This window comes from Paenibacillus sp. FSL H8-0548, from assembly GCF_038630985.1.
Lineage (GTDB): Bacteria > Bacillota > Bacilli > Paenibacillales > Paenibacillaceae > Pristimantibacillus.
The window spans coordinates 1,736,289-1,793,959 of the sequence record NZ_CP152049.1 but is presented as its reverse complement, the minus strand read 5'-3'; the positions used below and the strand labels follow the sequence as shown (position 1 = coordinate 1,793,959).

The 57,671-nt window shown below is 45.5% G+C and carries 48 protein-coding genes and 1 other annotated feature (2 of these 49 cut by a window edge); of the genes, 13 read left to right on the top strand and 35 right to left on the bottom strand.

The window, feature by feature from the left end:
* A protein-coding gene (locus MHI37_RS07610; protein ID WP_076334352.1) for a Gfo/Idh/MocA family oxidoreductase crosses the window boundary here: on the bottom strand, positions 1-710 show its 5' portion. It extends 364 nt beyond the left edge of the window; 710 of the gene's 1,074 nt are visible here — the first part of the coding sequence; the start codon lies at positions 708-710; the stop codon falls past the left edge of the window.
* Positions 711-716: 6 nt separating this feature from the next.
* Positions 717-1,844, bottom strand: a complete 1,128-nt coding sequence (locus tag MHI37_RS07605) for a Gfo/Idh/MocA family oxidoreductase (protein WP_076334353.1) — start codon at positions 1,842-1,844, stop codon at positions 717-719.
* A 172-nt stretch (positions 1,845-2,016) separates the two neighbouring features.
* On the opposite strand from MHI37_RS07605, the gene MHI37_RS07600 reads away from it, so the two are divergent.
* The 3 genes from MHI37_RS07600 to MHI37_RS07590 all read left to right on the top strand — a co-directional run bounded on the left by MHI37_RS07600 (position 2,017) and on the right by MHI37_RS07590 (position 4,662).
* On the top strand, positions 2,017-2,880 hold the full coding sequence (locus tag MHI37_RS07600; RefSeq protein WP_076334354.1) for a helix-turn-helix domain-containing protein: 864 nt from the start codon (positions 2,017-2,019) through the stop codon (positions 2,878-2,880).
* 89 nt (positions 2,881-2,969) lie between these two features.
* Positions 2,970-3,395, top strand: a complete 426-nt coding sequence (locus MHI37_RS07595) for a MarR family transcriptional regulator (RefSeq protein WP_076334355.1) — start codon at positions 2,970-2,972, stop codon at positions 3,393-3,395.
* 61 nt (positions 3,396-3,456) lie between these two features.
* A complete protein-coding gene (locus MHI37_RS07590) occupies positions 3,457-4,662 on the top strand; it encodes an MFS transporter (protein WP_076334356.1) in 1,206 nt (401 codons plus the stop codon).
* Here the strand turns inward: MHI37_RS07590 and MHI37_RS07585 are convergent.
* From MHI37_RS07585 to ilvB, 17 genes are all read right to left on the bottom strand, one after another.
* Positions 4,657-6,489 carry a PAS domain-containing sensor histidine kinase gene (locus MHI37_RS07585; RefSeq protein WP_076334357.1) on the bottom strand — a complete coding sequence of 611 codons (1,833 nt, stop codon included), beginning with the start codon at positions 6,487-6,489 and terminating at the stop codon, positions 4,657-4,659. The two genes, MHI37_RS07590 and MHI37_RS07585, sit on opposite strands and share 6 nt — an antisense overlap.
* A gap of 222 nt (positions 6,490-6,711) precedes the next feature.
* Positions 6,712-7,914: a 2-oxoglutarate dehydrogenase complex dihydrolipoyllysine-residue succinyltransferase gene (gene odhB / locus MHI37_RS07580; RefSeq protein ID WP_076334358.1), complete on the bottom strand. Its 1,203-nt coding sequence runs from the start codon at positions 7,912-7,914 to the stop codon at positions 6,712-6,714.
* 6 nt (positions 7,915-7,920) lie between these two features.
* Positions 7,921-10,836 carry a 2-oxoglutarate dehydrogenase E1 component gene (locus MHI37_RS07575; RefSeq protein ID WP_076334359.1) on the bottom strand — a complete coding sequence of 972 codons (2,916 nt, stop codon included), beginning with the start codon at positions 10,834-10,836 and terminating at the stop codon, positions 7,921-7,923.
* Positions 10,837-11,148: 312 nt separating this feature from the next.
* On the bottom strand, positions 11,149-12,117 hold the full coding sequence (locus MHI37_RS07570) for an alpha/beta fold hydrolase (protein ID WP_076334360.1): 969 nt from the start codon (positions 12,115-12,117) through the stop codon (positions 11,149-11,151).
* A 47-nt stretch (positions 12,118-12,164) separates the two neighbouring features.
* Positions 12,165-12,872: a DNA alkylation repair protein gene (locus MHI37_RS07565; RefSeq protein ID WP_076334361.1), complete on the bottom strand. Its 708-nt coding sequence runs from the start codon at positions 12,870-12,872 to the stop codon at positions 12,165-12,167.
* Positions 12,862-14,145 carry an MFS transporter gene (locus tag MHI37_RS07560; RefSeq protein WP_076334362.1) on the bottom strand — a complete coding sequence of 428 codons (1,284 nt, stop codon included), beginning with the start codon at positions 14,143-14,145 and terminating at the stop codon, positions 12,862-12,864. Before MHI37_RS07560 ends, MHI37_RS07565 begins: the two co-directional genes overlap by 11 nt.
* Before the next feature lie 2 nt (positions 14,146-14,147).
* Entirely contained in the window at positions 14,148-15,689 is a 1,542-nt protein-coding gene (locus tag MHI37_RS07555) for a leucyl aminopeptidase (protein WP_076334363.1), read from the bottom strand.
* A gap of 218 nt (positions 15,690-15,907) precedes the next feature.
* Positions 15,908-17,275, bottom strand: a complete 1,368-nt coding sequence (locus MHI37_RS07550; RefSeq protein ID WP_076334364.1) for an ATP-binding protein — start codon at positions 17,273-17,275, stop codon at positions 15,908-15,910.
* A 212-nt stretch (positions 17,276-17,487) separates the two neighbouring features.
* Positions 17,488-18,762, bottom strand: a complete 1,275-nt coding sequence (locus MHI37_RS07545; protein ID WP_076334365.1) for an anti-sigma factor domain-containing protein — start codon at positions 18,760-18,762, stop codon at positions 17,488-17,490.
* On the bottom strand, positions 18,759-19,574 hold the full coding sequence (gene sigI / locus MHI37_RS07540) for an RNA polymerase sigma factor SigI (RefSeq protein WP_076334366.1): 816 nt from the start codon (positions 19,572-19,574) through the stop codon (positions 18,759-18,761). Before sigI ends, MHI37_RS07545 begins: the two co-directional genes overlap by 4 nt.
* Positions 19,575-19,803: 229 nt before the next feature.
* Positions 19,804-20,220 (bottom strand): hypothetical protein, encoded by a 417-nt coding sequence (locus MHI37_RS07535; protein ID WP_076334367.1) that lies wholly within the window; start codon positions 20,218-20,220, stop codon positions 19,804-19,806.
* Positions 20,221-20,896: 676 nt separating this feature from the next.
* Entirely contained in the window at positions 20,897-21,445 is a 549-nt protein-coding gene (locus MHI37_RS07530; RefSeq protein ID WP_076334368.1) for a peroxiredoxin, read from the bottom strand.
* Between the two features lie 143 nt (positions 21,446-21,588).
* Positions 21,589-22,668: a 3-isopropylmalate dehydrogenase gene (leuB, locus tag MHI37_RS07525; protein ID WP_076334369.1), complete on the bottom strand. Its 1,080-nt coding sequence runs from the start codon at positions 22,666-22,668 to the stop codon at positions 21,589-21,591.
* A gap of 274 nt (positions 22,669-22,942) precedes the next feature.
* Positions 22,943-24,487 (bottom strand): 2-isopropylmalate synthase, encoded by a 1,545-nt coding sequence (locus tag MHI37_RS07520; protein ID WP_076334370.1) that lies wholly within the window; start codon positions 24,485-24,487, stop codon positions 22,943-22,945.
* Positions 24,488-24,611: 124 nt separating this feature from the next.
* A complete protein-coding gene (gene ilvC, locus MHI37_RS07515; RefSeq protein WP_076334371.1) occupies positions 24,612-25,604 on the bottom strand; it encodes a ketol-acid reductoisomerase in 993 nt (330 codons plus the stop codon).
* A 225-nt stretch (positions 25,605-25,829) separates the two neighbouring features.
* Positions 25,830-26,315 carry an acetolactate synthase small subunit gene (gene ilvN / locus MHI37_RS07510; protein WP_076334372.1) on the bottom strand — a complete coding sequence of 162 codons (486 nt, stop codon included), beginning with the start codon at positions 26,313-26,315 and terminating at the stop codon, positions 25,830-25,832.
* Complete coding sequence (ilvB, locus tag MHI37_RS07505; protein WP_076334373.1) at positions 26,312-28,057, bottom strand: biosynthetic-type acetolactate synthase large subunit; 1,746 nt, start codon at positions 28,055-28,057, stop codon at positions 26,312-26,314. Before ilvB ends, ilvN begins: the two co-directional genes overlap by 4 nt.
* Before the next feature lie 561 nt (positions 28,058-28,618).
* Between ilvB and MHI37_RS07500 the strand changes: the two genes are divergently transcribed.
* Positions 28,619-29,080 (top strand): GNAT family N-acetyltransferase, encoded by a 462-nt coding sequence (locus MHI37_RS07500; RefSeq protein WP_083675989.1) that lies wholly within the window; start codon positions 28,619-28,621, stop codon positions 29,078-29,080.
* Between the two features lie 14 nt (positions 29,081-29,094).
* Here the strand turns inward: MHI37_RS07500 and MHI37_RS07495 are convergent, their stop codons facing one another.
* The 5 genes from MHI37_RS07495 to MHI37_RS07475 form a co-directional block, all read right to left on the bottom strand.
* On the bottom strand, positions 29,095-29,508 hold the full coding sequence (locus tag MHI37_RS07495; protein ID WP_076334374.1) for a hypothetical protein: 414 nt from the start codon (positions 29,506-29,508) through the stop codon (positions 29,095-29,097).
* 183 nt (positions 29,509-29,691) lie between these two features.
* Positions 29,692-30,051 carry a 50S ribosomal protein L20 gene (rplT, locus tag MHI37_RS07490; RefSeq protein WP_054028358.1) on the bottom strand — a complete coding sequence of 120 codons (360 nt, stop codon included), beginning with the start codon at positions 30,049-30,051 and terminating at the stop codon, positions 29,692-29,694.
* A 50-nt stretch (positions 30,052-30,101) separates the two neighbouring features.
* Positions 30,102-30,299, bottom strand: a complete 198-nt coding sequence (gene rpmI, locus MHI37_RS07485; RefSeq protein ID WP_076334375.1) for a 50S ribosomal protein L35 — start codon at positions 30,297-30,299, stop codon at positions 30,102-30,104.
* A 34-nt stretch (positions 30,300-30,333) separates the two neighbouring features.
* Entirely contained in the window at positions 30,334-30,831 is a 498-nt protein-coding gene (gene infC, locus MHI37_RS07480) for a translation initiation factor IF-3 (RefSeq protein ID WP_144023568.1), read from the bottom strand.
* A 56-nt stretch (positions 30,832-30,887) separates the two neighbouring features.
* Positions 30,888-31,046, bottom strand: a sequence feature (ribosomal protein L20 leader region).
* Between the two features lie 107 nt (positions 31,047-31,153).
* Positions 31,154-32,389 (bottom strand): glycosyltransferase family 2 protein, encoded by a 1,236-nt coding sequence (locus MHI37_RS07475; RefSeq protein ID WP_076334377.1) that lies wholly within the window; start codon positions 32,387-32,389, stop codon positions 31,154-31,156.
* A gap of 780 nt (positions 32,390-33,169) precedes the next feature.
* Here MHI37_RS07475 and MHI37_RS07470 point away from each other — a divergent pair.
* Positions 33,170-33,742, top strand: coding sequence for a phosphatase PAP2 family protein (locus tag MHI37_RS07470; RefSeq protein WP_076334378.1), 573 nt, complete (start codon positions 33,170-33,172; stop codon positions 33,740-33,742).
* Here the strand turns inward: MHI37_RS07470 and trmB are convergent.
* Both trmB and MHI37_RS07460 read right to left on the bottom strand, forming a co-directional pair.
* Entirely contained in the window at positions 33,739-34,506 is a 768-nt protein-coding gene (trmB, locus tag MHI37_RS07465) for a tRNA (guanosine(46)-N7)-methyltransferase TrmB (RefSeq protein WP_076334379.1), read from the bottom strand. The two genes, MHI37_RS07470 and trmB, sit on opposite strands and share 4 nt — an antisense overlap.
* A gap of 932 nt (positions 34,507-35,438) precedes the next feature.
* Complete coding sequence (locus MHI37_RS07460; protein ID WP_076334380.1) at positions 35,439-35,648, bottom strand: hypothetical protein; 210 nt, start codon at positions 35,646-35,648, stop codon at positions 35,439-35,441.
* A gap of 280 nt (positions 35,649-35,928) precedes the next feature.
* Between MHI37_RS07460 and MHI37_RS07455 the strand changes: the two genes are divergently transcribed.
* The 3 genes from MHI37_RS07455 to MHI37_RS07445 all read left to right on the top strand — a co-directional run bounded on the left by MHI37_RS07455 (position 35,929) and on the right by MHI37_RS07445 (position 38,588).
* Positions 35,929-36,885: a TIGR01212 family radical SAM protein gene (locus tag MHI37_RS07455; RefSeq protein WP_076334381.1), complete on the top strand. Its 957-nt coding sequence runs from the start codon at positions 35,929-35,931 to the stop codon at positions 36,883-36,885.
* Between the two features lie 69 nt (positions 36,886-36,954).
* Entirely contained in the window at positions 36,955-37,533 is a 579-nt protein-coding gene (locus MHI37_RS07450) for a class I SAM-dependent methyltransferase (RefSeq protein WP_076334382.1), read from the top strand.
* Positions 37,534-37,613: 80 nt separating this feature from the next.
* Positions 37,614-38,588 (top strand): type I phosphomannose isomerase catalytic subunit, encoded by a 975-nt coding sequence (locus tag MHI37_RS07445; protein WP_256709309.1) that lies wholly within the window; start codon positions 37,614-37,616, stop codon positions 38,586-38,588.
* Between the two features lie 80 nt (positions 38,589-38,668).
* Here MHI37_RS07445 and MHI37_RS07440 read toward each other — a convergent pair whose 3' ends face one another.
* Together MHI37_RS07440 and MHI37_RS07435 are read right to left on the bottom strand one after the other, a co-directional pair.
* A complete protein-coding gene (locus MHI37_RS07440; RefSeq protein WP_076334383.1) occupies positions 38,669-40,561 on the bottom strand; it encodes a B12-binding domain-containing radical SAM protein in 1,893 nt (630 codons plus the stop codon).
* Positions 40,562-40,732: 171 nt separating this feature from the next.
* The gene (locus MHI37_RS07435; protein ID WP_076334384.1) at positions 40,733-42,286 is read right to left on the bottom strand and encodes a stalk domain-containing protein; all 1,554 of its coding nucleotides are present in this window, start codon (positions 42,284-42,286) and stop codon (positions 40,733-40,735) included.
* A 190-nt stretch (positions 42,287-42,476) separates the two neighbouring features.
* Here MHI37_RS07435 and MHI37_RS07430 point away from each other — a divergent pair, with 190 nt between their 5' ends.
* Both MHI37_RS07430 and MHI37_RS07425 read left to right on the top strand, forming a co-directional pair.
* A complete protein-coding gene (locus MHI37_RS07430; protein ID WP_076334385.1) occupies positions 42,477-43,403 on the top strand; it encodes an RluA family pseudouridine synthase in 927 nt (308 codons plus the stop codon).
* A 77-nt stretch (positions 43,404-43,480) separates the two neighbouring features.
* Positions 43,481-43,816 (top strand): DUF1904 family protein, encoded by a 336-nt coding sequence (locus tag MHI37_RS07425; protein ID WP_076334386.1) that lies wholly within the window; start codon positions 43,481-43,483, stop codon positions 43,814-43,816.
* Between the two features lie 8 nt (positions 43,817-43,824).
* On the opposite strand, the gene MHI37_RS07420 is transcribed toward MHI37_RS07425, so the two are convergent.
* From MHI37_RS07420 to MHI37_RS07410, 3 genes are all read right to left on the bottom strand, one after another.
* Positions 43,825-45,789: a glycosyltransferase family 39 protein gene (locus MHI37_RS07420; protein WP_076334387.1), complete on the bottom strand. Its 1,965-nt coding sequence runs from the start codon at positions 45,787-45,789 to the stop codon at positions 43,825-43,827.
* Positions 45,789-47,081, bottom strand: a complete 1,293-nt coding sequence (locus tag MHI37_RS07415; RefSeq protein WP_076334388.1) for an MFS transporter — start codon at positions 47,079-47,081, stop codon at positions 45,789-45,791. Before MHI37_RS07415 ends, MHI37_RS07420 begins: the two co-directional genes overlap by 1 nt.
* A gap of 104 nt (positions 47,082-47,185) precedes the next feature.
* Positions 47,186-47,746 (bottom strand): GNAT family N-acetyltransferase, encoded by a 561-nt coding sequence (locus MHI37_RS07410; RefSeq protein ID WP_076334389.1) that lies wholly within the window; start codon positions 47,744-47,746, stop codon positions 47,186-47,188.
* Positions 47,747-47,813: 67 nt separating this feature from the next.
* Between MHI37_RS07410 and MHI37_RS07405 the strand changes: the two genes are divergently transcribed.
* Positions 47,814-50,048 carry a UvrD-helicase domain-containing protein gene (locus MHI37_RS07405; protein WP_306010647.1) on the top strand — a complete coding sequence of 745 codons (2,235 nt, stop codon included), beginning with the start codon at positions 47,814-47,816 and terminating at the stop codon, positions 50,046-50,048.
* Between the two features lie 18 nt (positions 50,049-50,066).
* Entirely contained in the window at positions 50,067-51,053 is a 987-nt protein-coding gene (locus tag MHI37_RS07400; RefSeq protein ID WP_076334390.1) for an HD domain-containing phosphohydrolase, read from the top strand.
* Between the two features lie 850 nt (positions 51,054-51,903).
* Here MHI37_RS07400 and MHI37_RS07395 read toward each other — a convergent pair.
* The 3 genes from MHI37_RS07395 to MHI37_RS07385 form a co-directional block, all read right to left on the bottom strand.
* A complete protein-coding gene (locus tag MHI37_RS07395; protein WP_076334581.1) occupies positions 51,904-52,407 on the bottom strand; it encodes a ferritin in 504 nt (167 codons plus the stop codon).
* A 95-nt stretch (positions 52,408-52,502) separates the two neighbouring features.
* Positions 52,503-52,733: a DUF1450 domain-containing protein gene (locus tag MHI37_RS07390; RefSeq protein ID WP_342556541.1), complete on the bottom strand. Its 231-nt coding sequence runs from the start codon at positions 52,731-52,733 to the stop codon at positions 52,503-52,505.
* A gap of 59 nt (positions 52,734-52,792) precedes the next feature.
* On the bottom strand, positions 52,793-54,217 hold the full coding sequence (locus MHI37_RS07385) for a S41 family peptidase (RefSeq protein WP_076334392.1): 1,425 nt from the start codon (positions 54,215-54,217) through the stop codon (positions 52,793-52,795).
* Positions 54,218-54,432: 215 nt separating this feature from the next.
* Between MHI37_RS07385 and MHI37_RS07380 the strand changes: the two genes are divergently transcribed.
* Positions 54,433-55,239 carry a Cof-type HAD-IIB family hydrolase gene (locus MHI37_RS07380; protein WP_076334393.1) on the top strand — a complete coding sequence of 269 codons (807 nt, stop codon included), beginning with the start codon at positions 54,433-54,435 and terminating at the stop codon, positions 55,237-55,239.
* A gap of 249 nt (positions 55,240-55,488) precedes the next feature.
* Here the strand turns inward: MHI37_RS07380 and MHI37_RS07375 are convergent, their stop codons facing one another.
* Positions 55,489-57,671: the 3' portion of an EAL domain-containing protein gene (locus MHI37_RS07375; protein ID WP_076334395.1), read on the bottom strand. 253 nt of this gene lie beyond the right edge of the window; only the last 2,183 of its 2,436 coding nucleotides appear in the window; the start codon falls outside the window, past its right edge; its stop codon occupies positions 55,489-55,491.

The following is a 57,671-nucleotide window of genomic DNA, read 5'->3' as shown; positions in this document are numbered from 1 at the left end:
TCCTCAAGCTCAGGATAATCCTTGTTCGCATAATTGGCGACCTTGCTGTTCACGATGTTTCCGTTGCGATTTCCTGTAAAATATAGAAACTGTTCGACTTGATGCGAACCAATGTCACAAATAATGCCGCCATACTTTTCCTTTTCAAAAAACCATGCAGGGCGCGAAGCTGCGTTCAAGCGATGCGGTCCAAGACCAATCACCTGCACGACGCGTCCAATTGCGCCACGCTCAATCAGTTCACCAGCAAACACAGCGCTTTCCACATGCAGCCGCTCACTGTAATAAACCGCATATTTTTTCCCAGTCTCCGCATACGCTGTACGGGCATCCGCAAGCTGCTCAAGCGTAGTAAACGGCGCCTTATCTGTAAAATAATGCTTGCCGCTTCGCATTACGCGAACGCCTAGCGGTCCACGCTCCGAAGTAATAGCGGCTGCCGCAACGAGCTGAACCTCTGGATCTGTGAGAACCTGCTCTTCTGAATCTGCTGCTTGTACCTGTGGATATTGCTTAATGAAGGCTGCAACTCTAGCCGGATCATGATCATATACCCATTTGATCGTTGCTCCTGCTTCTATAAGTCCGTTGCACATGCCATAGATATGTCCGTGATCAAGACTAACTGCAGCGATAACAAATTGTCCGTCCTCGACAACTTTGTTTGGTTTTCCTTTTGGTGCATAATTCATACCATCCGCTTTACTCATCTCTCTCTACTCCCCTTTCTTAAATGCTGATTTTGCAATTTTCTCTTGTAAATGCTGATAGAATAAATCCTCATCAATCGGCAGATCGACCCAGTTATCCGTCCATGTAGAGAGCAGCATCGCATTGGAGAGCATCAAACCTTTAATGCCTTCCTCACCCGGCGCAATTAACGGTTCATTAAACAAAATCGCATTTACCCAGTTTTGTGTAATTCCTTTATGATCAGGGTTGGTGCCAGTAACCGGAACTTCGCATTTCCAGCATTCCGGCGCTCCGAAGCCGCCTTTAAATTGTTTATTAAATTCCGGCTCAGGCACACGCAGTCTCCAAAAAGTGAGTTCATTATTTTCAATAACAACTTTCCCGCGATCCCCGCTAATTTCCAGTCGATTCGTACCAGGAGCTTCGCCTGTGGTTGTTACGAATATACCTGTTGCCCCATTCTCATACTCAACAAATGCAGTTACGTCATCCTCGACCTCAATGTCACGGTGCTTGCCAAAATAACAGAAAGCGCGAACACGCTTCGGCATCATACTAATCGTCCACTGCCACAAATCAAGCTGATGCGGATCTTGATTAAGCAGTACACCGCCGCCCTCACCAGCCCAAGTCGCACGCCAAGAGCCCGAATCATAGTAGCTTTGAGAGCGGTACCAATTTGTAATAATCCAATTGGTTCGCTTCACTTCACCTAGCTCGCCCGCATCAATTAATTCTTTCAGCTTCATATAGAGCGGATTGGTCCGTTGGTTATACATCATGCTGAATTTCACATCTGTTTTGCTGCTCGCTTCGTTCATTTCGCGAACCTGTTTCGTATATACTCCAGCCGGCTTCTCACACAGCACATGAAGATTACGTTCGAAGCATGCTATTGAAAGCTCTGGATGGGAGAAGTGAGGTGTTGCGATAAGCACGCCATCAATTAAACCAGAATCCATCATTTCATACGGATCGGCATATAAGCCCACTTGATCACCAAGCTTTTCCTTGGCCCATTGAAGATTCGACTCCAAGCTGTCGCTTACCGCAGTAATTTCAACACCACTGACTTCGCCTTTCAAAATGTATCCAATATGACCTTTTCCCATATTTCCTAGCCCAATAATACCTAAACGAACGATCTTCATCTCACAAGCGCCCCTTTATATGAATCTTTAATTAGCAGTTTTCTACTTCGTTAGAGCATGCCTTAATGGTAACATTTCAAGATCAAGCCCACTTCATTCCCATTATCCTGTTTCCGCTTTTATTTAACTGTGGTTGGTGTATAATGAGGATATTTAACAGGGAGGGGAATTGATGAGCACACAGCACCAAATCACTAGACCTTTCACAATTGGAACGAGCTCAGACTTTAATGCTCATGTTCCTTACCATACCCATTTTCACTATGAAATTTATTATTTCCATAGCGGCAAAGTGAACTATCTCATCAATGACCGTATTCATGTGCTGGAGCCTGGCGACCTTTTGCTTATGCATGGGATGACACTGCACTCGGCCCATGTTGATCCGAGTGTCGAGTATCATCGCTCCACGCTTCACTTTGATCCATTTTATTTCAAGCATTTTATCCAGCCTCCTTTTGCAGCCGACTTGCTTGAGCCATTCGAGAAGCTGAAAAACGTTAAATTACAGCTTCAAGGAGAGGAACAGGCTGAGGTTGAAGCATGCTTTCTCAAGCTAAAGGAACTTTACGCCCTACCTGACTCCTTCTCGCAGCAGCGCTTTCAGGCAAGGCTGCTCGACTTGCTTATTTTGATTAATCAGCTATGCGAGAAGCCGCTTAAGGACAAACCAACCTTTCCATCGTCCAAAGAGCGTCATGTACAAGATATTATCTCCTATTTAGAAAGCCATTATAGTGAAGATATTACGCTTGAAGGCATTCAAGCCTCACTGCATCTCAGCAAGTTTTATTTGTCCAAAACATTCAAAGAGGTTACTGGCAATACGATCTTTCAATTTCTAATGCTGCGCCGCATTTATCAAGCCAAAATCGAGCTGATTGATGGTAATCAACCGATTACCGATATCGGCTACGAGGTCGGCTTTAAACATCCCTCTCATTTCAGCCGCGCCTTCAAACTGCATACCTCTCTTACTCCAGAGCAATACCGCAAACAGCATCAGCTTCATCCCATCGACTTAAACAAGCTCTAATCCTAATTTAAGGGTTGGAGCAGTTGACCATTTTACTTGTTAGGATTATTATTGTTATATCAACTAAATGAACGAGGCAGGTGAATAAAATGCAATTCAAGCAATCTGTTGGCTATATCATCAGCAACACAGGAAGGCGGTTAAATCAGCGGCTTCACCAGCTATTTCTAGAGCATGATGTCACTCCCGAGCAATGGACGCTGCTTATGTGTCTGGAGGACCATAACGGTATTACCCATAAGGATTTGGCACTGCGCACGGATAAAGACCCTGCCAATATAACACGATTGGTCGATCAGCTAGAGCGCAAAGCACTTGTCCGCCGCGTCGCGAATCCGAACGATCGACGCTCACAGCTGCTGTATCTAACCGATACTGGAAAATTAAATGCTCAACTATTAGCTCCTATTGAGGCTGATTTTGTAGCACAAGTCCTATCGGATATTTCCGAGCAGGAGATAGAAGCTTTTAGAAGCTTTATGGCTAAAATAAACAAAAATTCAGAGCAGTATTAGTCGTTCTCCTATTACACTTTGAAATGCAAGGCAAGACTGTCAGCTGAGAGGGGAGCCACAAATGAATACGAACAAATTATGGAGTCTAGACTTCATAAAAGTTTGTTTAAGCAGTTTTTTTCTATTCTTTTCTTTTTACACACTCGCTACCGCCCTATCGGGTTATGTCACTACTCATCTTGGAGGAAGCGGAACACAAGCTGGTTTAGCAATGACTATATTTATCATCGCAGCAGTCATTCTTCGCCCCTTTGCTGGACATTTCATGTCTCGCTACGGTGAACGCAAGGTTGTCATTATTTCATTATTATTATTTTTATTATGCTCTGTTGCATACTTAGGCGTTTTTGGCTACGCCATGCTGTTGCTTATTCGTTTTTTTCATGGTGGAACCTTCGCCATTGCAACTACCTCCACGAATACGACCGCTATTAATATTATACCTGAGCATCGCAAAGGGGAAGGCATTAGCTATTTCAGTTTGTTTATGAGCCTCGCGATGGTCATTGGGCCATTCGTTGGATTGTCGATTACGGCACAGGGTGGCTATACTGCAATGTTCGCCATATGTGCAGTTTGCGCATTACTCGCATTTGTACTCGGTGCCTGGGCGAGAGGCCCTTCTGTCACAAAAGAAATGCCAACACAGGTGAAAAGCAAGCTAAAATGGGGCGATCTCTTCGAACGCAAGGCTGTTCCTATCGCTCTAAGTGGATTTGTTGTAGCATTCGCTTATAGCGGCTTAGTTACATTTATGTCAGTATTTACGCGTGAGCAGGCTATTGAACAATATGCTAGCTATTTCTTTGTTTGCTTTGGGATCATGATTGTTTTACCGCGTCCTATTGTTGGAAAATTGCTTGACCGAGTAGGCGAGCATGTTATCGTTTATCCAAGCATTGCTATATTCGCGATCGGCCTAGTGCTCCTTAGCGCAGCTGATTCAACGGTCATGCTGCTCGTTTCGGGCTCCATTATCGGACTTGGCTATGGCGCCCTGCTGCCTTGCTTCCAAACGATTGCAGTGTTAGCCGCCCCTCCTCACCGCAGAGGGCTCGCTACTGCAACGTTTTATATCCTATTCGATCTTGGCTACGGCATTGGCTCCTACATTCTTGGCTTTTTGGCTTCAGGCTATAGCTATAGCTTGATGTATTTCCTTTGCGCTATTATTATCGCCTTTTCTGCTGTCATCTATTATTTGTTCCATCATAAGCGCAAGCAAATGATTGCTTCCGCAGACGATAAAGCTTACGTATCTTCATAAGCTCGGCTCCTGCGTCTCAATTGGCAATTTAATTTCTACAACCGTTCCTTCATTTATCACGCTGCTTAGTTGAAGCGTACCTTTGTGCGCTTCAATAATGCGTGAGCTGATCATTATACCTAGTCCAGTCCCTTTTTCCTTTGTCGTCAAGAAGGGTTCGCCGATTTTGTTAATAAGCTCCTCAGGTATGCCAGGCCCGCCGTCTTTAATGCGGATATGAACATAACCGTCCTCCATCGAAACTGCCGAAATGACCACCTCTCCACCGCCGGGCATCGCCTCAAAAGCATTTTTCACAACGTTCAGAAACACCTGCTTCAGCTGATTAACATTACAATAAACGATTGGATTCGATTGATCATAGCTAGCCTTTAATTCTATATTTAATAAAATCGCTTGCGTTTCCAAAACCGATATGACGCTTTGCAAGATCGGTTTAAACGGTTCATTGCTAAATTGTGAAAAATGCGGCTTGGCCAGCGTCATAAACTCATTTACAATGAGCGTTATTCGGTCAATCTCATTAGACATAATCGTAAAATAATGCGGCTGCTCTGGATATCTTGCACTAAGGAGCTGAGTAAAGCCTTTGAGCGCTGTAAGCGGATTGCGTATCTCATGTGCCACGCCTGCCGCAAGCTGACCAATAGCGGACAGCTTCTCGGAACGAATAAGAATTTCCTCTGAGCGCTTCCGATCCGTCAAGTCACGTATGACGCTAAGCATTACATCCTTGCCCATATAGTTATTAATCCGAATGCATGATAATTCCACATCTATACATTGTCCATCCGGATGAACGATTACTCGTTCCTGAAACGGTGTCGCATTATCCGTAGACATAATGAATTGCATTGTATCCTTAATCGTTTCATGATCTACCGGGTGGAAAAAATCGAATATGCTTTTGCCGACTGCATCCTTGGCATCGTTTACACCAATTACCTGCATAGCCAGTTTATTAACATATAAGATCGTGCCTCCATCGCTTAACACAATGGGTTCAGGTACAAATTTTATAATTTTCTGATAAAGCATCGCATTATCTCGCAGCAGTCTTTCCTTCTCTCGCTTAAAGGTAACGTCTTGTATCGTCCCTAACAAGGATGGCTGTCCGTTAAACATAATAATTGAACTGTTTCCTTCTAAATAAATAATGCTGCCGTCTTTTTTTATTCCTTTAAATTTCAGCGGAATTTGATTAACACCCTTAGCCATTGCCGCAAACACGAGCATTCTGACTTCTTCAATCTCATTAGCAGTTACCAAATCAAACGGCGAGAGCTTAAACATTTCTTCATTGGTATAGCCAAACATCTCGGCCAAATAAGGATTAGCATACACGATAGTATCTCTTTGCCCGACAAATACACCTGCGACAACACTCTCCATCAGGCTTTTGTATAAATGATCCTTCTCATGCAAGGATGCTTCCATCCGTTTCTGATCAGAGACATCATGGATAATAAGCTGCATAGCTGACTTTCCGTCGAATTCGACTGCTACCGCTCTCATTTCAACCTCTACCGTCTCCTGATTCAAGTTAAGCAGCTTGTAATAAACTGATTTGAATGGATTAGCTTCTCGAATGATGTAGTTAATCGTTACAGTGAATTCCTCCCAATAATCGGGATGAACAAATGTCTTTATTGGATATGCTGTTATATCTTCTAATCTCAGAGCACCAATCATACTTAAAAAAGCACGGTTAGCAAATACGATAGTATCTTCTATGTAAACGATTAGTCCATCCGGAAGCATATGAACCAAATGTTGATATCTTTCTTCACTTTGTTTCAATTTATCTCCAAATCCAAGTATTTCCATTTGTACATTTCACCTCATTATTAAGCGAATGGCTTCGTCTGATTGTTTACTTTCAACATTGATTGCCTTCTTCCTGCTCCTAATTCAAATTTAAAAATAAATAATGGATTCCATAGAATTTTTCTATGCTTATTGATGATCCATTTTTTGGAATAAAAAAAGAGCTGTTTCCAAAGTAGATTGCTCTACTTCGAAAACAGCTCCCGCTTATACCAATATATTTTATCCTTCAAGCAGCAATGCTTCTGGATCCTCTAATAGTGCTTTAACTGTAACAAGGAAACGAACTGCTTCGCTGCCATCGACGATACGGTGGTCGTATGACAGTGCGATGTACATCATCGGACGGTTTTCCATACGAACCTCATCGATCGCAACCGGACGAAGTTGGATTTTGTGCATGCCGAGAATACCAACCTGCGGAGCGTTGATAATCGGTGTTGACAGCAAGGAACCAAATACACCGCCATTTGTGATTGTGAAGCTTCCGCCTTGCAGATCAGAAATCGCAAGTGTGTTAGATCTTGCTTTGCCAGCCAGCTCAACGATATTTCTCTCGATTTCAGCAAAGCTTAGACGATCAGCATCACGAACAACAGGAACGACAAGGCCTTCCTTCGCAGATACAGCGATACCGATATCGTAGAATTTTTTAGTAACAATTTCTTCGCCGTCGATTTCTGCATTAAGCAATGGGAATGCTTTTAGTGCACCAACTACCGCCTTCGTAAAGAAGGACATAAATCCTAGGTTAACATCATTTTTATCGAAGAAGGCTTGCTTGCGACGTTTGCGCAAATCAAGAATAGCAGTCATGTCAACCTCGTTGAATGTTGTCAGCATCGCAGCTGTACGTTGTGCTTCAACTAGACGGTTAGCAATCGTAACCCGGCGACGTGACATCCGTTTGCGTTCCGTTGGCTTAGCATCCTTATTTACGCTTGCTGGCGCTGCTTGTGTAAGCGGAGCGGATTTCACAGGCGTAGCTACTGCCGGTGCAGGTGCTTGTCCTTGCGAAAGATCAATGCCTTGCTCGCGAGCACGCTTGCGTGCAGCTGGAGAAGCGTTGATTGCCGCTGCGCTTTCGCTTGCAGCAGCTGCTGGCTGTGCTACAGCTGCTGCAGGTGCAGCAGTCGGAGCTGCAACCGGTGCTGGTGCTGCTGGAGCAGCAGGGGCTGCCGGCGCGGCAGCTCCTTCACCGATGGAGCCAATTGCCTCACCTACAAGGACAACATCTCCATCTTGCTTAGCGATGCGTGATACAACACCACTGTTGTCAGCACTAATTTCAATGTTAACTTTATCTGTTTCAAGCTCTAGTAGGACATCTCCTTGGTTTACGGAGTCGCCTTCCTTCACGAACCATTTGGAAATCGTGCCCTCTGATATGGACTCGCCTAATTCTGGTACTATAATTTCAGCCATTAGTCACTACCCCCTTATCAAACTTGTTTCGACTGGTTTGCCATTCAAAGCAGTAGAAATAATCCATTTTTGTTCTGCAGCGTGAACCTCTTGATGACCACTTGCCGTACTGGAGCGATCAGGTCTGCCGACGTAACGAACTTCCGCCTTCTTAGGTGCCAGAGCACGGAGACGAGGCTCTATAAAGCTCCATGAGCCCATGTTTTGCGGTTCTTCTTGTACCCATACGATTTCTTCAAGTTTATCAAACTGCTGGACAATACGCTCAATTTCAGCATGAGCGAACGGATATAGCTGTTCCACTCTTGCAATACGCAGCCACTCGAATTCCTCTGCATTAGATGATGCTAGTGCTTCCTCAATATCAATAGCAACCTTACCTGTGCAAAGCAGCAAACGTTTCACTTTATCCTTCTGGATCTTAGGCTCCGTAAGACTGAATTGCGGCAGTACAGGCTTGAATGAACCTTCACTGAAATCAACGCCATGTGAAGCAACGCGCGGATTACGGATCAAGCTCTTAGGCGCCATTAGAACGAGCGGACGAACCTGCTCTGTGCCTAAGCTTGCTGCTTGCTTGCGAAGCAAGTGGAAATATTGAGCGGAGGAGGTCAAGTTGGCAACCGTCCAGTTGTTATCAGCTGAAAGCTGAAGGAAACGCTCAAGTCTTGCGCTGGAATGCTCTGGGCCTTGGCCTTCATAGCCATGCGGCAGTAAAATTGTAATTCCTGATTTTTGCGACCATTTTGCACGGCCAGCCGAAATGAATTGATCGAATATGACTTGTGCAACGTTCGCAAAGTCGCCATATTGCGCTTCCCAAATAACAAAGGTTTCCGGCGCAAATACATTATAACCATATTCAAAGCCTAATACTGCCGTCTCAGACAACGGGCTGTTGTGAACAGCAAACGAGGCTTTCGCTTGTGGCAGCATATGCAGCGGTGAGAATTTAACAGCATTTGCATTATCATTCAGCACAATATGACGATGTGCAAAGGTTCCGCGCTCAGAATCCTGACCGCTTAGACGAATTGGCGTTCCGTCAGCGAGAATTGTTGCAAATGCAAGTGTCTCTGCATGTGCCCAATCCACTTTTTCTCCATCGTTCAACGCCGAAGCTCTACGCTGCAAAATACGTTGAAGCTTCGTATATTCCGTGAAGCTCTCTGGACGATTAAGCAGCTCTAGATTAATTTCACGAAGCGTCTCAAGCGGCACTGCTGTACGTACTTCTTCTTTAGAAGGAAGCACAGACTTGCGCTGCTCACCACGGAGCTTCGGCTCATTCTCCTTCGATTTCATTGCATCATAAGCAGCTTGAAGCTTGCCGTTTGTACGTTGACGCAATACTTCCACTTGCTCTTCCGTGATTGCTTTCTCATTCTTCAACTGCTCGCTATAAAGCACGCTAACTGTCGAATGATTGCGAACCTTCGCATACATAAGCGGCTGCGTCACTTCTGGATCATCCATTTCATTATGACCGAAGCGGCGGTAGCCGATCAAATCAATAACAAAACCTTTATTGTAGCGAAGACGGTATTCACAAGCAAGGCGTACAGCCGCGAGGCATGCTTCCGGCTCATCCGCATTTACGTGTACAATTGGAATGTCAAAGCCCTTGGCAAGGTCACTCGCATAATGAGTCGAGCGCGAGTCAACGCTGTTCGTTGTAAAGCCAAGACGATTGTTCGCAATGATGTGCAGCGTACCGCCATTATGATAGCCCTTAAGCTGGTTGAAGTTGAGTGTTTCTGCAACGATGCCTTCACCGATAAAGGCTGCGTCGCCGTGAACACAAATCGTGACCGCCTTCGACGGATCTTGAACAGGCGTTCCTGGCTTGCTGCGATCCTCTTGCGCTGCGCGCGTGAAACCTTCAACAACGGGATTTACGAATTCAAGGTGACTTGGGTTATTCGCAAGAGTAAGGTTGGCACGAATCGTTTCGCCTTCCTTCACTGCCCGATCTGCACCCAGGTGATACTTCACATCGCCAGTCCAGCCGTAGTTAAGACCCATAGAGCCTTCGGACGGAATAACTTCTTTGTTTGGCGCATGATGAAACTCAGAGAAGATCTTTTCATAAGGTTTCCCAAGCACATGCGTCAATACGTTAAGACGACCGCGATGCGCCATGCCCATTAGAATATGATTAGCACCATCATGCGCTACGGAGCGAACGATTTCGTCCAATACCGGCACAAGCATATCTACGCCTTCAATTGAGAAGCGCTTCTGGCCCACGAAAGTGCGATGTATGAAATTTTCGAAATATTCGACTTCCATGAGGCGTTCGAGCAGTGCAGAACGCTCTCTTGCTGATAGCGGCGCAGGGAAAGTACCTGATTCCGCCTGCTTATTAAGCCAATTCCGCTCGTTCTCATCATGAATATGTGTAAACTCATACGCTGCTGAACGAGAGTAAATTTCTCTTAAACGATTAATAGCCTCCCAGCCATTGGAGATCGATGCCGGAGCATTGTCCCAAATAAGCGAAGCAGGAATCGCTACGAGATCAGCTTGCGAAAGTCCAAAGGTTTCTGGGACGAGCAGCTTTGTATCAGCAGCAGGACTTAAGCCCAGTGGATCAATATCCGCAGCTAAATGGCCGTATCTGCGTATGTTCAGCATAAGCTGATGCGCAGCCACAACCTTCTTCAACATATTTGAATCAACCGGACCAGATGCTGCTGCAGTTGATGCAGCTTGTTGCTCGCTTGGCTTAGCCGGTAGGCTTGGTGCCGCTCCTAGTGATACAGTCGGCGGTGCTCCAAAACGTACAAACAGCTCGCGAGTCGTTGCTTCAACTGAATCAGGATCAGTTAAAAAACGTTCGTATTGCTCCTGCACATACCCAAGGTTGGGACCATAGTAGCTTTGCCAAGGCGAATAAGTACGCTCATCATGGTTGCTCATTGCAGAAAATTCCACCCTCTCTATTCGTTGCCATTCTATTATTTTCTAAGGCGAAGCTCGCCATACATGCCCGCCCACTTGCACTTGCACAAATCGTCTTCACATTACGCTTATTTTGATGGTTAATAAAATAATACCGTTAATTATGCTTAAAGCTTTGTAAACGTAATAACTCCCTTATATTTTAGTACATAGTACGTAAGCTATCCATAACCTTATTAGCATTGATATCATCCAATTCAAGCATTGATTGTTAATAAAGCGAAATAAACAACCTAATACGTTCAAGAAAGGGCTAATGATTGTACTATTCTAGAGTTTGCTTACGTTTAGCGCTTCTTTTATGAAAATAATAGCCTCTCGATTCTGATACTCGGACACTTCATGACCGGAGAAAGGAAAGTCATTCATCTGCTTATGCGAACGAATTCGATTAAATACCGCGTAAACCGTCTCAGGGATACATACGGTATCTTTCCAGCCTACCGACATCAAGACAGGTGCTTTAATACGCTCCGCCAAATTCAGCAAATCAAAATACGCAAGCGTTGTCATCACTAAATTCAATCGTTCAGGATATCGCTTAATATACTGCGCGACCTCGGTTAAAGATCCGGTAGAATGCAAGATGCCGTAATCCATATGGCACATATTCGGAATATCAGCAACAACAGCACTTACCTTTGAATTTAATGAGGCTGCTAGCAGCGCAAGCCCCCCGCCTTGGCTGCCCCCAACAACTGCGATTCGCGAAGCGTCAACCTCTGGCTGAAGCGAAGCCACATCAACGGCTCTCACAGCATCCATCGTAATCGCGTGATAATAGCTTTGTTCTACATGTGAGATGCCTTGTGTTACCCAGCCCTTGACCTGTCCTTCCTCTGACGTCAATAAATTGCCAGTTTCCCCGCTTTGACCGCGCGCATCAACCGCAAAAACAGCATAACCAAGCAGCAGCCATGACGCATACCGCTCCGGAAGCCCTTTATCCCCTGTATAGCCCTGATAAATGACGACACAGGGGAGCTTTTCCCCTGCTATCCGTTGCTGCGGCAGGATATACAAGCCATGAATTAGAGTATCATCACTGCCCTTGTAAGATAACCGTTCTGCTATTATAGCAGGGAAAGGAGTTGCAACCGTCTCCCTAGTTATCGCTAGCGGCCTCTCCGCATAGCCGGACAAAGTATTCTCCCAATAGTTATCCAGCTCATCCGCGCCTATCGTTGCTTGCGGGTTATAGGCCAATAAATCATTTTTCCGGCGATCAATTGCGTTCATCTCAGTATACCCCTATTTACTCCATATTTTCCTTCATCCATTTTGAATTAGCAAATACAAGTTTTTTTCTTTACACCCGCTTTGCCCTTGGCGACAGCCTTTGCAATATAATCAGCTGCTGCCGGAACCTTGCAAGCCGTATCCCCTACATCGACATGCACCTTGCCAATGACTGAGGCAGCAGCCATCGCATCCTCTCTCAGCTCTTCGACATAGATGCCAACCGTTATAACGAAGCTGTTCATTGTATAGCGAACGCGATTCTGTTCGGAGTGAAGCGTTTCCCGAACACGCCCAAGCAGCGCTCTTAGCTCATTCACCTCAAGCTGCTCATCTGGTGTAATCGATATATAATTGGCATAGGTGCTCCAGCCGCAGGTAGCAACCATCTCTTCAGGTGAATCCATCCATTCGAGCGCAAGCTCGCGTGCAAATGGGCTCTCAGCGGCAACGCCAGCCACCGTATATTCTGCAAGACTATACCAGCTCGCCTGCGCTACCCAGTGCTCAAGCGTTTCTTTCGAGATTAACTTCGGATTAACCGTAAGACCTGAAAGATACATGGCATCGCTATTGCCGGATTCGTACAATTTAAGAGCTATAGCTTGATCCTTTTTGACAATCTTCACAAGCTTCTTTAGATCTCCGATCCTGACCCCAAACAGAGGCTCCATCGCTCCATGCCGTAAAAAGGTCATTTTCGTTTGCTCATTGCCCAGCCTTTCCAGCTCCTGCATTACCTCATCATAGGTCATAGGTTTTTCCTCCGTTTACTTTCTTCTCTCTGAGCACAACCGGACCGAGCAGAAGCGCCATAGCAAGCAGCACGACTCCTACAAATAAGGAAATGCCGTAGCTTTGCAGCCAGTAGGCACTATCCTCTGCACGCTTGTAGAGCCAGCCTCCCACCAAAGGACCGATAAATCCAGTGATGCCCGTCAATGCTGAAAAAACTGCGATATACATCGGACGCTCCGACTTAGGTGTATCTCCAATAATAAAATTAAACGCAAGCAAATTATAGCCGCCAATGCCAATGCCAAGAACGATATGGACCAAGATCAGCACAAGTATAGAAGGAAGCAGCGCCATGCCTGACCACAGCAGACAAGCAAGAGCAACAATCGGAAGCGCCCATCTCAGCAGCGTTCGAGTCGAGTATTTGCTATTAAGACTTCCCCAGTAGTAGTAGCTGAACATCATCACAATCATTTGTACAGTCGTAATGACCGTCACCCAGGTATAATTCAACTTTACAATATCAAGCATAACGTATGAGAACAGCGGTACAGAAATATTTTGAATTAAAATGAATGTTGCTAAAAAAAGAGTGGCTTGCAAATAGGTGCGATCAGCCAGCGGCTTTCTCAGCATTTTCCACTTGGATGACTCGTTGGATTTCTCAAGAGGAAGATTGGGATAGCGCAACAATTCAATGGCATTCCATACCGTTGCAATCGCACATATGATATACAGAACTACAAAACCGCTGCCTTCCGGCAATCGATTCAATATCTGACCGCCAATAAGCAGACAAAGGCTTGCAACCGCCCAATGAATCGTATTCCTTATTCCAAAATAACGACCACGTACCTGAGCAGGCACCATATCAGCTACAAGAGAGGTCCAAAGCACGCCCGCAGATTGAGCGCATATAAACGAAATGATGAACATGACAATATAAGTAGGCACCCAATACGCCTCTGGCATCCAAAAAGGAATCAATCCTGTCGCTGTCCACAGAGTACGATGAATAAGACTGAACAACATAATGTACAGACGCCGGTTCTCAAAACGATGCATATAGAAAGCAATGACTAGCTGAACGAGGTTTGCAAATGCTGGAATCGCAAGCGCAATACCGATGGCGTCCGATTTGGCGCCCAAATAAAGGAGGTACGCTGTAAGCAGCGGACCCCCGAGTAAATTGCCAATAATAGTGGCAGGTATACCTTCCATAACAGCGGTATGCAAGCCTTTCCGCTGTTCGGACATTCTCCGCCTAGGCAGCAGGATGCCCTTGAACATGTTTATCCTCTCCGCTCTGCTTCCTCTTGGTGTAAGACCAATTCAACCAACGTTCTGACCATGACCCCTGTAGCGCCTTTTGGCTCCCAGCCTCGGCCAGCATCGAGCCATGCCGTACCCGCAATATCAAGATGCACCCATGGCAAGCCTTCTGCGAAGTGACCAATAAACAGTCCCCCGGTAATCGTACCGCCATATCTGCCCCCGCTGTTTTTCAAATCCGCAGCATCGCTCCTAATTTTCTTTTTGTACTCAGGATAGGAAGGGAACAGCCAAACTCGCTCGCCAGTACGCTCAGAAGCCGACTGCACCTGCTTGAACAGCTCATCATTATTCGTTACCGCACCCGTAGCTTCAGTTCCAAGAGCAACGGATACAGCCCCTGTCAGCGTTGCCACGTCTACTAGACGAGTTGCCCCTCTCGTAATGGCAGTCGTAAGTCCGTCTGCAAGCACCAAGCGTCCCTCTGCATCCGTATTTACGATTTCTACCGTATGACCGCTCATCATACGCAGAACATCTCCTGGTTTAATCGCGCGGTCTGACGGCATATTCTCAGCAGTAGGAATAACCGCAACAACATTGATTGCTGGTTTCAGCTCCCCAATGATCCGCATCGCTCCGAGCACAGCTGCCGCACCGCCCATATCCGAAATCATCTCCTGCATGCCGTCCGCTCTCTTCAAGGAAATGCCGCCGGTATCAAACGTTATGCCTTTGCCGATAAGTCCCCAAGCTTCATCTGAGCTCGAATCGCCCTTATAATGAATAACAATCATCCGCGGCGGATTAATACTGCCTTGACCGACGCCAAGCAAGCCTCCCATACGCTGCTCAGCTGCACTCCACTCATCCATAACCTCAATTTCCAAATCAAGCTCCCGTGCCAGCTCCTCCGCATGATAGGCCAAGCGCTCGGGAGTAAGATCATTGCCAGGCAAGTTAGTCAAATCACGAGCCAAGCTGACCCCTTCAGCATAAAGCTTGCCCTTGTTCATGCCTTGCTCCCACAATGCTTTAATCTCCGCTTTGGCATTAGCGCCCTGAGGTTCAAAAGAAACCGCCTTCAATGTGAAGCGCTCATTCGGCTCACGCTTAAGTGGCTCACGAACATGCAGAGCAAGCAGTAGTCCCTCTGTAAGAGCTTGTGCTGCTAGCTCTGCGCCACAGCTCTTATCAAAGCTTAGCAGCAAATCCTCCGAGAGCAATACTGTAATATTCGCCGCGCGTATTTTTTTCAAAGCTATTGCAGCCGCTGCTGCAGCTAAGCGCAAACCTCTTACGCCGCCATCATGTTCAATTCCTGTAAAAACGATATGTGCTGCCGGATAAAGCCCTAAGGTCGCTACAATTTCGGTTTGCTCCGGCTCTGCTTTAAATAATCCTTTTGCATAAAGCGCTCTAAGCGCATGATCAATTTGCGGTTGAATAATCGCACCCGCATTTTCTTCTTGAATGAGCTCTTTTTTGCTTACAAAACGAACCAATGCATCAGAAGCCGCTTGATCCGCACCTCTAGCTCCGTATGTTAATTGAACACCCATTTGTATTCCTCGCCTTCGCTTAAAATAAAACAATAAAATTACTAATTGATTTTTCAAACCCATTATACAGAACGTCCTGCGACTTTTCCATGTTTATATTCAGGCTCCATATTCTACTATAAAAACAGCAAAAAGCGCTCTCCGTATAAAGGAGAAGAGCACCTATTCTTACAGCTTATTCGATTCGTACTGATTCAGCCAATCTAGAAGTTATCAGGTTAGGCGAGAGGCAAGGTAATTGTAAACTTCGTGCCTGCTCCAGCCTCACTATCTACTCGAATGGTCCCATTGTGGTTGCGAACGATCCGATAGCTCACGGACAGCCCAAGCCCTGTACCTGCTTGCTTCGTTGTAAAAAAAGGATCAAACAGCCGACTCATCGTCGCCTTGTCCATGCCTTTGCCATTATCCATAATGATAACTTCAGCAAATTGATCGGTTTGGCGCGAAACGATTTCGATCAATCCTCTTCGATCAGCCTGCACCTCTTCAATGGCATCAAGTGAATTTTTGACTATATTCAAAATGACCTGCTTCACCTGCTTGACATCAATCGAGACTACTGGACCATAGTGATTACATTCCGATATAATTTCACAATTCCGCATTAACGCTTCGCTTTCAGTCAGCAGGACAACCTCTTTAATTAAATGATCAATACTTACCATTTGCTTCATCGGCGCAGAGGGCTTGGAGGAATTAAGAAACTCATAAATAATATCATTAGCCCGATCAATTTCCGTTAAAATGATGCGCGCATACTCTTCCTTGCCTACTTCCAGCAAATAGGGACGCAGCAATTGAATAAAACCGCGGATACTCGTTAACGGGTTGCGGATTTCATGCGCAATCGCGGCTGCGATTTTTCCGAGCATAGCGAGCTTGTCATTTTGCAATGCGGTTTGCTCAATCTGCTTGTATTCCGAAACGTCCTTTACACTAATTAAAAAATCGCCGTCTAATTGATCTCCATAAGTAACGGTTACTAATAAATGCTTGCCATCCTTGTGCTGGAATTCATAGTAGCGACTGCGCAAGAGAAACATCTCTTTGTAAAGTCTTAGCACTGTTCGCTTTGTTGTGCTCGAAAGCTGACGATGCTTCAATATTTCTCTTATCGAACAGCCTATTAATGTTTTTCTGGGAATTTCCAGAAGCTTAGCCATCTGTACGTTAATAAACGATAAAATACCGTCATTATCAAACAGTGCAATTCCGCTGTCCATATGCTGCAAAACGTTCTCGTATTTGTTTTTAACCATTTCAAAGGAACGGTTGGAGCGAAACAGCATTTCTCGCATTTCGGTAAATTTCTGTTCAGTAGTCTGTTCAGGCAATCGAAAGCGACAAGCTACCATAATCTCCATAAGGAAAACGAAGGAACGATTGTATAGTCTAACCGCTTCATCAGAATCAACATTGGCAGCTAGCGACTGTATACAATCCTCGTGCACGGCGATAATCTCTTCGGGGTTTAGTCCGTAAAGCTCCTTGCCCAGCTCATTAGCAAGAAATAATGATACTTCCTTACCATCTCGTATATACTCGGCAAGCGCCGGGAAATAGCGCTTTCGAATGGCCTGCATTTTGTACTCCTCCCCGGCAACGTCTCTAGAAAAACGGTTACATTTACTATTAATCATAGGATGGTTTTGCAATATCTGTCAATCGGAAATACTGTCGAATTTTGCCCCATGATAAGCTCCCAGTGCCCTTCCCAAACACTAGGACTTAAGTCTCCGCTTACCATTTTCCACTTCAACCGTATCCTTCACATCGTTTATTCCCTGCTGGATTTTTAATCTTTTTCGTTTTGTTTCTCTCGATTCTTTTTTGTTTCCTTTTTGTTGTCACTGCCCTTCTCCTTGCTGCGTTCCCTATTCCATTTCTCGTTTCGCTCTCTATTATCCTTATCGCTTCTGTTGTAATCTTTGTTATTTCGATTCCATTTGTCCTTGTCCCATTCCCAGTCCTTTGAGTTGCTCCATCTATCATTACGATCTGGATCCTTGTCTGTCTTCCCGATCGTTGGTTTATTCGGTTGACTTGGCTTTGCAGACTTATCCGGCTTTGTTTGCTGGCCGCTGCCCTTCGTTCCACTCGTGTCGGGCTTTTTTGTCTCTTCCGCTTTAGTCGAAGGCTTCTGCGGCTTAACGGCGCTCACAGGTTTGTTTGCTGGACTTGGAGCTGGTGTAGGCTTAGCAGTATTTGTACTTAGATCTTCTGTCAGCTTCTTGGCCTTCTCCTCTTTCTCACGTGCAACAAGCTCCTTTAGCTTCTCCTTGCTCGTATCCGCAGCATTGTCAACGATCGTCTTTACTCCGCCAAATGACTCTGTAACCTTGTCGATGGATTGCTGCTTCAATTGCTCCAGTTCAAGCTCATAGCCTTCATCCTTTGCCATCAAATATACCGCCATCTTGCCTGAGGATATTCCGTTTTCAGCCGCTTCCTCACGCAGCTCATTCGGAATCGACAGTGTCGTAATCGTTGCGCTGGAAGCCTCCGCTGCGAGTTGCGACAGCAAGTTTCTCAACATCTGGTCGACTTTTCCCGTCAAATTAACCTCATAATCGAGCTTAAGTGCAGAATTGCCGTCTATCAGCATACTCGTTATGAAAATATCTTTGTTAGGCGTATCGAGATAATGCGAGCCTTTAGCCCTCTCCAATATCGAAGCGGCTACATCTGCCACATTCAAACCCGCGTATGAGAGTCCCTTTATAATCTGATCTCCAGACTCGTTTAGCGCACGCAGCTCTCTTACCTTCTCATTTCCATCGACACCTAATTCAACGCTCGGATTAATGTCCATGCTTACATAGGCGACTACGGAGTTCGAATCCTTTTGCGTATAAAATAACAGTGGTAGAAATATGAGCAGAAAGATAGCAGCAGCACTGCTATACCAATAGATAGACTTGACAGCTCGAGACTTTTTTAAAATCGCCTCAAACGTAATTTCCTCACCGATCTGCGGTGAACCTTGAACAGGGGCTTGCAAAAATTCACCGTCTGCTGTCATTACAACTACATGCTGCTTATGAACACTCATAACAACTCCACGCTTCATTTGCTTGCCTCCTTATTCGTATGAATTTGGTCACCAGCTATATTTAAATAATCATGCATGTAGGGGTATGTACCTGAAATAATAATCGAAATTGCGATGATATATTTCCGATTTCGTTCGATTGTTTTGCGGGATACACCACAAAGTTCAGTCAGCTCTTTGACAGCGAGCTTGCTCTTTTCTCTCAAGGAATCCATTAAATCGCTATGACTGACAAGTGTCTGTGCAATTCCAATCAACAGCCTTCTAGAATCCGCATGTTTAGGCGAGTTTTCCACAAGCTCAGCAAAAGAGATCCCAAATTTCATAAGCTCCTGGTTCAGCTCGCCGATCTCCAGCCTTCTCTCATCTTCCGTCCGCTTAATCTCAAACGATGCCATCGCTTGCCAGCTTTCGACGGAATTATTACGCGGCTGCTCTCCATCCTCGGAGTCAAACATGCTATAAGGTATTGTCTGAGCATGCCTTTGTTCTTTTCGGACATGGTCAATAAGCCGACGGCGAATAACAGTTTCAGAAAAACCAATAAAGGATTTTCCAGCATCACTATCGAACTGATTGATCGCTTCATTGTAGGCTAACAGCGCCACACTGAATTCATCATCCCGGTTCTGATCGATGTACCGTTTGCAAAATCGACTTGTTACTTTTAAAATATAAGGTTTGTAATCTGCTATGAATTGCTCGCGAAGCAGCTCGTCACCTTGACGAATGCGAGCAACACATTGTTCGGGAGAAAGCTTTCGCTCATTCTCTACAGCCTCGGCGGAAGTAGACTTCCGCAAAAAGCGTTTGAACAATACAAGTAACAACCGCTCCACCTCACTACTAGTATGATTCGTTTCTGTCTATACGGTTTCAGGGGGTACATTATGAGAACATTTTCATTTATGCAATGTAAAACGACAGACGCCTTCCTTTAACGGTGCCAGCCGTTTCATTCCGAGAAATATAGAGATAGTATAGCGAAATGATCTACTTTCCTATATTCTCCAAAAAGAAAAGCCTCCGGCGTGGAGGCTAACCATTCGAGTTAATAAACTAAACGGATGTACGACGCTGACGGAGCTTATTCCTTCGATTATTCAGCATTCCCAGACGCTTCTTCAGTACAAGCTGCCATTCCGTATCTTCAATTTGCTTAGCGAAGCTGAGCAAATCAAGTGCCATATCTATTTGACTATAAACAACATCCATTGGATCTTCATTCTCATGATTGACGCAATTTTCAAGCAATACCTTGTCTTCCTGCTCCACATACTCTTGGAAATCAACTTCAGCCGCGCCATCGCCATGCGCATATTCGGCTAATATTTCATATTCATTTTCAATTAAATAATGAATATCAACACGGTGACATAACGGACAGAACATAATCGGAACATTGTGAATATGCGTCCGATTATGCTTCAGTGTACCTTTTGTACCAATCATACTAGCTCCACAGCAAAAACTCATTGACGACCCCTCCTAAAGGTTTGCGCAGCAAACCTACTTCGTAAGCATCAACCAAAGGTTTGCGCAGCAAACCTACTTCGTAAGCATCAACCAAAGGTTTGCGCAGCAAACCTACTTCGTAAGCATCAACTAAGGTTTGCGCAGCAAACCTACTTCGTAAGATAAAGTCCCGCTAGTTTAAAGAGAAGCAGCCTAGACTGCACTTATAACAATAAAAACCTCACATTTGAGCTATTTCAGACGGCTACATTGTACTATTGCAGTAGAATTAGCTTCATACCAACGAATATCGCCCTATAATAGACAATCTATTGCACAAACTACAGTCTATGCGTCGATTCAGAATAGTAACGTCGATTACGTTGTACAAACTGCAGCGTAACCTCATCACAGGTATTGGTTTCCACACTATCGAATTATAAAGTCATTGCTTTAGCTTTGCGGCTAAGTATAACTTATTCTCCCTGCATAGCGGAAATTCCTGCTTTTGCATTACAATACGCTTAACTCTCTATACAGGGTGAAACGGCTGTCGCCGTCCTTCGGCGGTGCCAGCGCGTTTCATTCCGAGAAATATAGAGAAAGTATGGCGAAATGATATACTTTCCTATATTTTAAAATAGAAAAAGCCCGCACCATTTCATGGCGCGAGCTTATCTTCTATATTACAAAATAATTATTTCGTTACCAATGTTTGTTGACCTGGTTTCCAGTTAATAGGGCAAAGTCCACCGGATTGCAATGCTTGCAATACGCGAAGCGTTTCGTCAACGCTGCGGCCTACGTTGTTATGGTTAACAACTTGGTATTGAATTTCGCCTTCTGGGTTGATGATGAATAGGCCGCGAAGAGCCACGCCTTCTTCTTCAATCAACACGCCATAGTCACGAGCAGCACTCTTAGTGATATCAGCAGCAAGCGGGAATTCCAATTGGCCTAGACCATTATCGTTAACCGGCGTGTTGATCCATGCACGGTGACTATGTTTGCTATCTACGCTGACACCAAGAATTTCAGTATCCAATTTTTTGAAATCTGCAGCTGCAAGGCTCAAAGCTGTAATTTCAGTAGGGCAAACGAATGTGAAATCTAGTGGGTAGAAGAACAATACCAACCATTTGCCTTTGTAATCTGCAAGTGATGCTGTACCGAAATCTTTACCGTCTCCTGTTGCTGTTTCCAATGTGAAATCCGGTGCTTGACGACCTACCAAACGATCTGCCATTATAGAAAACCTCCTTGACCTATCCATAAATTTTATTTTTTTATGCAACATCTTCTGTGTGACTGCCTAATAAATATTATCATCACTTTGTATTAAAGTCAATATGATAACCATTATTTAATTATAATGATTATAAATTGAATTTATTTTTTTAGTGCTGCTACGATCAAATCGCCCATTTCAGTTGTACCGATTGCTGTGCTCTTATCAACAGCGATATCGCCTGTACGGTGACCTGCATCTAGTACTTCTTTAACAGCTGCTTCAATCGCCGCTGCCGCTTCATGATAACCAAACGTTAGACGGAACATAAGTGCTACCGATAGAATTGTAGCAATTGGGTTAGATATCCCTTGACCTGCAATATCAGGTGCCGAGCCATGTACTGGCTCGTATAGGCCGAAGCTTCCTTCACCAAGTGAAGCGGATGAAAGCATACCAATCGAACCTGTCAGCATCGCTGCTTCATCGCTAAGGATGTCGCCGAACATATTTTCAGTTACGATAACATCGAAGCTTGAAGGACGACGAAGCAATTGCATTGCACAGTTGTCTACTAGCACATGCTCAAGTTCAACCTCAGGATACTCAGGAGCAATCCGATTAACAACCTCGCGCCATAGACGAGAAGTTTCAAGTACATTCGCTTTATCAACCGAAGCAAGACGTTTGCTGCGAGTCATAGCAATATCAAAGCCTTGACGAACGATACGTTCAATTTCTAGTTCATTGTATACGCAAGTATCAACCGCTTCAACTCCGTTCGCACCTTCACGACGGAATTTCTCGCCGAAATAAATACCGCCTGTAAGCTCACGAACAACGATCAAATCAGTGCCTTCAAGAACTTCAGGCTTCAATGTCGATGCTTCCTTCAAGCAATCGAATACTGTCGCTGGACGAATATTCGAGAACAAGCCCAATTCTTTACGAATGCCAAGCAAGCCTGTTTCTGGACGAAGCTCCTTCGAGTTGTTGTCCCATTTCGGTCCACCTACTGCGCCTAGCAATACTGCGTCTGCGCCTTTGCAAAGGTCAAGCGTCTCTTGCGGCAACGGTGTTCCTTTCTCATCGATGGCAATACCGCCGAACAGGCCGTGCTCTGTTTCAAATTTGTAGCCATAAAGCTCTTCTGTTTTTTTAAGTACTTTAAGAGCTTCGCCAACAACCTCAGGTCCAATACCGTCGCCGGCAATAACTGCGATTTTTTTCACTTCTGACATAATTAATGTAACACTCCTCTTTTTCAGTTAAGCTTGTCCATTCAACACTACAATAGCACGTTGAACACGCAAGCCTATATTCACATTCTCATTCTATTATCATTTGTACCATAAATCGGGATTGATTACAAAGATATAAAATCTATTTACTCTATAGACTAAGACTATAAAGTGAATAGGGAGCCTGCAAAATGGCGTTGTTAGGCTCAAACAAAAAGAGACAGTCCACATCGAGATATTTCTCCGTGGCCTGCCTATTTCTGATAACAGCTATTTAAATCAAGCTCATCTTATCGCGACGGCCTGGTGTCTTGCGCTTCTCAATTAATCGATTCAGTGCATCGATGTATGCACGCGCGCTTGCTTCAAGAATATCAGTACTTAGTCCACGGCCTTGCGCAGAAACTTCATCCTGCTTCAAAACAACATGTACTTCGCCCTGTGCGTCCTTGCCCTGCGACACGGATTTAATCGAATAGTCCTCAAGCTCCACAGTTTCCTGGGTAACTTTGTCGATAGCGTTATAGATAGCATCTACGGAACCGTTGCCGATTGCCACTTCCTCTACACTCTCGCCCTCAGCCTTGCGAATTCGAACGGATGCGCTTGGCGTAGATTGATTGCCATAGCTCACTTGAATCGTTTCCAAGCTAAAGACTTCTGGCGTATCAATCAGCTTCTCTTCAAGCAAGGCAAGAATATCCTCATCACTTACCGTCTTCTTGCGATCTGCTAGATCCTTGAATTTGGCGAAAGCTGCGTTAACCGCTTCGTCCTCAAGCTCATAACCAAGATCAATCAGCTTCTCACGGAATGCATGGCGTCCAGAGTGCTTGCCAAGGACAAGCTTAGACTCTTTCAATCCAATCGTTTCCGGTGAAATGATTTCGTATGTCGTTTTTTCCTTGAGCATGCCATCCTGGTGAATACCGGACTCATGCGCGAAGGCATTGGCTCCAACGATCGCTTTATTGCCTGGTACGACCATTCCTGTCAGCTTGCTGACAAGGCGGCTCGTCTTAGCAATTTCCTTCAGGTTCAAAGTCGTTTGAGCACCAAAGTAATCAGGGCGTGTCGCAAGCGTCATAGCAATCTCTTCAAGTGCCGTATTGCCTGCACGCTCCCCAATTCCATTAATGGTCCCTTCAACTTGATCGGCACCGTTCATGATTGCTGCAAGCGAGTTGGCAGTTGCCATCCCCAGATCATCGTGACAATGTGCGCTAAGCTGAATTTTCTCGATATTCGGTACATTTTCCTTCAAGGTTTTGAAGATGTTTCCGAATTCTAGTGGATTCAAATAACCGACCGTATCCGGGATATTAACAACAGTCGCACCTGCTTTAATCGCCATATCAACCACTTGGCACAAAAAGTCCAGCTCTGTACGACCAGCATCCTCTGCTGAGAATTCAACTTTGTCAAAATATTTTTTGGCATAGCGAATGGCACGCTCCGCAGTTTCCAGCACCTGCTCCTTCTCCATCCGAAGCTTATGCTTCCTGTGAATGGGACTTGTAGCAAGGAACACATGGATGCAAGGATCCTGTGCGCCAATGAGTGCTTCACGAACGGCATCAATATCTTGCTCACGTGAACGTGATAGACCGATAACTGTGCAATTTTTGACCGCGCGTGCTACCGCATTAACCGCAGCTAGATCTCCTGGTGAAGCTGCTGGGAAGCCAGCCTCCATACGGTCCACTCCCAGCCTTTCAAGCTGAAGGGCAATCTCTACCTTTTCCTTCGTGTTCAGGTTTACACCGGGAGATTGCTCTCCATCACGAAGCGTTGTGTCGAAAACATAAATTTTCCGCATTTGTGCATTGCACCTCCGTGAACAGAATGATCCCGGCACGCGTCTGGAGCCGCAGGGCGATACGTAGGTCCGCATCGCCCTGCGATCCGGCGAACCGGGATATGGTCGTTCATTCTATCTCTTATTACTTCTTGATCCAGTGCATCAATTCACGAAGCTGTGCGCCTGTTTGCTCGATAGGGTGAGCGGCTTCGTTACGGCGAGTAGCTGTAAGCATTGCACGGTTCGATTGATTTTCCAAGATGAAATCGCGAGCGAAACGACCGGATTGGATATCTTCCAATACACGTTTCATTTCTTTTTTTGTTTCTTCTGTAACAATGCGAGGGCCTGTTACATAATCGCCATATTCTGCAGTGTTGGAGATGGAATCACGCATGGAAGAGATTCCGCCTTCATACATCATGTCAACGATCAGCTTAAGCTCATGCAAACACTCGAAATAAGCCATTTCTGGAGCATAGCCAGCTTCAACAAGAGTCTCGAAGCCTGCTTTAACTAGTGCAGAAGCACCACCGCAAAGAACAGCTTGCTCACCAAACAAATCTGTTTCTGTTTCTTCTTTAAAAGATGTTTCGATAACGCCTGCGCGTGTACAACCGATACCTTTAGCATATGCAAGACCGATAGCTTTAGCATTGCCAGAAGCATCTTGCTCGATTGCGATTAGTCCAGGAACGCCAAAGCCCTCTTCGTACGTACGGCGAACCATGTGACCAGGGGATTTTGGAGCAACTAGAAATACGTCTGTATCTGCATTAGGCTTGATTTGGCCGTAGTGAATATTGAAACCGTGAGAGAACATCAACGCCGCGCCTTTTTTCAGGTTTGGAGCGATTTCATCGTTATATACTTGCGCTTGTGTTTCATCAGGAAGCAAAATTTGAACAACGTCAGCCACTTTAGTTGCTTCTGCAACTGTAAGTACTTCAAAGCCGTCTTTTTTTGCTACGTCTGCGGATTTACCAGGACGAAGTCCGATAACCACTTTCAAGCCGCTGTCGCGAAGGTTTTGCGCTTGCGCGTGGCCTTGGCTGCCGTATCCGATTACTGCAATTGTTTTACCTTGTAGTACGCCTTGATCGGCGTCTTTTTCATAGTACATTGTAACTGCCATTTTAATAATTGCCTCCTTTAATTTAACCCTTTTGAGCGGGTGTTTAAGCAGAGAATGACGCAAAAGCAGCGGTTCTCCCCTTAAACTCCCGCTCAAATAGGGGTAATGCCATGCGCAGCTGCTCAGGCCGCCCACAGGTGGCCTAAGCACGCTTCGCTATAAGATATAAGTCTAGTATAACGTGAAACGTATACCTGCATCTATTTTATAATTATAATGCAGCGATTACTTAGCGTTGCCTCGGTTCAGCGCGGTTACGCCTGTACGCGACAGCTCACGAATGCCATAAGGCTTAAGCAGTTCAACCATAGCATCAATTTTCTCAGTATCGCCTACAACTTGTACGATAAGCGAATGTGTGCCGATATCAACAACCGCTGCGCGGAAAGTTTCAACTACGCCTAGAACTTCCGGACGTGAGCTCGGCTCTGCATTTACTTTAATAAGTGCAAGCTCGCGGCCAACCATTGGATTAGAGCTCAGGTCAATGACCTTGATGACATCAATCAATTTGTACAGCTGCTTCGTAACCTGCTCGAGGGTATGATCATCACCCGAAGTGACGATGACCATACGCGACAAGCCTGCTTCTTCACTAGAACCGACTGTGATGCTTTCAATATTGAAGCCACGGCGTCCGAATAAGCCGGATACACGCTGGAGAACGCCGGGCTGATCGTTAACGATTACTGCGATCGTGTGTTTTTTCATTCCGCATCCCCCATGATCATTTCGTCGATGGTGCTTCCTTGCGCTACCATTGGATAGACGTTCTCTTCCTTGCGAACGACAAACTCAACGACAGCAGGACCAGGATGGCTAAGCGCTTCTTCCCATACTGCACGGGCTTCTTCTTTGTTCGTTGCTCGGAAGCCTTTTACGCCATATGCCTCGGATAGCTTAACGAAGTCCGGGCTGCCCGAAAGATCAATATGACTGTAGCGGTTGTCATAAATAAGCTCTTGCCACTGACGAACCATTCCAAGCACCTGATTATTAATAATGACAACTTTAACCGGAATGTTATTGATCGCACAAATCGCAAGCTCTTGCGCGCACATTTGCATACCGCCATCACCATTAATGGAAACGACAACACGTCCCGGATTAGCCATTTGAGCACCAATTGCTGATGGGAAACCAAAGCCCATCGTACCTAAGCCGCCAGAGGTTACCCATGAACGCGGCTTGTTGAATTTGTAATACTGCGCAGCCCACATCTGATGCTGGCCAACGTCAGTCGTTACGATCGCATCGCCATTTGTTGTTTCGTGAATCAGCTCTATAACCCACTGCGGCTTCAATTCAACATCAGAGTCCTTGTAGCTGAATGGATATTGCTCACATGATGCTTTGAGCTTCGCACGCCAGTCGTCAGCTTTTTCTGCACGTACAGCTAGCTTATTAACGATTTCCAGAACAGTTTTCACGTCGCCTACGATCGGGATATCCGTTGGTACATTTTTACCAATCTCAGCTGGATCGATATCGATGTGAACGATTTTGGCCAGTGGAGCGAAGCCCGCCAGCTTACCCGTTACACGATCATCGAAGCGAGCGCCGATATTAATAAGCAAATCTGCACTTTGGATCGATTTGTTAGCTGTGTAAGTGCCGTGCATACCCGGCATGCCTAGGAATAGATCATTTCCGCTTGGGAAAGCTCCCAGACCAAGCAGCGTTGTTGTAATTGGAATTTGTGTTTTCGTTACAAATTCGAATAGCTCCTCATGTGCGCCAGAGTATACAACTCCGCCGCCGGCTAGAATAAGTGGACGCTCAGCTTGCTCTATTGCTTTAATAAGCTTATCCACTTGATTCTTATTCGGCGAAACCGTCGGGTTGTAACCGCGGATGCTCACTTCAGTCGCTGGCTTAAACAATGTTTTTGCCGCTGAAATATCTTTAGGTATATCAATCAAAACCGGACCTTTACGGCCAGTGTTCGCGATATGGAAAGCTTCATGAATAATACGCGGCAAATCTTCAACGTCACGCACGAGGTAGCTGTGCTTAGTAATTGGCATCGTAATGCCTGTAATGTCCGCTTCTTGGAAAGCGTCGCTTCCAATTAAGCTGGAAATGACATTGCCTGTAATAACAACTAAAGGTACAGAATCCATATAAGCCGTTGCGATACCCGTTACCAGATTTGTTGCTCCAGGTCCTGAAGTTGCAATACAAACGCCTACTTTACCGCTTGCGCGTGCGTAGCCATCCGCTGCGTGAATAGCACCTTGCTCATGACGAGTGAGTAAATGGTTGAAATCAGGGTTTCCGTGCATAGCGTCGTAAATGTACAACACCGCTCCGCCTGGATAGCCGAACACACAATCTACACCCTCAAGCAGCAGACTACGAAGCAATATTTCCGAACCAGATATGACCTCAGGCTTCGAGAGCCTTTCCTTCAATTCCTCTTTTGACTTCAGTGTTGCATCTTGCGTTACCATCAGTCATCCTCCTCTCAGAAAAAAACAAAAAAACCTTTCGCCCCTCCTGCTTCAAACGAAGCAACGAGGGACGAAAGGTATATCTTCCGTGGTACCACCCAAATTCGTTATACATCTCCCGATGTATAACCTCCACAAGTAAGAACGCCGTGCACATGCGCTCATACTATTGGCACTTTAACGCTTGCCCTGCGATTCCCCCTAATAGGCAACATTTCATTGTTGCTTTTCAAGGAAACAGCTCCGAGGTGAGCTCGTAGAAAAGGGATTTTGGCGATGGTTGCAGCTGATCCATCCGCTCTCTGTTCAAAAGGGCCCTAAGCACTTCGTCCTCATCATTGCTGATTGTGTATTTACCACATGGTGCGTACACCGGTACGTGGTAGATAAGACTTTCTTTATTATATGCCCCGAAGCCACGTTCGTCAAGAACCCTTCGTAACTCTTCGCATAAATTGTATTCGGAGCATTCCGCAACCACAATACATATTATAGTTTAGCCCCTTAAAGAGCAATTCATGCAGCACTCTATTTATTTGGGCAAAGCAGAGCAGGAAGGGAATGATGATCATGATACGCATATACGATCCTAGGCTTGATGAGGCTGAGGTAGTTCGGCTCATTCGCACTGAGCTTATCCCATTGTCGCATACCGTCCACCAGCTGGATGCTCAGACCATAAGAGAGCTTCCGAAGCGTTTCCGGCGCGGCGTTACTTATGTAGCATCTCTATCCAAAAAAAGCCCGCCAATCTCCTTCATACACTTTGAAGTCATGGGTGACGTTCTGTATTTAGATATGATGGTTACGCATCCCCAGCACCGAAATCGGCAATGGGGGAGAAAACTAATGGCGCATAGCGAGGCCTACGGTCAGGCGCAGCACTGCAAGGTCGCCAGGCTGTTTGTTGATAAAGTAAATGATAAAGCCCATCAGTTGTACAATAAGCTTGGATACAGTACCATAGGCTACTATCCTGAGCTTCGCTGCTACGAGCTGCTCAAGCCGCTCACCCCGCTATGATTGCCTAAACACCATTAGTACCCGTTGTAGCCTTGATTTCCATAACCTTGGTTCCCATAATCTTGATACCCGTAGCCTTGATTTCCATAACCTTGGTTTCCGTAATCCTGATACCCGTAACCCTGGTTGCCATAGCCTTGGTTGACGTTGTTGTTGCAGCATCCGCCGCCGTAACCGCCGCCGCCACCTCCACCAAAGCCTCCAGCAATAAACGGAAGAGTTCCGATGGCAAGAAGATCAAATAAAACTAATGTTAAAATAGCTTTTGTTTGCACTTGTTTGCCCTTTTCTTGTTTCAGTGGAGCTACGACCAGTTTATTTTGATGAACCCTGACGAGCTTGCCAGTGACGACAGAGCCATCTGGACGTAATGCATAAATTTGTTTTCCGATCAATTTTCTTGCTTGTTGCTTGGAAACGTTACGCATGCGTATTCCCTCCTTTCCCGTTGTTCTTTAACATATTCCAGGAAAGCAGGTTCCGACTGTTTGTTTGTCCTCTGTGCAATAAAATGTATGTATACCTGAAAACTTATACTCTTCTATCTATTAAAAAAGGGCCGCCCCGAAGCCATCGAAATGACATCATGGACTGCCCTTATAGATTAACGTCTACGCGTTAATTTTTTCTTTTGCAATGCCTGCAAGTGAGTTGAACGAAGTCATATCGTTAACTGCGAGATCAGCAAGGATTTTGCGGTTTACTTCTACGCCCGCAAGCTTCAAGCCGTGCATGAATTTGTTGTATGAAAGACCGTTAATGCGAGCTGCCGCGTTAATACGAACGATCCACAGTCTGCGGATGTCACGTTTTTTGTTGCGACGGTCACGGTATGCGTACATAAGTGACTTACCAACTTGCTCCTTCGCTGTTTTAAACAGGCGATGTTTGGAACCGAAATAACCTTTTGCTAGCTTTAGAATTCTCTTGCGACGACGAGTGCGGACAAATCCGCCTTTGACTCTTGCCATGAATGGAAACCTCCTGTGGGTTGTATTAGCTTATTTGATGTTGCTTCATATTACAAGTTCGAAAGGCCTTGCTTCAAACGACGAACGTCGCCAGCAGCCATAAGCGGTTGGCTAGCAAGTACGCGTTTTTGACGACCGGATTTGTGTGAAAGCAAATGGTTACGGTAAGCTTTGTAACGTTTTACTTTACCAGTTCCAGTAATTTTAAAGCGGTCTTTCAGACTGCTATGAGTTTTCATCTTAGGCATATCAGTTATCCTCCTTAAAGTTCTTCATCAGTTGTTAGCTGTTGGTTTTGGGTGCCAAAATCATAATCATGCTCCGGCCTTCCAGCTTAGGAGCGCGCTCAACGCTGCATAATTCGGCAACCTCTTTGGAAAGACGATCCAAAATCTTTTGTCCAAGAGAAGCATGTGCAATCTCACGGCCGCGGAATCTTACGGATGCTTTCACTTTATCGCCTTCACCTAGGAACTTAATAACGTTGCGATATTTCGTTTGGTAGTCATTTTCATCAATGTTGGCACGGAACCAAACTTCCTTAAGATCAACGATCTTCTGGTTTTTACGAGCTTCTTTTTCTTTCTTTTGCTGCTCATAACGGAACTTTCCGTAGTCCATGATACGGCATACCGGCGGCTTAGCCGTCGGGGCGACGTTCACCAGGTCCAAATTAAGCTCAATAGCAAGCTGCATAGCATCACGAATCGACTTAATACCGATTTGCTCGCCCTCAGCTCCGACTAAACGTACTTCTCTGGCCCGGATTTCATCATTGATTTGATGTTCTCTGCTAATAACGTGCCACCTCCAAAAATGTTTTTTTCATGTTTCCACGCAATAAAAAAATGCGGGTTCACTAGAACCCGCATCTCATAACCGTACATATATGTCAGAACATTATTTCAGTGTGAAACAATGGAATGACTAATCGATTATCGCGAACCAGCCAGCTTAAGCCGAAAGGTGAGAAGCGGGTGCTTCTGCTTGTGCGTATTAAGTTAGTTAAAAATGTTACCGTGTTACTATATCACGGCCCACAAGCATATGTCAACAGCTGCTTTCAAGTTTATAGGCTAGGCTGCCTCATCCAAGCACGGGTCTATTTACTCTGTACTTCTTCAATGCGAACCACTCGCGTATGCTGCGTATGGCTCCAGGTTTTGTTGTTTTGAGTGAAGAAAGCATAGAATGTAATCGGCCACCAGGATAGAAGGAAGAAAGGAAGCGTCAGCAGATGTGCATACATCTTCCAAGACTTGACTCCTTCGAGCATCAACGCGAGCGGGAACTGTATAATCCCTGCAAACGCAGCAATAGCAATCGTCCACCATGGCAAATAATTGTATAACGAATCCAAATAATTAGTCGCCGGTATCGCGATATCTACCCACATGATCAAGGTCAGAATAAAACCAAACAATGTGTTATAAACCGAAATGGTGTAGATCGCCGAATCAAACTTCACAAAGTTGCGTTCTTTAATACTCGCCCAGAGAAGCGGAAAAAAGTAATTGCGGGCTACATTAAAATGTCCCTGCATCCAGCGCAGCCGCTGCCTTGCAGAAGCTTTAAACGTAACAGGCTTCTCATCGTAAACCTTCGCATCGTAGTTAAGCACTGGATAAATACCACGCTGCACGCAGCGCATAGAAAACTCTAAATCCTCAACTAGGCTCGTTGCTCCCCAGCCCATATCCTTAAGCAGAGCCGAATCAAAGCACATGCCGGTACCGCCAAGGAAGTTGCTCATTTTCAGCTTCGTTCTCGATAGCTGCCACAATCTGTTGCAATACCAGTACGTAATGCCGTATGCCGCAGTAACCCATGAATCATCCGGATTTTTTGTATCCAAGTAACCTTGAATAACTTGATGTCCCTCGCACAAATCATTGTTCATCAGCTGTAGGAAATCGTGATTGACCAAGTTATCAGCATCGAACATAACCACCGAATCGTATTGACGCGGCATAGCCCAGAGTTCCTTAAGCATCCACTCAATCGCATAGCCTTTTCCGCGTAGATGTTGATTTGTTCTCTCGCAAGCATGTACGCCTAGACTGCGGCTAATATCAGCCGTTCCATCCGTACAATTATCACAAATTACAAATATATCGTAGAGTTCCTGTAGATAGTCCATCTTTTTTAAATTTTCGATTAACGCGCCTACTACCTTTTCTTCATTATGAGCTGCTACCAGCACGGCAAATGATTTTTGCGGTGCGTGATGCTTGCGGCTTTGGTTCTTGAAAAAACCAAAAATTGAAATACCGAATTGATATACTGCAAGTGAAGCCATCACAACTTGTAAAACAATAAAAACTACACTTAGAACCATACTGCACTGCCCCCTTAAGACCCCAGTTTTTTGCTTTGTTCAGCAATCAAGATCGATTGGCTGCAAGCTTTTTATTATATATTTTCTCTTTGTATGAGCGTTTCTCTGCAAACACTCTCGAATCTTAATTGATTCTCCACAGAAACAACTTCTTTGTCAAAAGTTGAATTAGACTTCATTACGCTTAATCTCGTCAGAAAAACGCTTGCATGACTCACTAATGAATACATTTCCTCCTTTTACTGCGATTCAGCCTTATTTTCAACAGTTTGCTAAATTATTAGCACTATCGTCCTTACTTACGAACACGAATGTGAAAAAGTTGCTTCTATAGTCGAGGCGGAATGTGACGAACAAGTGAACAACCATTTTACTTTCGACACTTTAGCGCACTTTCGACAAACATCATCTCAACGTGTTGAAATATGTCCATTACAGTTTTACCATCAACTGCACATTATTAAACAGTAATCATAGATCATTGCGAAAACTATTTTTTGACAGTTAGGAAACGATACTTCCAATGCATAAGAGTGCAATCCTATGAACTCCATGTAAATGTGTTATAATACGTACTTCGTAACTTAATAATCGGACAAGAAATTGTTTACGCTCCGTTATCAAATACGTGTTAAAATTGTTTTGTTGCAATAAAAGCAAATATAAGCTGACATCTACAGTTGACTTATATTTTACCTTGATGTGCGCCGATACCTCTCTAGAGAGGATCAAGCGTTTACATTATGGTGAAATTAGCCATCTTAAGGAGGAATAACAGCGATGGAACGAATGTTGGATTGGCTGAAAATAAGTGAGCAAAAAATGCTGATTTGGGCAAATCGAAGACCTGCTGGAGGAAAAAAACACGGACTTCTGGGCAAATGGTTAAACACAGTTACACATATGGGCGGTGCCACCTTTACGCTTGCGACCGCTTTGATATATGCATTATTAGCACCTGCGCCATGGAGCCTTACCGGCTGGCAATGCTTGACTGCGGTCATTATCAGCCATCTGCCGGTTGCCATTGTCAAAAAAAAATTCAAGCGGCTTCGACCGTATCAGGCGCTGCCTGATGTGAATACGGGTCATAAGCCGCTTGTAGATCCATCTTTTCCGTCCGGTCATACGACAGCGATTTTCGCTTGGCTTGTCCCAATCTTGCTTACAAGCGGCGTATGGTTCACTGTAATGCTGCCAATAGTGCTAATCATCGGAGTTTCGGTTGGCTGGTCGAGGTTGTACTTGGGCCTGCATTATCCGTCAGATGTTGCGGCAGGCGCTTTGATCGGAACAGTGACCGCTCTCGCGGTCAACTATTCATGGGTTAGTTCGGCAGTAGGACTTCATTAGTTGTCCTCTTCTTCGGAATCATTCGATTCCGTTTCTACTGCTTCAGCCTCTTCCTTAATCAGTCTTTCCTGCTTCGCTTCACGATGCTTCATCAAAGCTTCCGTACCGATAACCGCTTCAACTCGATAAATATTTTGTCCTTTTTCCATAAACTTCATCTCATATTCTGTGAACACAAGGTCCTCCCGGGGACCTTCTTTGTGTAAATGAAGCGAAATATTGCGCATGACAAGCTCCATCTCCGCAAAGCTGTTCAATGAAAACTCAAACAACGATTGCGAATCGGTTTTAAAATGAATCTCTCCACGCTCATTCAGCAGCTCGATATATTTGGCAACGAGCCTCGGATGCGTGAGTCTGCGGCGAGCATGCTTGCTTTTTGGCCATGGATCGCTAAAATTCAGATGAACCCGCTCAAGCTCTCCCGGTGCAAACATCGTCTCAATATTTTCAATATTGGCCCGAAGCAGGGCAAGATTCGGCGGATGTGACTCCCCTTTTTGCTCCCAAATGATTCGTGCTTTCTCGCTTGCGCGGCGAAGCAGCTCATCGTACATATCCACACCAATAAAGTTAATATGCGGATACCGCGCGCTCATTTGACTAATGAAGCGCCCTTTGCCCATACCAAGCTCTACATAGATCGGGTGGTCGTTGCCAAAAAATTCATGCCATTTTCCTTTGTGTGGGGCAGCATCCAGCACGACTAGCTCTGGTTGTCCCTCTAAGCTTTCACGTATCCCTTTTCTTCCTCTTAAACGCATATGCAGTGATTCCTCCATTTATCGTAGACGGTGCAACGAATAGACTAGTCCTTATTGTGCCCAAGAAAGCGAGCAATGTAAAGAGCAATGAACAAGCTTAACTGTTTTTTGCTTTCCTATTTTGGTTTCATCGTGCAAAATTGTACATGAATGTGAGAGTTATGTTTTATGTAGCCGCGGCTTTCAAGTTAGAGACATAAATCTTGAATGCTTTACTAAGCGTGTTGATGGCTCAAGTAATGGGCTAAGGAGAGATGTGTCCATGGTGGCGGGAGCGCGTGTGAATAGATCTATTTATTAGACCTATTCCTGCGCTCTGAGCTAAATTGGCGGATTTAGATCTAGCAATTAGACTTATTTCACCGCGGAGTGGACATTATGTCCCCATTTGGCGGGAATGCGGATGATTAGATCTATTAATTAGACCTATTCCAGCGTTTTGAGCTAATTTCACGGATTTAGATCTAGAAATTAGACTAATTTTACCATCGAGTCGGCATTATGTGCCGATATGGGGGAAACGTATATTCACTAAGACATTTATAGATAAGAATAAGAGCCGCAAAGGTGAACACTTCGTTTCTCCAGAACAATCTTCTCGCTTCGCCTACTTCATTTATTCAGTATTCAGTCCAACTTTTCCAGTATTACTGCTACTCCACCGCTCACACTAGGATCATAAGGCAATCCTTGATCCATTCGTAAGCGCCTGGCCTGTTCGGTAGAATATTCTATTGTTTTTCTAACAAAAGGAACAGATATTCCATTAATTAGTAATTCATCTTCTATAAGTATTACATCATTTTGTTCGGCATTTGAATGAAATTCAGGTGGTATTTCATTTGAAACTTATACTTGCCTGTATTCAAAAAAAGCCGCCGCCAACAATTGGCGCTACGGCTTAGTTATTCGTATATGTTCTTCCACTCAGCTTACAGTAAAAGCTGGTAGTCAATAGGACCGTTTTGCTGTTGATCGCGCTCATAACTATCAACCAGCACTTCATTCAGCTTCTTGCGAGCCGATATTTCTATACCATGGTTATTGTGAAAACGGACACCTGTAAGCGCCATCAATTCTTTAATGGTTAGCTCAACTGTTACTGTGTCGTCGCCGTGTGGAATTTTTGTTGTGTTGCTCATCTCAATCACCTCATCGATTTATTGTAATACGATTACCATTTTATCGACGTGCTAGGGACATTGCTGCTATTCGGGTATGTCAGGTTTATTTGTTGTTTTGTCGCACTTTTAATATAACACTTCATGTAAGGTTATGCAAGACCAAAACACACATTTTCTAAAATAATTTCCAAAAAAAGCGGTTTCCGAACGTTCTAACTTCATTCCTTGAACAACCGTGGCTTTTCCACTCGATTTTCGCTAAAATATAGGGTGTACGTTTGAAAAGAAGGGGAAAACGATGATTGAATTAAACACGTCGCAGCCCATGCTTTGGAGCGATAAACGATTTCATACATGGAATTACGAAATGAGAGAGCAGTTTGGCCGCAAAGTATTCAAAGTGACGCTCGACGCAGGCTTTACTTGCCCTAATCGCGATGGCTCGATCGCCAAGGGCGGCTGTACATTTTGCAGCGCCCGCGGTTCTGGTGATTTTGCTGGCAGCAGACGGGATGATCTCGTTACGCAGTTCAACAAGATACGTGATCGCCAGCATCAGAAATGGCCCGACGCGCAGTATATCGGCTACTTTCAGGCTTATACCAATACGTATGCTCCCGTCGAGGAGCTTCGCGAATATTATGAGGTAATTTTGCAGCAGCCCGGTGTTGTCGGCTTGTCGATCGCTACTCGGCCTGATTGCTTGCCTGATGATGTAGTCGATTATTTGGCTGAGCTGAATGAGCGAACCTATCTATGGGTTGAGATGGGCCTTCAGACCGTGCACGAATCAACCTCCGAATTAATTAACCGAGCACATGATACCGCCTGCTATGAAGATGCTGTTCGCCGTTTGCGCGAGCGCGGCATTCGCGTATGTGCGCACATCATTTACGGACTTCCGCAGGAAACGCATGAAATGATGCTAGGTACAGGTCGCGCTGTCGCTAAAATGGACGTACAAGGCATCAAAATCCATCTGCTTCATCTCATGCGCAAAACACCAATGGTGCGTCAATATGAAGCTGGACTGCTGCAATTCCTTGAACAGGATGAGTATGTAAATCTAATTGTCGACACCCTGGAATTTTTACCGCCCAAAATGATCGTCCACCGGCTTACTGGCGACGCACCACGCGATCTGCTGATCGGGCCTATGTGGAGCCTGAGGAAATGGGAAGTGCTCAACGCCTTCGATGACGAGCTTAAACGTCGCAACACCTGGCAAGGCAAGCTTTGGCAGCCAGAGGCATAGGTCTGATGAGCAATCTGCATCCAGCTCCTATGCCGAATAATAGAATGTTCAACAGAAAGGGGGAGCTTTATGGGCTTCCTATCCATGCTCAGCATGGCCCACAAATGGGTTAGCGAGCGTACCTCGCCTGGTGATATCGTCATTGACGCAACTGCTGGAGGAGGCGTTGATACATTGGCACTTGCGAAGCTGGTCGGTCCGAGTGGCATTGTGTATGCTTTCGATATCCAACAGGAAGCGCTCGATCGAACACAAGAGCGTCTCTCCTCCCTCGCCAAGGAGCATCTGCCTAAGCTGCAGCTTCTGTTAGAGAATCACTCTGAAATGGCGAAGGCGGTTGATCCGGCTGTCTTAGGCCATGTATCAGCGATTATGTTCAATCTCGGATATTTGCCGGGAAGCAGCGATCTGACCATTATAACGGAGCCTGTCACAACGCTTGCAGCGCTAAACGCAGCTCTTTCTCTGCTCCGGCCAGGCGGCATTATAACAGCTGTGTTGTATCCGGGGCATCCGGGAGGCGCAGAGGAAGCTGCTTCCGTTGAGAGCTGGGCAGCACAGCTGCCTCAAGGAGCAGCGCAAACGGTCATTTACCGTCAGACTCAGCGGATCGCAGCTCCTTATCTTATCGCTGTGGAGAAGCGCTGAGAATGGGCAGGCTATGCTTTTGGACTCAATATAGGTACAATTAGATTAAATACATATTATTGACATGGGAGAGATACGAAGTGACTATAAAACCTTATCCATTACAGTTCAAGCCAGAAATGAAAGAGCGAATTTGGGGAGGCCGTGCGCTAGAAGGCTTCGGTCTTGATCTGCCTGAAGGCTCCATAGGCGAAGGCTGGATGATTGGCGACCACCCGAATGGTACGACGAAAGTAATGAACGGCGAGCTTACAGGTGTCGGCCTCGACGAAATTCGTGAAACGTACGGACCCATCTGGTTCGGTACAAAAGGTTTTTCTGAGAAAAACGGACGTTTCCCGCTTCTCATTAAATTGCTGGATTGCAACGATGACCTATCTATTCAAGTACATCCTACTGACGTTTACGAAGGCTTGCCTGCCGGTGAGCTTGGCAAAACAGAAATGTGGTACATTCTTGATGCGAAGCCAGACGCCAAAATCATTTATGGACTGAAGGACGGCATCGACCGCGCCGCTATGGAATCTGCTATAGCTGAGGGCCACATTATGGATACGCTACAGGAGGTATCTGTTGAGGCTGGAGATGCATTTTATATACCGGCGGGAACTGTTCACGCACTATGCTCTGGCGTCGTTGTCGCTGAAATCCAGCAGAACTCCGATACCACGTATCGCCTGCATGATTACGATCGTCCTGGCCTTGACGGTCAGCTGCGCGAGCTTCATATCGAGGATTCGCTGAATGTTATCGCCTATGAAGGCGCTGGCGCTCAGCGGATGAAAACCGATAACGCAGTCGCTGGCGAGTGGCTCACCATCGCTACATCCCCTTATTTTATCGTTGAAAAAGGAATCGTAGCCGCTCCTTGGCAGCTATCCACCTCGCTCGAGAGCTTCGTTATTCTCGTCGTTGCAGCAGGTGAAGGCCAGTTGAAATGGAACGATGGCGAACAGTCCATCAAAGCCGGCGAATGCTTCCTGCTCCCTGCCAGCTTAGGTGAGTATGAGCTCTCAGGCAGCCTGACAGTGCTTCGCAGCGTCGTTCCTGCATAACTGCATTAAGAAAAACCTCCAGCCCCACTTTAAAAGTGGTACTGGAGGTTTTTTTGGTATATTCAACAGATGAAGCTGTGCTAGCTTTGAAGCACTTCGCTGCCCACTTCGATCGATAGCGTGAACGGACGAGGTTTCGGCTTCGAGTTCCCTGCCTCCAATGCATACAATACGACAAGCAGCGTATGACGCTCTCTCACCACCTCGCCGGTTGCGAGGAACGTTGCGAGATCGAAGGGCAGCCTCTCAATAACGGCATGCTTATGCAGCTCCTTCTCACCGAAGCCGAGTGCTGCGAATTCCGCTGATACCTCGGCTGGCTTATCCGCTAAGTGGCGGAGCCATCCGCTCCAGATCGGCTTGTCCATCTTAGATGACCACCATGTTTTACGCGGCTTGTAATTATGATTAAGAAAGTAATCATATTTCATAAGCCCAAGCACGACATCGAAATCTAAGCGAGAACCAGCTACAGCTAACACTACATCAAGTGAGGCAGCTGTTTTGTCCGACTCCTCCTGCACCAAAGGCAAGGAACCGATCGACTTTTCTCCTGACAACGGCAGCGACTCCAGAAAAGCCCAGAGACGAGAGTACAGATCCTCAAGCTGATGGCCGATCTTCTGCCATCCGCTGCGCTCCCAGAAATCCCCGAATGCTTGAAAGAAATCAAATGGCGACGTGAACACCCGATCTACCAAATAAAGCAGCGTATGGTCCATTCGGTGAGCATTCCAATATTTCTCCAGAACGTCCTCTACCCGTTTAATGCGTACAATATCTCCAAATGGCATGAGATCATTGCCCAGCATCTCGTAGGGTGATCGATCCATATAAATATAGCCCCATTTGTCCGCTTCACGGCGAAGGCCAGTGCCTCTCAACATTTTGAGAAAGCCCAGCTGCAGCTCCTCGGGACGAAGCTCGAACACATCGTTAAACGTTCCGCGGAACGTATCATAGTTCTCCAGAGGTAATCCAGCAATCAAATCGAGATGCTGATCGATTTTTTGAGAGTTTTTCACCTTCATAACGGTGCGCACCAGCTTCATCCAATTTTGACGTCGCTGCACCGCTTCATTCGTTGGATCATTCGTGGACTGGACGCCAATTTCAAAACGGAAGATGCCTGCAGGAGCGTTCTCTGCCAAATAATCAAGCACCTCTGGACGCATAATATCTGCTGTAATCTCAAATTGAAAGACGCAGCCTTGATGATTCTTGATCAAAAACTCAAAAATTTCAAGCGCGTAGTCACGTTTAATGTTGAAAGTTCGATCGACGAACTTAATCAGCTTCGCACCTTTATCAATCAGATACAAGATATCCGCCTTCGTCTTCTCGATATCATAGTAGCGGACGCCGACCTCGATGCTCGATAAACAAAACTGACAGCTAAACGGACATCCTCGGCTCGTTTCGAAATAGACGACTCGACTGCCCAAGTGAGGAATATCCTCTTCAAAGCGATGCGGCGATGGCAGCTCATTCAAATTCAGCTTCGGACGTGGGGGATTGATCAGCACCTCCACACGATCCTCGCGCTGCTTCCGATAGGTGACCCCAAATACCATATGGTATTTGTGATCTCCTTCAATTTCCGTAAGCAAATGGTGGAAGGTCTCTTCGCCTTCCCCTACCACAATAAAATCAACCTCTTGTATGCGATCCATCCAATAGTCCATATCATAGCTGACTTCTGGACCGCCAAGAATAATTTTAATTTCAGGCATGATTTTGCGCAGCATATTAATAACCGTAATCGTTTCCTCGATGTTCCAAATGTAGCAGGAGAACCCTACTACGTCCGGCTTCCGCGAAAAAATATCCGAAACGATATTCATGACGGGGTCCTTAATTGTATACTCCGCAATATCAATATCAAATCGGTCGCCGCTAAACGCCTTCAAGCAGCGCAGCGCAAGCGAAGTGTGTATAAACTTTGCATTTAATGTAGACAGTACAACCTTCATAACATAACCTCTCTAACTTAAGCATTTGCCTATCCTGTGCTCATTCCCATTTTCCGAAAAACTACTAGCACACACAGCAAGATGCCTTCTATTGTACAGAAAAAAAACAAAAAAAAGAAGAGGCATTACCTGCCGCATCACGCAGCAGCAGAATACCTCCCCAAAAATCCTCTATTGTGTTCTCACCTTAATTAACAGCTCGTTCTTAAGCTGCATATCAATAACCGGATAACGAACGCGCCATTTTTCATTGCCCAGGTTCGTAACCTCGCCTGCTGCAAAGCCGCGCGGCTCAAATCCGTAGTCGCGCTGGAACGAAATAACAACCTGAACTTTATCCTCTGGCAGTAGAGCGTGGAACTCATACCCTAAGTTAATTGCCCACATCCGAAGCTCCTGTGCTGTCGCAGGACCATAATACATATAGAACAACGGGTCAATATCAGCTGTCAGAACAAGCCATCCCGAGGAATCACGCTTCGCTTCCCATTTAGTGAATTCAGCCGTCCCCTCTGTTGTCGACAAAGCGGAATATTCATCCTTAAGCAACTGCTCAATATCAGACAATGGAGCGCCAACCAGCGTGTCTGGAAGACTCGACGGCAAAAATTTTGCCGCAGCTATAGCTTCATTCGTCACTTCGCTGCTCAGACTTGCTGCATGAATAACGGATACCGCAAAATTCAGATCCGCATTCGTATTCGGGTAGCCTAGTGTTGTTATCCCTACTAGATCACCGTACTCGTTAAACAAGGCGCCTCCGGAGCTGCCGTGATCAATAGGCGCGCTCGTCTGGATATACCGAATACTATCCTCATAAGTAATATTGCTGATTAGACCATCTGATACCGTATTTTGCAGCCCTAACGGACTTCCAATTGCGATAACTCTACTGCCTTTATAGGAACTAAAGCCATAGCCCAGCTCAATCGCAGGCAGATTGGTTGCTGTTTGAGTTTTGATAATAGCCAAATCAGCATCCTCATCAAAGCTAACAACCCCAGCTATATTCAACACATTGCCGCTAATCGTATGTGCAGTTGCCGACGCTGCATCCGCAATGACATGATAATTTGTAAGAATCAGATTATCACCAATAACAATGCCACTGCCCTGTGCACGATTCGTCATAATAAGGACGATGCTTCGATCATATTTATCAACGATTTCTTTGCTCGAATACGTAGGCCGATTCGCCTGCTCCTTCAGCCACGCATCATACTCCAACTGTTGCGCAGCTTCTACAGAAGTGATTCTCACTGCATTTACGGCGCTGTCCCATTTCACATTCGCATTCAACGCTTCGGAAATAAAGCGAACAGGAACAAAGGTTACCCCGCCACGTACGACGGCTGCCGCATCAAGCTTAACTGTTTTTCCATTGATAACCGCTTGTTTGCTGCCTACTTTAAGAGAAATTGTTTGATTTCCTTTACGACCGATTATCGTTTCCGTCTTACTCTCCCAAGTTACAGAAGCTCCTAAAGCAGTGAAAATATCACGCATTGGAACAAAGGTAACTCCTTTCTCTGCATAAGCCGCTGCGGAGAGTGAAAGCTTCTTGCCATCAACGATTACTTGTAATTGCTGAGCAGAGGACGCAACCGCCGTGTTTGCAGCACTCGCTGCAGCAACAGTACTGTTGCCAAGTCCTTGCAATGGAGCAAGCAATAAGCCAGCTGCAAGCAACGAAGTAAACATAGACTTCATTATTTTTGTTTTCACGTGTTAATTTCCTCCAACTATTCCCATTTTAACCACTTTGTTTTTCTACCATTTATCCTACCATTCCTAATAATACTTTGTCTATTAGAATGAGATTCATAGACCTCGGTTTAATAGTCAAATAGAAGATTAGAACTGATGCCTTCACTCGTGGTATAGTAGGAGCATTGAATCTAGGAGGTTTTTAAGCATGCATAGGGGGAAAAAGCGCGGAGCTCCTCAATCACAAGCAGATAAGAGCAAGTCCTATCCGGTTACCGAGCCAATGGAGCTGCTTCCATTTCTCATAAAAAATATTTCAGGCGCAGGACGCAATGTCGTAAAATCGATACTCGCGCATGGTCAGGTTTCCGTCGGCGGAAAATCAACGACAGCCTACAACTATCCGCTTCAGCCCGGTCAGACGGTTATCGTCGGCAAAGAACGACCGCAGGAAAAGCTTCCTTTTGAAGGGCTTTCGATCCTGTTCGAGGACGAGCATATTGTTGTCATTAAGAAGGATGCCGGCCTATTATCCATTTCCTCAGACGCTGCACCGGAAAATGAAATTACTGCGTATCGTCAGCTCATGGCGCATGTAAGACTTGAAAATACGAAAAACCGGATTTTTGTCGTGCATCGGCTCGATCGCGACACCTCGGGGGTAATGATGTTCGCTAAGAGCGAGGCAATTCAGCAGCAGCTGCAAAACAGCTGGCAGGATACCGTACAAGAGCGAATCTACGTCGCGCTCGTTGAAGGCAGCGTCAAGAAAGAGCAGGGAACGATTAGCTCCTGGCTCAAGGAAAGCAAGACGCTCAAAATGTACTCCAGTTCCTATCCGAACGATGGTCTGCATGCGATCACGCATTATAAGGTGCTCCGCACAAGCAAAGCTTTCTCCCTGCTGGAGGTTAATCTTGAAACGGGCCGCAAAAACCAAATTCGCGTTCATATGGAGGATATTGGGCACCCCGTTGTCGGCGACAAAAAATACGGTGCTCGCACTCGAATCATTGGCAGACTGGGCTTGCACGCTCGCGTTCTCGCCTTCACACATCCGATTACAGGCAAGCTGGTCCGTTTTGAAACCGATATTCCGAAGCTGTTTCTGAAGCCGTTCCATTCAAACGAATAAATGAAAAAGCATCGACCCCCTAGCTATACAGCGGTCGATGCTTGTTTAATCTAACTACCCACAGAGGAGCTGTTTATGTGCCACATCTCTTATTTCGCGGAGTACCCGCCGAGAAGCTGCAAACCGTAACTAACCCGCTTGCTATGGAGCTTGCCGCCTTATGCGAATGCGGTACTGACAACTTTACAATGTCCTGCCTCCATACGACCAGCGTCTTCGGCAGCGAGTCGGAAGAGGCTGCATTCGCCTTCATCGAGGTTGGCTGGTTCGAGCGAGGTCAACAGGTACGAAATCGCTTCGCACAGGCTGTCACTAAATATGTAGCTCAATTAGGGTTATCCGAAATCGAAATCGTATTTCATGCCTATCGCGAGGACAGCTATTATATTAATGGCGAGCCAGTAGCGGAGTAATTAGCTAATCATCGCTTTTTCCACTCCACATCATCAACATTTAACCAGCTTGCTCCGCCCTCAAAATAAACAGAGACCAAGTCGTTCTCAGCAACGGTTACTGCGCCCAGCTCAATAGACGTATATTCCACTTGTGCTGGGACAGCTTGCTCCTCAGCATCGATTCCGTTTATGGATATGCCAACGCTGCCGCCCTCCGCATCCGAGCTAACTTTTGCCGTAAGTACGAATTGACCAGCTTCCGGACTTATGAACGTTTGCGCTGCGCCATGCGCTTGACCGGGGTCCACATACATGAGGTTGGAACCACTGAATGGCCGATTTGATCCTATTCCTGCGCCAGCGGTAAACGACCAATATTGCGAGCCTTCCTCAAAGCCGCCGTTTTGAAATGAAACATGAGCTTCTGGTACTTCAATCGTACCCTTGCCGCTAACTACCGTATAATGTTTAAAACGTTTGATCGTATAGCCGGAGCTCTCATCCGGAATGGCGTCGTTATTTTTAAAAATATAAGCAGCGTTCTCGTCCGTCCTTAGCTTCGGCTTCTCAAATACGTATCTCCCAAAGGATCGAACAAACTGAAACTCTCCCCCTGGATTCATATAGTCGACCGTATCAAGGAAATGCTGTGGATCGATTCGCTCATAAAATAATACATAAATATAAGGCATATTCACTTGATCCGTCACATAAATCAAACCATCCGTTTCATCGGACGCATACTGTATAGCTTCTCCAAAGGACTCATAGAAAAGCGGGCTTATTTGCTTAGCAAAGGTCGTAAAATAATTTCCGCAAAACAATATGAAAAAAATCGAAAACGCAGCAATGAGAGCGATAAATGAATACTTAATATGCTTATGAAGCCATATTAAGCCTGCGACAGCTATAAATACCGTCGGGTAAAAAATAATGTTGATCCGATTAATGTTTACGTCTGTAATCAGCGTCATCAGCACGGCAGCACCGAACCAAATCGCGATAACTGCGGTCTCGATGCGAAACTGCTTACGCAGCTTATATACGCCATAGACAATCCCAATCACGATTAGAGGTAATGCGAGTGGATACATATAGCCGAATTTAGGTATAGCATTCCACAGTAATCCATCATTTTGCGTCGTATAAAGCTTAATAAAAGCTTTCAAATGCTCCACAAGCCTCGATAGTGCATGACCCTCGAAGGCGCTTGATACTTGCTCCACGCGAGGGACCGTAAGCTTCGGGATCGATAAAAGGAATTGGACCGTCGGCATGCTCAGCCTATTGATTAGAAGAAACAAGCCTATCGGCAGAGCGAGAATAAGCAAGACTATGCTGTTCCATAGCAGCACCCGCCGCGTGAATGTCTTCCCGACTATAAGCAGCGTGAGCACGCCTGCACCAAATACCGGAATAAAAAAATAGGACGTGCCGTAAGCGTACAGTGAAGCGGCCAGCGCAGCTGTGAATGCAATCAACCATTTTGGCCTCTCGATCGCTTTAAACAAAAAGTAGACGGCAAGCAGCACGACCGAAGGAAATATATTGGATTCAAGCGCCCATCTGGACATCATGATATGCCAAGGACAAATAACAATGAAGAATGCCGCGGCAGCAACTGCGTGCTTTCCCAGAAAGAGCCGCTTAGCAATAAGATAGAAAACAACCATACTTAACAGCCCAAACAAAATGCTAACCATCCGAACAGACAGCGGAGTTAATCCGAATAAATAAATGAAAGGCATGGACAAATAAGCGTAAAGCGCGTTTTGGCCGCTCCCCCACGAGATCAAATGAATAGGAAGCGTTACCCCATTGCGATCTATCACATAATGCAAAATGGAATAGGCCTCATAGCCGATCGAAGCCTCGTCTTGATTCAAGCCGCCAGGGATCGCGCCTGCGTATGCTACCCTCACCGCTGCTCCGATAAGAAACAGCAATACGAGCATTCGATTCTGTTTCAACCCATCATACAAACGAGTCATTATTTAAAATCACCGTTTCTTGTCGTAGTGTCAGTAGAGCGAATCGGATATAGAAAAAAGAAAATAATTGCAATTAATAAGGCTATAAACGGAATGAAGCTAAGCATCGAACGGATTCCCCACACAGCAGCTTCCACCTGTACTACATCCTTCTTGTAGCCTGTAAGCTCCAGAATAAGACCCAGCACAACAGCCTGCAGCGAGACACCCCATTTGACGATAAATCCATTCATGCCAAAATACATGCCCTCCCTGCGAACCTTCGTCCGCTTCTCATCTTCATCAATAATTTCCGATAGGAGCACATCAAGCAAAACAAGCAGCCCTGCAAGGCCAATGCCGATAGCAGCCGCAGCGATCGCAGCCGCAGCAACGCTGGACACGAATACGAAGGGAATCATCGCCAATGCATAAATGCTAACCGCGATCATAACCGTTTTGCGGGCACCCCACTTCTGAAGCAATCTTCCCCATAGATACACGCAGGGAATAGCCGCTACGAAGATAGCGCCTAGCAATATCGTATTGCTTTCATCGCCAGCTCTCAGCACATATTTAGTGAAAAATGGAATAGCAGCAGGCAGCATCGCAAACGTGAACTGTACAAAAAAGCTGCCGAGTACGAATAATACGAATGCTTTATTTGAGAATGTAAATTTCAACGATTGGAGAAAGCCGATTTCTTCTCGCTTGATAACGGTTTTCTCCTTGCTGGCCGACACCATAATGATGAAGAAGAGCAGCGCAATTCCGGCAAATATCGCTCCCATTGGTCCCCAGCCCAGCTTGCCGTACACGAGAGGAGGCAAGGCCACCCCAATAATCATGCCAACGATCCCGAACATTTGCCGCCAAGAGGATACTATCGCCCGCTCCTTCAGCGTCGTGAACATTTCAGGAAACAGCGCTGAATAATTCAGCACGACCATAACAAATAAAATATCATATAGCAGCACGATCGTTAAAAAGTACCAAAATACTTCCATACCTGTTCCAATTGGAAACCAAATAGCTGTAAACAATGCAGCAAGCGGCACCATTCCGAACATCATATAAGGAATTCGTCTGCCATAGCGAGAGCTTGTCCGATCGGAAATATGCCCGAACAAAGGGTTTAATACCGCGTTTACAATCCCATGAATCACCATTGCTACGCTAATTAAGCCTGGCGCTACGCCAAGCACATCTACATAATAAAAGACGATGTAGGAGGCGAAGGCTTGAGCAATTAAGTTTACGGATAGATTTCCCGAGCTGTACGCTAATTTCGATTTGAAGCTTGCAGTGGACATGAATAACACGCTCCCGGATACGATAAAAGTCTATTTATAATAGCTATAGCACTTTCATCTTACCGTAGAAACCCTTTTTATTCCATAATTAACTTTACAATGAATTAAAGCAGCTTCACCATACGAATATATCGACTACCGCTCACCGTAATCGAGCCATCCTCGGTAAAATTCAGCCGTCGGTAAAGCGAATATGCTTTTTCATTGTCAGGCTCAACAATTAAAGACAGCCTTTTGCAGCCTCCCAACATGCCCTTTTGCCCGAATGCTTCTATTAATGCGGTTGCAATTCCTTGTCCTCGATAACGCGCAGCAACGGCTATCGAATCCAAATAATAATCTCCTTCTTGAGCTTCAACAGCGATTCTTTCATCTGCATACACACCTTTATCCCGGCCATTTCTATTAACGAAAGGAAGGTCTAGCGCTGCTGCATGATCTCCACCATAACTAAGCAGCATACCCGCAATGCCATCCTCCCGTCGATCAACAATGACATGCTTATAGCTGATCCGATTATCCTCGCGCATATAAAAATCAGCTAATATCTGTTCCATTTCAGACTGATCCTCAGTTCCTGCTAATGTGTAGGCGATATGTCCAATTGCTGCAAGCAGCAAAGGCAATATTTCTTGTACATCTTCTTTTCTCGCTGGTTCAATCATGTTGACTTCCCTCTTTCTTTTTATGTTCTGCTATAATGAAAGGATATACTTTTCTGTAGGTGATAAAGTGAGTAACCATTATTATAATTTACCCATAGGCATTCGAAATCGCGATATCCCACTCGCTGCCATTGCCGAAGCCAAGACAAGCCGTCAGCTTGTCGATGAAAGTGAAAAGGACAGCGGTTTTTTTCGAGGCTTGGAGCAGTACGGCATTTCACTTAATCGGCCGCAAATTGCTGCCGTTCGCCACGATACTGGACCTGCACTGACGCTTGCAGGCGCCGGCTCGGGCAAAACCTCGGTGCTCGTCTGTCGAACAGCTTATTTGCTTGCTGTGAAGGGCGTACTGCCTAAACATCTATTGCTAATGACCTTTTCCAAAAAAGCAGCAGATGAAATGCGAAGCCGTATTCGCTCGTTTCCTTTTCTCGATGCTCAGGCAGCAAGCGGAGTAGAGGCGCGTACGTTCCATTCCTTCTGTCTCCAGCTGCTGCGTGGACGCGGCTATACCCAAGGCATTCTTGGCGAAACTGGACAAAAGCATATTTTTTTCAAGCGCCTTATGCGCGAGCTGCTGCTGAAAAACGATTATGAGCCAGAAACGCTGCTCGCTCAGCTCTCCGCTATTAAGCTGCAAATGATTAATATCAATGATCTGCCTTCATCAACGACCGAGGAACGCGAGCTTAAGCTGCTCTTCACCCGCTACGAGCAATGGAAGACTGAGCTCGGCAAGCTGGATTACGATGATCTTCTGCTTGAGGCCTACAAGCTGCTTAAGACTGATAAAGAGCTGCTCGCTACGCTGCAACGACGATTTCAATACGTGATGATTGACGAGTTTCAAGACACGAATCAAGTCCAGTACGTGCTCGTTCAAATGCTTGCGGACAAGCATCGCAACCTGATGGTTGTAGGTGATGACGATCAGACCATCTATTCCTTCAATGGCGCAAAAAATGATTATATTTTGAATTTCGAGCATCAATACCCGGGAGCAGCTACTTACATACTGGATATTAACTACCGCTCGAGCAGCTCCATCGTCGGACTTGGCAACGCGATTATACAATATAACAAGCTGCGCAAAGAGAAGACGCTGCTAGCCGTCAAGCCACAGGGCGTTAATCCCTCCTATGCGCGGCTCAAAACAACGCAGGAGGAAGCGAGACTCATTGCCGACACCATAACATTGCAGACTGAACAAGGCAATCGCTCCTTCGGAGACTTTGCTGTATTGTTCCGCACAGCGAGCAGCAGCAGAGCACTTGTTGAACTGCTGCTGACAAGGGAGCTTCCTTTCGTCGATTATGGCGACGGCCAGCTCTTCTATGATCAATGGGCGATAAAGCCGCTGCTAGCACACTTAAGGCTGGTACAGGAGAGACGTAATTTTGATGCCATGGAAATTTTATTGCCTTCGCTTTATGTCAACCGTGAGCAGGCAATGGCCTTCATCTGGAATCAGGATAAGCTGCGCGCAAAGAAGTGGCCGCTTATTCATTTACTTGAATTCCCGCAGTTGAAGGAATTTCAAAAAGATAAAATCAAAGAGCGTATCAAGCTCATTAAATCGTTGACGGATACAAAACCTTCTGCCGCTATTATGCAGCTCCGCCAAGCCTTTTATGATCAATATCTCGAAACTAGCAAGCGTCATGAAATGACCGAGCACAAAGAAGGCTTAAAGGAAGTGCTCGATGAGTTCGAGGCTGCGGCAAGCACCTATGATACGATTGAAGCTTTCTTAGTCTATATAGATGATATTACGGACAAGCACGCTGCTGCTCAGAGGCTCCAGAAGCATGGGAAAAGCCGCAGTGCCATTTCGCTTATGTCGATTCATAAATCCAAGGGGCTCGAATTCCCTGTCGTGTTCGTGCTCGGAGCCTCGGAAGGCATCATGCCTCATAGCTCTGCGCTCGCTGCCGATAAACATAGTGACCGCACCTCCATCCAGACAGGTGATGATGCTCTCTCAGAAGCACTTGAGGAAGAGCGGCGACTCGCCTATGTTGCGGTTACACGAGCACAAGAGGAATTGTACATTAGCTCGCCAGCTCTTTACCGCGGAAAGCCCGCCGAGCTGTCTCGCTTCATCCGTTCTGCTTTCATCACAGAGCAAGAAGCGGACGGTGAAGCCGATTCCGTTCTTGCATGGCTTTGTACAAGCAGTACCTGCCAAGTATGGCAGCGCATTATTACCTATGAGGACTCACAAGCAGAGTCAAGGGCATGCCCGCTTTGCAACTCCAGTATGGAGCATGGAACAAAGCTATTGCCTAGGAAAAAGAATTAAGGAGTCGAACCTAACAGCATGAACAGCGAAACTGAACAGCTAGATCCGTACCTAAAGCTAGCCGATGCTGTCATCATTACAGATGAAGCGCATTATATATTAGCTGTAAATCCAGCGTACGAGAAAATTACGGGCTATATGTTAGATGAAATTATCGGAAAGCGAGCGAGCATTTTGAGAACGTCCTATACGCCAAAGGATACTCATGACCAAATGAAGCTGGCTCTTCAACAAGGCTTGCCATGGTCTGGTGTATTTACTAATCGGCGAAGGGACAGCAGCATCTGGCATTCCTCCATTACGATAACACCGCTGGAAATGAACGGAAAAATGTATTATATCGGCATCTTTCGTGAACTAGAGAAGCTAAAAAGCGGCTTCTATCTGCCTGAGGAGCGTATCGGCTCCATTCAAAGCTCAATGCTGAAGGTGCTTGCCATTTCATGTGAAATTCGCGACCCCGGCATCGAACAGCATCTAGTCCGCGTTCGTGAGCTCACAGAACGATTTACCCACTTTCATAATGAACGACTGCAGCTTGGCTGGCCGGAGGAGCTGGTAAACCGAATTGCACATTCAAGCATTTTGCATGATATCGGTAAATCTGGCATTCCGGAAGGCATTTTATACAAACCCGGGCCTCTGGCTTACTATGAACGCAACATCGTCGAAATGCATACACAAATTGGCGTAGACATCATTGATAAGATTTATTCAGAGCTAAACGACGAGCTATTTACCCAAGAGCTGAAGCTGGGAAAAAACATCATATTATACCATCATGAAAAATGGGACGGTTCCGGCTATCCGCATCAGCTATACGGTGAGGACATTCCTATCGAAGCTCGAATCGTGAGCATCGTCGATGTGTTCGATGCCTTGACAAGCATTCGTCCATACAAAGAAAAATGGTCAGAGGAACGAGCTTTATCCTATATTAGCGAGCAGCGCGGACAGCATTTTGATCCTGAGCTTGTCGATTCATTCCTTGCACTTATGGAGTAAGCAATCATCTATATAAGTTGAATTTGGTCGCTGCGCGAGTAGATCATTCTTACGATCGCTGTTGCAGCCAGATTCTTTGATTTCCTAAGACATGTAAAGGTAAGAATATGGCTGCAAAGGCGAACACTTCGTTTCTCCAGAACGATCTTCTCGCTTCGCTAAATCTTATATATAAGTTGAACTAAACATTTACGTTTTGGTCGCTGCGCGAGTAGATCATTCTTACTATCGCTGTTGCAGCCAGATTCTTTGATTTCCTAAGACACTTAAAGGTAAGAATATGGCTGCAAAGGCGAACACTTCGTTTCTCCAGAACGATCTTCTCGCTTCGCTAAATCTTCATTTTCAAGTCAAGTTATATCGTTTAAGGAGAAGCAGCGTAGCCTGCACTTAGTACAATAGAAACCTTACATGAGAGCTGTTTCTGATGGCTACATTGTACTATTGCAGGAGATTTAGCTCCAAACCAACGAATATCGCCCTAGAATCGGCATTCTATTGCACAAACTACAGTGTACGTATCGAGTCAGGCAATTAATGTCGATTACGTTGTACAAACTGCAGCGTAGCCTCGTCCTATCGCGCTATTCCCTACACTAACTAACCTAAGTAACCTAAGTAACCTAAGTATATAAGTTGAACCAAAGAAATCGGCGATGTCCTTGACTGGTTTTCCAACTTCATCCCCGCCTGTTCGAATTATTTTCTATCTTATTCGACATGCAGGTCGTTATTTTTCCTTGCCATAGGTTTATAATTCAAGCTCGTTAAGACAATAAACAAGAGGCTGCAGATGAAGTAGAAATCTCTACTTCACCTGCAGCCTCTATTTCATTTATTGCATAAAAAACTACAGTGCCGGAGCTGTAAAGGAGCGTGCTGCAAACTCCGCATCCAGCATATAGAAAGCATTGCTGTCTTTGTCGATACGCTTAAGTTTGTGAATAATGTTATCGAACAGCGCTTCCTCTTCAACCTGCTCATCAATAAACCATTTGAGGAAGTTAATCGTAGCATGCTCACGATCACTAATCGCCAGATCAGACAAGTTATAGAAGCGTCTTGTATTTTCTTGTTCATGTGCATAGCCGTGCTCAAATGCATCCAAAATCGACACATAGTTGTTATTCGGCTCTCCAAGTGCGGCAAGCTTAGCACGGCGTCCGCGGTCGTTCAGAAACTTGTATATTTTCATAGCATGAAACCGTTCTTCTTCAGCTTGTACGATGAAAAAATTCGCGAAACCATCAAGACTCTCACCAGAACAATACGCAGCCATAGCCAGATATACATGCGCTGAATAAAATTCAAAATTCATTTGTTCATTTAACGCTTCTGTTAGTCCATCATTCATGCTCATGCACCTCAGCTTTCCTAGATTGTACTTATTCTAACATAAAAATAAAGAACGGCAAATGCCGTTCTTGTAAATTTATCCGATTTTATCGTTTATCCAATCAACTTTTTTAATCGTTTGTAGAGCTTTTCTGCCGACGGTGCGCTAACCGTCTTCGACTTAATGACGACGAAGCACTCTAGCCTACAGGTCCTGCAGTCGCCAAGGCAATCACTTTTCTTCTGCTTAATATCCGGATAACGATTTTTCATTGCTTTATAAATCGGTTCCAAGCCGTTCTTTAAATTCCGTTTGCAATACTTGATCTTCTTCAATCGATTCACCCCGCAGCGCAACGAAGGATTAACTTACCTCTTGATGATAATGATTATCATCTCCATTGTCAACTACGATTTTCCAGAATCTCGATCCCTTTAATCAATTGACTGTCCTCACGCGCAAGCTTCTCGCGAAGCTTCTCCAGAAGCCGGTAGCCTGTCTTGTCATTAAAACTGCCCGTAGCCTCCAGCTTCTCCTCCTCTTGAAACTTGCTTATCGCCACGGACGTCTCCTCATCGAACATTCCTTCTTCACCGGTCGGCGCGTAGCCGAGCTCCTTCAGCATCAGCTGCAGCGTCTTCACGTCCTCCCCATAGCTCCCAAGCTTCATGTCCGTACCAATAGCAAGTGGGCTTAGCTGTGTGTAAGCGGGAAGAGCTACAGCAAAGTCTGGCGATACACCTGTTTTGTTAATCCAAGTGCCGCCTGGCGTCTTCCACTGCGCTTCCGTTAAACTTAGAACGGAACCATCCTTAAATTGATTAAATGCCTGAACGACACCTTTGCCGTACGTCTTCTCTCCGACAACGACTGCCCCTGCCGATTCCTTCAAAGCAGCAGTCAGCACTTCGCTCGCGCTAGCCGATTGCCCATTCACAAGGACAACAATAGGGATCGTCCACTCCTTCTGCTGCTTCGACTTATAAGTAACCGTCTGACGTTCGTTTTTATACACAACGTTCAAAATAATTTTATTCTTCGGAATGAGCGTATTTGCAATGCTAATCGTGGGCTGCAGCAAGCCGCCGGGATTAGAACGCATATCGAGCAGCAAACCTTTGAGCGGCTCTGACTTTTGAAGCTCGTCTAGCGCAGCTTTAAATTCTTCCGCTGTTTTTTCAGCAAAACGACTGATCGTCACATGGCCTATGCCGCCTGCAAGCAGCTCAGAGGTTACCGTATGTACCGGAATGGCTTCCCGCTTCAGTGTAAGCGATATTAGCTCTGTCTGACTCGGCCTTTGAATTTGGAGCGAAACCTCTGTTCCTTCTTCGCCTCTAATGACGCCCAGTAGCTCATCAAACGTTTTTCCGCGCAGCTCCTGTTTATCTACCGAGATAATGATATCACCCGCCTGTAAGCCGCTGCGTTCGGCAGGTGCGCCCTTCGTAAGCCCGGAAATGACAAACTGTCCTTCCTCCTCTCGTATTTCAGCACCGATTCCGTATATTTGGCCTTCATAGGATTGCGTATACGCATCGCCCTTTTTACCTGACAAATAACGAGAGTAAGGGTCTTCAAGCGAGGCAACCATGCCTTCTGCCGCACCGTTAATAAGTTTACTAGGCTCAGCACCGTTTAAATAATCATCCAAAATTTTGTTGTAGGATGCTGTAAATTGCTTAAACACCGGCTCGGACAGCATCGGATAGCGATTGCCCATCCACACAATGCCTAAAGTAAAGCCCAATGCCATAAACAAAATCGCTCCGAATACGCTGAGCATTATAATTCGCTGTTTCGCAGCCGCTGATGTAAATTGATTCATCTGTTCATCTCCTACAAAGTTTTGTGAAGCAAAACTTACTTCGAAAGCATACGCTTAGTTTTGTGAAGCAAAACTTACTTCGAAAGCATACGCTTAGTTTTGTAAAGCAAAACTTACTTCGAAAGCTGGCACATACTCTTGTATGTGCGGTACATTTTAGCTACAATCAACCTAATATTAAATATAAAGAGCTGGAGAGGAGCTTCACCGCTAGCATGTATAAATTAATCGCTATTGATGTTGATGATACTTTATTAACGGATGACCTGACGGTAACGGAAGGCACGAAGCACGCGCTTCGGGCTGCTATTGCGCAAGGCGTAACCGTCACACTGGCAACAGGACGCATGTATGCTTCGGCCCAAAAGATCGCTAATCAAATCGAACTCAATGTTCCTATTATTACTTATCAGGGAGCCCTCGTCAAAACTCTGCTCGACGGTCAGGTGCTGTACGAAAGAAATGTGCCTATCGACGCGGCTAAGGAGCTTTATGCCTATGTTGAAGCGAATGGTCTCCATTTGCAGCTGTATGTGGACGATGAGCTTTATGCAACTGAGGATAACGATAAAATTAGGAAGTATTCCGAGCTCGTCAACATCCCTTACAAAATAGAGCCTGATTTCGATAAACTGCTCGATTTTCCAATGAACAAAATGCTTATCATCGATGATCCCGCTCGTCTGGATAGGATTGCGGAGGAGCTAAAGCCGCTTATTGGCGATCGTGTCCATATTACAAAATCAAAGGCACACTACTTGGAATTTATGCATAAAGAAGGAACAAAGGGACATGCCCTCCGGTTTATGGCGGAGCATCTCGGCTGTACGATGGATCAAACGATTGCGCTTGGCGATGCGTGGAATGACAATGAAATGATTGTTGCTGCCGGGCTCGGCGTAGCGATGGGCAACGCTGTTCAATCACTTAAGGATATTGCTGATTATGTAACGTTGTCAAACAATGAAGAAGGCGTTAAGCATGTGATCGAGAAGTTTGTGCTTCATGCATCAACAGTTTAGCTTGAAATCGAGGGTAACTATGCAAACAGCCCTTCGCCTGAAGCGAAAGGGCTGTTTCTATACCATAAGGAGCTTAGAGACTATGAATTGTCCCCTTTGCAATCAACCGAATGAATGTGGAATCAAAGCCGTTAGCGAAGGACAGGCGGATTGCTGGTGCTTTCATGAAAAGTTTCCAGAAGAGCTGCTGAAACAGCTGCCAGCTGATCAGCGTGGCAAAGCATGTATTTGCCGCTCGTGCTTAGTTCGTTATTTGGCTACACGCCTCGGTATGAAGAACGAATTCTCTACATCAACGGCAGACAGCGGCTTGCTGAAGTAATAGCCTTGGATTTTGCTGCAAGAATTGTCTGTCAAAATATCAAGCTGCTCCTTCGTTTCGATTCCCTCGGCAATGACCTCCATGTTCAAATGCTTCGCCATTGCAATAATCGTTGAAACAATAGCTCGATCATTGTTGTTTTCCGTAATCTCACGAATGAAGGAACGATCAATTTTGACCTTATGAATAGGGAACATCTTTAAATAGCTTAATGAGCTGTAGCCTGTCCCAAAATCATCCAGACTGATTCGAATGCCGTAGTCATTCAGCTGATTCAAAATACTGCTGGACACCTCTGCATCCATCATCATGCTTTCCGTTATTTCCAGCTCCAAATAAGCTGGCTCGAGCCCTGTCTCCTCCAGAATAGACATAATATATTCCGCCAAGTTAGTCTGATGGAATTGCTGCGAGGATAGGTTGACGGAAATGGGAATTAACGGACCACCCTCGTCATGCCATTTGCGCATTTGCAAGCAAGCTTCTCTCAGAACCCATGATCCAATCTCATAGATGAGCCCCGTCTCTTCTGCAATCGGTATGAAGAGCGCAGGTGACAACATGCCTTTATCAGGGTGCTCCCACCGTATCAGCGCTTCAATCCCGATCATCATTCGATCCTCTGTCCGAATTTGCGGCTGATAATGCAGCAGCAGCTCTCCACGCTCAATTGCCCTTCTCAAATCACCTTCTAATTCAATCTTCTGCTGGAGCTTTTGATTGAGCTCAGCAGTAAAAAACTGAAAGTCATTTTTCCCTTTTTTCTTCACCTCGTACATCGCTGTATCCGCATTTTTCAAAAGCTGTATCTCGTTCTCGCCATGGATTGGGAATAGAGCGATGCCGATACTCGCTGATACAAAGAAGTCACTTTCTTTAAGCCGATAAGGAGCTTGAATACAGCTTATAATGCTGCTGGCCAGCACCTCAATCTCCTGTTCTGATTCATAATCTCGGCAAAGCAGGGTGAATTCATCCCCGCCAATACGCGCAAGCATGATGTTATGCCCAGATATCGTTTGCTTAATTCGGCTGCTTACCTCTTGTAGAAATTGATCGCCAACAGTATGGCCAAGCGAGTCGTTGATCATTTTGAAACGGTCGATATCAAGCACCATGATGGCAAAGGATGATTTGCTGCTGCTGCTCTCTTCTATCGCCTGTACGATGCTTTGATTGAACATGCGGCGATTAGGCAAGCCCGTAAGCTCATCGTGATAGGCCATATGATTAATTCTCCGTGTCGCTTGCTTCTCTGCAGTAATATCTTTAAAGATGATATAGATTCCAACTACTTTCCCTTCAACAAGAACAGGAACATTGATAACGCTTAAATCAAAACGTTTTCCATCTGCACGAATAATTGCGGTTTCGTGATTTACAGTTTCGCCATTAAACGACCGTTGAAACATCTGTATAACCTGTTCATGCATCTCACTTGGAATGATCCCATATAGTGTGGAAATCGGTTGATTCATTACTTCTTTGCTGCTGTAGCCTGTGATTTGCAGCGCAATCGAATTATGGCTGATGACCTTATATTGCAAATCCACCGATACGATGCCGTCCTGACTATTTTCGTACAAAGATCTGTACCACTTGTCGCTTTGCTCTATTTCAGAATCTTTGCGAGCCAGCCGTTTCGATATGTATATTCCGAATAAGGACAAGCTTAATGTAAAGAATATGCCCCCTGCAATCACATAAGCAAGCCATTGTTGTTCCAAAAAAACACCGTAAAAAAGAGCAGGTCTGCTGCTGTTATGAAAATTAGCCGCCATCATGCCTGTATAGTGCATTCCTACGATCGCCGCACCCATAATGGCTCCGCTTCCAAGTTTCTTCCACAGCTCTCCGCGCTCGCCGCCTTTGCGGAAATAAAAGGAAAGCCATAAAGCAGCTATCGAAGCACATACTGCTATTAATATAGACAGCAGGAATATAGCCGGATTATAGGTTATAGGAATGAGCATCGCTGCCATCCCGACATAATGCATAATGGAAATGCCCGCCGCAAGCAGCAAACCGCCGATGATCAGCTGTGACTTCTTCAGCTCGCCTCTGCCCACGACATACAGTGCTACAAACGCTGCCCCAATTGCTGCAAAAA

Bases quoted from the DNA above. Each gene is read 5' to 3' on its own strand.
- MHI37_RS07460 (WP_076334380.1), bottom strand. From the start codon at position 35,648: ATGAGCAACACAACAAAAATTCCACACGGCGACGACACAGTAACAGTT.
- MHI37_RS07500 (WP_083675989.1), top strand. From the start codon at position 28,619: ATGATGATCATGATACGCATATACGATCCTAGGCTTGATGAGGCTGAG.
- MHI37_RS07455 (WP_076334381.1), top strand. From the start codon at position 35,929: ATGATTGAATTAAACACGTCGCAGCCCATGCTTTGGAGCGATAAACGA.
- MHI37_RS07550 (WP_076334364.1), bottom strand. From the start codon at position 17,275: ATGCAGGCCATTCGAAAGCGCTATTTCCCGGCGCTTGCCGAGTATATA.
- MHI37_RS07595 (WP_076334355.1), top strand. From the start codon at position 2,970: ATGCAATTCAAGCAATCTGTTGGCTATATCATCAGCAACACAGGAAGG.
- MHI37_RS07565 (WP_076334361.1), bottom strand. From the start codon at position 12,872: ATGACCTATGATGAGGTAATGCAGGAGCTGGAAAGGCTGGGCAATGAG.
- MHI37_RS07495 (WP_076334374.1), bottom strand. From the start codon at position 29,508: ATGCGTAACGTTTCCAAGCAACAAGCAAGAAAATTGATCGGAAAACAA.
- MHI37_RS07555 (WP_076334363.1), bottom strand. From the start codon at position 15,689: ATGGGTGTTCAATTAACATACGGAGCTAGAGGTGCGGATCAAGCGGCT.
- MHI37_RS07530 (WP_076334368.1), bottom strand. From the start codon at position 21,445: ATGGCAGATCGTTTGGTAGGTCGTCAAGCACCGGATTTCACATTGGAA.
- MHI37_RS07585 (WP_076334357.1), bottom strand. From the start codon at position 6,489: ATGGAAATACTTGGATTTGGAGATAAATTGAAACAAAGTGAAGAAAGA.
- ilvC (WP_076334371.1), bottom strand. From the start codon at position 25,604: ATGGCAGTTACAATGTACTATGAAAAAGACGCCGATCAAGGCGTACTA.
- rplT (WP_054028358.1), bottom strand. From the start codon at position 30,051: ATGGCAAGAGTCAAAGGCGGATTTGTCCGCACTCGTCGTCGCAAGAGA.
- ilvN (WP_076334372.1), bottom strand. From the start codon at position 26,315: ATGAAAAAACACACGATCGCAGTAATCGTTAACGATCAGCCCGGCGTT.
- ilvB (WP_076334373.1), bottom strand. From the start codon at position 28,057: ATGGTAACGCAAGATGCAACACTGAAGTCAAAAGAGGAATTGAAGGAA.
- odhB (WP_076334358.1), bottom strand. From the start codon at position 7,914: ATGGCTGAAATTATAGTACCAGAATTAGGCGAGTCCATATCAGAGGGC.
- trmB (WP_076334379.1), bottom strand. From the start codon at position 34,506: ATGCGTTTAAGAGGAAGAAAAGGGATACGTGAAAGCTTAGAGGGACAA.
- leuB (WP_076334369.1), bottom strand. From the start codon at position 22,668: ATGTCAGAAGTGAAAAAAATCGCAGTTATTGCCGGCGACGGTATTGGA.
- MHI37_RS07475 (WP_076334377.1), bottom strand. From the start codon at position 32,389: ATGGTTCTAAGTGTAGTTTTTATTGTTTTACAAGTTGTGATGGCTTCA.
- MHI37_RS07395 (WP_076334581.1), bottom strand. From the start codon at position 52,407: ATGAATGATGGACTAACAGAAGCGTTAAATGAACAAATGAATTTTGAA.
- MHI37_RS07430 (WP_076334385.1), top strand. From the start codon at position 42,477: ATGCATAGGGGGAAAAAGCGCGGAGCTCCTCAATCACAAGCAGATAAG.
- MHI37_RS07560 (WP_076334362.1), bottom strand. From the start codon at position 14,145: ATGTTCAAGGGCATCCTGCTGCCTAGGCGGAGAATGTCCGAACAGCGG.
- MHI37_RS07545 (WP_076334365.1), bottom strand. From the start codon at position 18,762: ATGAAGCGTGGAGTTGTTATGAGTGTTCATAAGCAGCATGTAGTTGTA.
- MHI37_RS07385 (WP_076334392.1), bottom strand. From the start codon at position 54,217: ATGAATCAATTTACATCAGCGGCTGCGAAACAGCGAATTATAATGCTC.
- MHI37_RS07575 (WP_076334359.1), bottom strand. From the start codon at position 10,836: ATGAGCAACCATGATGAGCGTACTTATTCGCCTTGGCAAAGCTACTAT.
- MHI37_RS07440 (WP_076334383.1), bottom strand. From the start codon at position 40,561: ATGAAGGTTGTACTGTCTACATTAAATGCAAAGTTTATACACACTTCG.
- MHI37_RS07420 (WP_076334387.1), bottom strand. From the start codon at position 45,789: ATGACTCGTTTGTATGATGGGTTGAAACAGAATCGAATGCTCGTATTG.
- MHI37_RS07410 (WP_076334389.1), bottom strand. From the start codon at position 47,746: ATGATTGAACCAGCGAGAAAAGAAGATGTACAAGAAATATTGCCTTTG.
- MHI37_RS07520 (WP_076334370.1), bottom strand. From the start codon at position 24,487: ATGCGGAAAATTTATGTTTTCGACACAACGCTTCGTGATGGAGAGCAA.
- MHI37_RS07600 (WP_076334354.1), top strand. From the start codon at position 2,017: ATGAGCACACAGCACCAAATCACTAGACCTTTCACAATTGGAACGAGC.
- MHI37_RS07380 (WP_076334393.1), top strand. From the start codon at position 54,433: ATGTATAAATTAATCGCTATTGATGTTGATGATACTTTATTAACGGAT.
- rpmI (WP_076334375.1), bottom strand. From the start codon at position 30,299: ATGCCTAAGATGAAAACTCATAGCAGTCTGAAAGACCGCTTTAAAATT.
- MHI37_RS07415 (WP_076334388.1), bottom strand. From the start codon at position 47,081: ATGTCCACTGCAAGCTTCAAATCGAAATTAGCGTACAGCTCGGGAAAT.
- MHI37_RS07535 (WP_076334367.1), bottom strand. From the start codon at position 20,220: ATGAGTTTTTGCTGTGGAGCTAGTATGATTGGTACAAAAGGTACACTG.
- MHI37_RS07605 (WP_076334353.1), bottom strand. From the start codon at position 1,844: ATGAAGATCGTTCGTTTAGGTATTATTGGGCTAGGAAATATGGGAAAA.
- MHI37_RS07570 (WP_076334360.1), bottom strand. From the start codon at position 12,117: ATGAACGCAATTGATCGCCGGAAAAATGATTTATTGGCCTATAACCCG.
- MHI37_RS07400 (WP_076334390.1), top strand. From the start codon at position 50,067: ATGAACAGCGAAACTGAACAGCTAGATCCGTACCTAAAGCTAGCCGAT.
- MHI37_RS07470 (WP_076334378.1), top strand. From the start codon at position 33,170: ATGGAACGAATGTTGGATTGGCTGAAAATAAGTGAGCAAAAAATGCTG.
- MHI37_RS07450 (WP_076334382.1), top strand. From the start codon at position 36,955: ATGGGCTTCCTATCCATGCTCAGCATGGCCCACAAATGGGTTAGCGAG.
- MHI37_RS07590 (WP_076334356.1), top strand. From the start codon at position 3,457: ATGAATACGAACAAATTATGGAGTCTAGACTTCATAAAAGTTTGTTTA.